This is a genomic window from Allosphingosinicella sp. (genome assembly GCF_035626655.1).
Taxonomy (GTDB): Bacteria; Pseudomonadota; Alphaproteobacteria; order Sphingomonadales; family Sphingomonadaceae; genus Allosphingosinicella.
In genome coordinates this window covers 56,726-109,455 of the sequence record NZ_DASPNF010000020.1, presented here as the reverse complement: position 1 = coordinate 109,455, position 52,730 = coordinate 56,726, and the positions used below count along the sequence as shown (strand labels likewise).

The following is a 52,730-nucleotide window of genomic DNA, read 5'->3' as shown; positions in this document are numbered from 1 at the left end:
TTTTTCGTGGCGGTGCTGATCTTCCTGGCGCCCCTGCTCTTCGTCATGGCCCTGTTGTTCGTGACCCAGGCGGTGATGGTCGCGGGCGTGGTCCTGCTGCTGCTCGCCTTCGCCATGGGCTATGGCGCGATCAGCGGCACGATCGGCTTCGCCGCGACCCTGGTCGGCGGGGATGGCAGCATCGCCGTGCTGCTGCTGGTGCTGAGCGGCATCCTGTTCTGGCTCGCCGCCCGGCTCTGTTGCACGACCTCGATCATGGCGGACCGCGGCAGCCTCAACATCTTCGCCGCGATCCGCGATTCCTGGCGGATGACGCTGGAGGACCAGGCCGCGATCACGCGCTATCTCTTCCTGGTCGGCGCCGTGCTCGGCCTGGTGGTCATCGGCCTTGCGGTCCTGCTCGGCGAGGGCATGCGGGCGATCCCGCGCGGCGGCGTCGGCTACACGTTCGACATCGCCACCCTGATCCCCCGGCTCGGCCTCGCCGTGCCGCTCGCCTTGCTGACGGTGATGATCCCGGCCGGCATCTACCGGCTGCTGACAGACGACCAGATTTCCGCGGAGGTGTTCGACTAGGCCTCGACCAGGGGAATTTGCGGCGCGACGTCGCGCGGCAGCAGGCCGGCGAGGCGCGGGTCCGGGAAGCTCTCGAAGGCACGGCGCTTCGCGACGAAGCCGGCGCGCAGATAAGCGGGGAGGGCGGCCGGATGGTCGAGCGAGCAGGTGTGCACGCGCACCTTCCCGACGCCCGGCGCCCAGGCCAGCCGCAGGGTCTCGGCGAACAGCCACTTGCCATGGCCCATGCCCGCCAGCTCGGGCACCAGGCCGAGGAACCGGATCGTGCAGAGCCCGGGCTCGCGAAAATCGAGCTCGATGAACCCCGCATCCGCGCCGTCCGGCCCGATGACGACGTGCACCTCAGCAACCCTGGCGCTGAGTTCCGCGTCGCTCATCGCCAGCCGCGAGAACCAGAGCCAGCGCGACCCGACCCGGCGGAACAGGGCCCGGTAGCGCTCAGGATCGGCGCCCGCCCAGCGCTCGAGCCTGAGCGGGGAGGCGGGGAGGGGCGCGGCCGGCGGCGGCCTGTCCATCTCGAGATAGGTCACCACCGCGGCGACATGGCCCGCGGGGACGGCGGTCAGACTGGCGCTCACGACCAGGTCGCCAGCGGCGGCAGGCTCATCAGGATCGCGTCGACATTACCGCCGGTCTTGAGCCCGAACAGGGTGCCCCGGTCGTAGATCAGGTTGAACTCCGCATAGCGGCCGCGCCATTCGAGCTGCACGGCCCGGTCGGTCTCCGTGAACGGCATGCCCATCCGCCGCCGCACGAGCCGCGGGAAGACGTCCAGGAAGGCCTCGCCCACGTCCCGGGTGAAGGCGAAATTCTCCTCGAAGGTCGGGCCATGGCCGGGCGCATTGCATTCGAGATGATCGTAGAAGATGCCGCCGACGCCGCGGTGCACGCCCCGGTGCGGGATGAAGAAATAATCCTCCGCCCATTTCGAGAAGCGGCCATAATAGGTCTGGTCGTGCGCGGCGCAGGCGGCGCGCAGCCGGGCGTGGAAGTCTGCGGTGTCCTCCTCATAGGGGATGGGCGGATTGAGGTCGGCGCCGCCGCCGAACCAGCTTTTCGTGGTGCGCAGGAAGCGCGTGTTCATATGGACGGCGGGCACGTGCGGATTGGCCATATGGGCGACCAGGCTGATCCCGGTGGCGAAGAAGCGCGGATCCTCGCCGGCGCCGTGGACGGTCCTGGCGAACTCCTCGCTGAACCGCCCGCCGACGGTGGAGACGTTCACCCCCACCTTCTCGAACACCTTGCCCTTCATCACCCCGCGCACGCCGCCGCCGCCGGGGCTGCCGTCCGGATCGTGCCGGTCCCAGGCGAGATAGTCGAAGCGCGCCTTCGAGCCGGCTTCCGCCTCGATCGCCTCGAATTCGGCGCAGATCCGGTCGCGCAGGGCTTCGAACCAGGTGCGGGCGGCCTGCTGCTGGTCGTCAAGCTCGATCATGAGGGCGTCGTTGCCTTCGCACGCGTCCGCTGGCAAGCCCGCCGCAGCTCAGGCAGGCTGCGGCGCCTCCGCGCCGGACCGCGCCGGGCGCCGCCCCGCCCGCCAGCCCGCCCAGCTGGTCAACGCCCCGATCGCAAAGCCGCTCAGCACCACCAGGCTGCTAGGCAACTGCCCGAGCGCCGCGAGCAGCGACTTCAGCCAGGCCGTGTCCACCATCAGCCCCATGGCTGCCAACTGCGCCGCGATGAAGAGGCCGGCCACCAGGAAGGGCGCCGCCCGCTCCCGGTATTTCAGCCAGATCAGCGCGATAATCAGGAGTTCCAGCGCGATCGACCAAAGGATCGAGGGCAGGATCAGGTGAAGGTCGCCCGGCCCCCTGATCGCGAGCCCGGGCATGAACCCGTTGAGAATCCGGCTGAACGGCGATTCGAACAGAATCAGCGGCGTCGCCAGCATGTAGCCGGCATGGACCCAGGTTTTCCGCCGGTATTTGAGCGCACGATAATAGACTGTGACATAGGCGGCGATCGCGAGCGCCATGCCGATCAGGAAGGAGGCGCCGAACATCTGCGTCACCGGAAAGGCGTCCCCGGCGAGATATTTCTTGGCGGTCACGTCGATGATCGCGGTCAGCCCGCCGATCAGGAAGGGGAAGAGCAGGAGGCTGGTCTTGCCGACCGCGCGGTGCAGCGGCAGTTGCCGGTGATGCGCGGTCCAGCTCTGCGTCGCGACCATGATCACCCAGAGGCTGGCGGCGATGCCGTGGGCGTGGAACTGCCAGGGCACGCTGTCCAGGGGCGCGAAATAGCTGGGCCAGAAACCCGCGACGATCACTGCGATCACGACGAGCACGTAATAATGGGCGCGCGGATACGGCATCGGCCATCCCCCCTGTTTCCGCTGCGTCGGGGCATATCATGAAAGAGGCGAGGATGCCCGGGCTAATTCGGCAGCTGCCGGAGGCCGACCCAACGTAGGTCACCCGGACCAATGCCCAGCCTGCCTCAACGCCTCCGCCACCCCGATCCCAACCGCCACCGCAAGGTTCAGCGACCGCGTCCCCGCCACCTGCGGGATCCGCACCCTGAGCTCCGCCCGCTCGTGCACCCCCTCCGGCACACCTCCGCTCTCCGAGCCGAACAGCAGCACATCCCCCGATTCGAACCGCGCCTCCGGCAGCCGCACCCCGCCCGCGGTTGTGAACAGCACGAGCCGCCCCGCCAGCCCGGCCGAGCCTCCCAAACTCGCTTCAAACGCCCCCCAGTCCGCGTGCCGCGTCACGTTGGCGAGCTCCGCATAGTCCATGCCGGCGCGCTTCAGGGCGCGGTCGCCCCAGGGGAAGCCCAATGGCTCGATCAGGTCGAGCGGCACGCCCAGGCAGGCGGCGAGGCGGATGATCGTGCCGACATTGCCGGCCTGGTCCGGCTGGTAAAGGGCGAGGCGCATCAGCGGTCGTCCGGCAGCCTGCGCGAGGCGCGCTCGACCTGTTTCATCCTCGCTCTCGCCTCGCGCACCGGCCGGAACAGCAGATAGCCGGCGTTGATCGCCCGGAGCGAGACCGCCATGAGGGCACGGCCAAGGCGACCGCGCGGCAGCCAGCGGGGCAGGGCATAATCGGCGCGCACCTCATCCGGCAGCAGCGCGGCGGCGGCGGCCAGGTGGAGGGCCCAGAATGGGCGCATGGTCAGCGGCATCCGCGCGTTCACGAGCATCCGGGCGAACTGCCGGGCCGGCTCGGTCAGGGCGAGCCCCTCCACCCCGTCGATCCAGGCGCGCAGCGCCGCCCGCGTCGCCGGCACCGCCGTCCGATCCAGCCCCACGAGCGCTGCGGCGGCGACCTGCTCGGCGACGAACCGGTCCTGCTCCGCCTCGGTGAGCCGCTTCGCGAACGTCTCATAGCCCCTCAGCGCATATTCGGTGTGAATGGCATGGACCCAGAGCAGCAGGTCCGGATCGTCGGCGCGGTGGCGACGCCCGGTGGCAGGATCGATGCCGCTGATCTGGCGGTGAATCTCCCGCACCCGGGCCGCCGCGGCTTCGGCGCCGGGCCTGCTGCTGAAGGTGATCGTCAACACGTAATCGGCGGTCATGTGCGCCCGCCGCCAGGCGTCGGTCCGGAAGACGCTCTGCTGGTCCACCGCCGCCATGGCGCCCGGGTGAAGCGCCTGCATCAGCACCGCGGCCACGCCCGACGCGCCGTAGCTGGCATGGGAGAAGACGCGCCAGCTGACGCTGCCCGGGCCGAACAGGCCGGGGTCGGCCGCGCTCAATGTGCGGACGGACTTGCCGACCAGCACCTTGGTGGTGCCGATCGCCTCCAGCACTCCGGGGAGGACGATCGTGTCGGTCGCGTCGGGCCGGCGCATTTGCGGGCTATGCCTCAAAACGCGCTGTCGCGACAGTTCCGGCGAGCGGATTCACAGGGCCTGTCCTCAGGGCGTAACGCCCCCGTCAAAATGACGGTTGGCAAAGGGCATGCCCCGCGTCTATCAGGCCCCCGCAAGCGGCCCGATCCTTCGGGTTCGGGGGCTTTTGTATTCCGGTTTCGGACACACGAAGGACATTATGGCTGCGGTCGACAAGAGCGAACAGGCGGAGCCCGCCGCGGAGGGCGGCATCCGCCGCCGCGACTTCCTGAACATCGGGGCAGCGGCCGCCGGCGGCGTCGGCGCGGTCGCGTTCCTCTTCCCGCTGATCAACCAGATGAACCCGTCGGCCGACGTGCTCGCGCTGGCGCAGATCGACGTGGACGTGGGCCCGATCCAGGCCGGCCAGGCGATCAAGACGATGTGGCGCAAGCAGCCCATCTTCATCCGCAACCTGACCCCGGCCGAGCAGGCCGCCGCCAATGCCGTCGACACGGGCTCGCTGCGCGATCCGCAGACGCTCGACGAGCGGACCAAGGAAGGCCATCGCAACTGGCTGATCACGCTCGGCGTCTGCACCCACCTGGGCTGCGTGCCGCTGGGCGCCGCGGAAGGCGAGCCGAAGGGCGAGTTCGGCGGCTATTTCTGCCCGTGCCACGGTTCCCACTACGACACCGCGGCGCGCATCCGCAAAGGGCCGGCGCCGCGCAACCTCGAAGTGCCCGAATATGAATTCATCAGCGACACCAGTGTCCGCATCGGCTGAGGTAGAGACAGATGAGCTTCCCCTGGGCTGAAGAATATAAGCCGAAGCATCCGTTCATGCGCTGGCTGGACGACCGGCTGCCGCTGCCGCGCATGGTCTACAACGCCACCGGCAAGGGCTATCCGGTCCCGCGCAACCTGAACCATTTCTGGAATTTCGGCGTGCTCGCCGGGCTTGCTCTGGTGCTCCAGATCGTCACCGGCATCGTGCTGGCGATGCACTATAATTCCAATGCGGACACCGCCTTCGCCTCGGTCGAGCACATCATGCGCGACGTCAATGGCGGCTGGTTCCTGCGCTACCTGCACGCCAACGGCGCCAGCTTCTTCTTCGTCGTGGTCTACGTCCACATCTTCCGCGGCCTCTATTACGGCTCCTACAAGGCGCCGCGCGAGATGGTGTGGATGCTCGGACTCGTCATCTTCCTCCTGATGATGGCGACCGCCTTCATGGGCTATGTGCTGCCCTGGGGGCAGATGAGCTTCTGGGCGTCCAAGGTGATCACCGGCCTGTTCGGGGCGATCCCGGTCGTCGGCGAGCCGATCCAGAACTGGCTGCTCGGCGGCTTCGCGCCGGACCAGGCGACTTTGACGCGTTTCTTCTCGCTCCACTATCTGCTGCCCTTCGTGATCGCGGGCGTGGTGATCCTGCACATCTGGGCGCTGCACATCCACGGCTCGGGCAACCCGACCGGGGTCGACGTGAAGAGCCCGCAGGACACGGTGCCCTTCCATCCCTACTACACGGCGAAGGACGGGTTCGGGGTCTTCCTGGCGCTGCTCCTGCTCGCGGTGCTGGTCTTCTTCCTGCCCAATTATCTGGGCCATCCGGACAATTACATCCCGGCCAACCCGCTCTCGACGCCGGCCCATATCGTGCCCGAATGGTATTTCTGGCCCTTCTACGCGATCCTCAGGGCCTTCACCTTCGACTTCATCCTGCCGGCGAAGCTCTGGGGCGTGCTGGCGATGTTCGGCTCGATCCTTTTGCTCTTCTTCCTGCCCTGGCTCGACAAGTCGCCGGTGCGCTCGGGCTCCTACCGGCCGAAGTTCCGGATGTTCTTCTGGATCCTGATCCTCGACGTGCTCGTGCTCGGCTGGTGCGGCGGCATGCCGGCGGAAGAGCCCTATGTGATGATCAGCCAGCTGGCGACGATCTACTATTTCGCCCACTTCCTGATCATCCTGCCCGTCCTGTCCTGGGTCGAGAAGACGCTGCCTCTGCCCAATTCGATCTCGGAAAGCGTGCTGCATGGCGAGGCGGCCGAAGCCGCTCCGCTGGGCGCCGCTCCGGCCAAAGCGTAAGGGGAAGACGCCGTCATGGTTCGCATTTTGGGCATCCTGGTTGGTCTCGGCTTTTGCGGGGTCGCCGCCTGGTCGCTGCTCTGGGGCGCGATCCAGTATATGAAGGAACCGCCCCAGGCGACGGTGGAGGCGCGCTTCCACGAGCATCCGCGGCATCCGCATTTCGAGTTCGAGGGGCCGTTCGGACGCTTCAGCCACAGCCAGCAGCAGCTGCAGCGCGGCATGCAGGTCTATCGCGAGGTCTGCTCCAACTGCCACAGCCTGAACTTCGTCGCGTTCCGCAACTTCGCGGACCTCGGCTATAATGAGGCGCAGGTCCGCACGCTCGCCAACGAGTGGACCCGCAAGGTCACTACGACCAATCCGCAGGACGGCTCAGCGATGGAGCGCAACCCGCTTCCCGCGGACCGGATCCCGCCGCCCTATCCGAACGAGGCCGCCGCGCGCAACGCCAACAACAATGCGCTGCCGCCCGATCTCAGCCTGATCACCAAGGCGCGGCACGGCGGCGCGGCCTATGTCTATTCGCTGCTGACCGGCTATCAAAATCCGGCGACCTACCGGAACCATGACGGCGAGGCGCTGCCGGCGGATGCGCGGCCGGGCGCGGGCCTGCATTTCAATCCCTATTTCCCGAACCTCAACCTCGCCATGGCGCCGCCGCTCACCGCCAATCAGGTCACCTATGCGGACGGCACGCCGGCGACGGTCGACCAGATGGCGCAGGATGTCGCCGCGTTCCTCGCCTGGACCGCCGAGCCGGAGTCCGACGCCCGGAAGAATGCGGGCTTCGCCACCCTGATCTTCCTGCTGTTCGGCACGATCCTGTCCTACATGGCCTATCAGAACGTCTGGTATGGCGGCGCCAGCCGCCGGGTCCGCGAGACCGGTGCGCTCGATCCCGAGAACATGGCGAAGGGCGAGCACGCCAAGGATGAGGCCGGCGTCGCCGGCTGAGCCTTCCCGCGTGCGGCCCGGCCGCTAGCCTGCGGCCGGCCGGCGCCGGATCAGCACGATCGAGGTGAAGGTCAGCACCGGCACATCGTCCTGGTTGGTGACCGTCGTCTTCGTCCGGAATGAGCCGAGATCGGGCTTCGAGCGCGACGGCGTCTTCTCCATGATCTCGCCACGCACGGTCAGCGTGTCGCCGGGATAGACCGGCTTCAGCCAGCGCAGCTCGTCAATCCCGGGCGAACCGAGGCCGGCCTGCTCCTCGTCGACGACGTGGCGGGCGATCACGCCCATGGTCATTGCGCAGGTATGCCAGCCGCTGGCCGACAGGCGGCCGAAATAGGTCTTCGCCGCCGCCTCGTCGGAGAGGTGGAAGGGCTGCGGATCATATTTGCGCGCGAATTCCAGCACCTCCTCGCGCGTCACCTCATAGCTGCCGAAATGCGTTTCCTTGCCGACCTCGAGGTCCTCGAAATAGATCACGTAAGACTCCTTCGCAGGCCGTGATGACAGTGTCATCGACCCGTGCCAAACAGCGCTCGCAGACTCAAGCGGTGGGACAGGCGGCGATGCGGGTAAAATTGTGGCTTGGGGCGGTGCTGGCGCTGGCAGGCTGTGCGACGGCGCCTCGTACCGGTCCCGCGCAGACGGTGCCGGTCCGGATCATCGCCTTCAACGATTTCCATGGGCAGATCGAGCCGCCGCGCCGGACGGTGCCCTATGTCGCGCCGGACGGGCGGCAGGTGCCGGTGCCGGCCGGGGGCGCGGCCTGGTTCGCCTCGGCGGTGCAGAGCCTGCGCGCCGGCCATCCGAACAATGTGACCGTTTCCGCGGGCGACCTGATCAGCGCCTCTCCGCTGATCTCCGCCGGCTTCCTCGACGAGCCGACCATTCTCGCGATGAATCTGATCGGGCTCGACTTCAACGCGGTCGGCAATCACGAATTCGACCGCGGGCGCGAGGAGCTGCTGCGCATGCAGAATGGCGGCTGCGCGCGCCATACCAACCGCGAGCCCTGCGGCCTCGACCGGGACTTTCCCGGCGCCCGCTTCGGCTTTCTCGCCGCGAACGTGCGCACCCGGGATGGCGGCACGGTGCTGCCCTCGCACGGCCTGCGCCGCTTCGGAAGCGGACGGACGCAGGTGACGGTCGGCTTCATTGGCCTCACGACGCGCAATACCGCCACGCTGGTCACGCCGGCCGGAGTGGCCGGGCTGACCTTCGCCGACGAGGCGGAGAGCATCAACGCGCTCGTCCCGCAGCTGCGCGCCGGGGGGGCGGATGCGATCGTGGTCGTCATCCATGAGGGCGTGGAGACCGACGTCCCCTATGACGACCGTTCCTGCCGCGGGATGCGCGGCGACCTGATGGAGATTCTGGCCCGGCTCGATCCCTCGATCGACGTCGTCGTCTCGGGCCACACCCACAACGCCTATATCTGCGATTACGGCGCGGTCGATCCGGCCCGACCCTTCCTGGTCACCAGCGCCGGCCGGGGCGGCGTGCTGCTCACCACGATCGACCTCGCCATCGACCCCGTCGCCGGCAGGGTCGTGTCCAGGCAGGCGAATTTCACGATCGTGCAGAGCGCGCCCTATCGGGCGGGCGGCAACGAGGTGGCCCAGACCGATATCGTGCCCCGCTTCGCTCCGGATCCGGCCGTGGCCGCCCTGGTCCAGCGCTATGCGGTGGCGATCGCGCCGGTGGCGGGACGGGTGGTCGGGCGCCTGACCGGGCCGGCGTCGCGCGAGAGGGTGGAGTCCGGCGAATCCGTGCTCGGCGACCTGATCGCCGACGCCCATCTCGCGGCCACAAGCGCGCCCGAGGCCGGCGGCGCCCAGATCGCCTTCACCAACCAGACGAGCGTGCGCGCCGACGTCATCCCGGCCCCGGACGGGAGCGTCACCTTCGGCCAGCTCTTCACCGCCCAGCCTTTCGGCAACAATCTGGTCGTGAAGAGCTTCACCGGGCGCGAGCTGCGCGCGATCCTGGAGCAGCAGTGGGCGAGCGGCACGAATACACTGACCTCGCCGATCATGCTGACGCCGTCGCGCGGCCTGACCTACAGCTACGACCTGCGCCGGCCCGAGGGGCAGCGCATCCTCGATCTCAGGCTCAACGGTCAGCCGGTCGGCGACGACACGTCCTACCGGATCGCCTTCAACAGCTTCCTCGCCTCGGGCGGCGACAATTTCACGCTCTTCCGCGGCGGCCGCGACATGGTCGGGGGTCCGCTCGATATCGACGCGATCGAGCGCTACATCGCGGCAGGCAGCCCGCTGACGCCGCCCGCCGCCGACCGGATCAGGCGGCTGTCGCCCTGACCCGGCGGGAGCGGTCAGTCAGGCCTGCGTGACCGCGACGGTCATCGCCAGGAACGCCAGCGTCATCAGCCCGGCCCGCACGAGATGCGAGCGTTCCCAGCGATCGCGCAATTTCTTCCAGCCGGCGCCCGGCGGCGCGGCGCCGGTGGCGAAGAAGGCGGTCCCGGCCGTGCCCAGCTCCTGCTCCTGCATCCAGAGCCGGTTCACGGGCTGGGTGACGAGCCAGAAGATCAGGTGCGTCGCGGCCGTCGCGGCGAGGGCGAAGGCGGTCCACCAGAAGGCGTCGCTCGCCGGCGGGGTCAGACCGAGCAGCACCGCGAGCAGGATGAGAGCGAGCGGCTCGCTGGCGCCGCCGATGGTGAAGCCCGGATAGTAGATGGTCTGGACGGCGAGGTAGGTCTGCCGGTCGAGCCGCATCTTGCCCGGCATCTCGGCGGCATGGGCGAAGGCGAAGGCCCAGGCGGCGGCGACCAGAAAGAGCGCGGCGATCTGAAGCACTTGCACCATCGCCCGGCAAACGGGCGGTGGCGCAGGGGGTTCCTACACGTTGAAGCGGAACAGCATCACGTCGCCGTCCTGGGTGACATAGTCCTTGCCCTCGGCGCGCATCTTGCCGGCCTCCCTGGCGCCGGTCTCGCCGTTGCAGGCGACATAGTCCTCGTAGGCGATGGTCTCGGCGCGGATGAAGCCGCGCTCGAAATCGCTGTGGATCGTGCCGGCCGCCTCGGGCGCCCTGCTGCCTTTCTCCACGGTCCAGGCGCGGGCCTCCTTCGGGCCCGCGGTGAAGAAGGTGATCAGGTGAAGGAGGTCGTAGCCCGCGCGGATGATGCGCGCGAGGCCGGTTTCCTCCAGGCCGAGATCGGCGAGGAATTCGGGCCGGTCCGCCGGGTCCATGGTCGCGATCTCCGCCTCGATCGCGGCGGAGATGATCACCGCGCGCGCATCCTCGGCGGCCGCCCGTTCGAAGACGCGCGCGCTATGGGCGTTGCCGCTCGCGGCGTCCCCCTCGTCGACATTGCAGACGTAGAGGACGGGCTTGGCGGTGAGGAGCTGGGCGCGCGCCAGGGCGAGTTTCTCTTCATGGTCCTTCGGCTGGGTCAGCCGTGCGGGCTTCGAGTCGCGGAGCAGGTCCAGCGCCTGGCCGAGCACGCTCGCCTGGATCTTCGCTTCCTTGTCTCCCTGCTGCGCCTTCTTGACGAGGTTGGGAACGCGCTTCTCGAGGCTCTCGAGATCGGCGAGCATCAGCTCGGTCTCGACCGTCTCGGCGTCCGCGATCGGATCGACGCGGCCCTCGACATGGGTGACGTCGCCGCCCTCGAAGCAGCGCAGCACGTGGACGATCGCGTCGACCTCGCGGATATTGCCGAGGAACTGGTTGCCCAGCCCCTCGCCGGTCGAGGCGCCGCGCACCAGCCCGGCAATGTCGACGAACTCGAGCTGGGTCTCGATCACCTGCGCGGATTTGGCGATCGCGGCGATCTTCTGCAGGCGCGGATCGGGCACGGCGACGCGGCCGACATTGGGCTCGATCGTGCAGAAGGGATAATTGGCCGCCTGCGCCGCCGCGGTCTCGGTCAGCGCGTTGAACAAGGTGGACTTGCCGACATTCGGCAGCCCGACGATTCCGCAACGAAAGCCCATTTACGACTCCTGAAATCCTCCCCGGCACGGGGAGGGGGACCATGCGCAGCATGGTGGAGGGGGCCCTGAGACCTGCCCCGAGCCCCCTCCACCACGCCGCTTCGCGTCGCGGTCCCCCTCCCCGTTTCCGGGGAGGATCAATTTGGCGTTCCGTTAGCCGTTGCGCCCTCCGAAAGCCAGCTTAGTGTGCTGGTCCCATGACACGCCGCCTCGTCGCCCTGCTGCTCGCCACCGCCCTGCCGATCACCGCCATCGCCCAGCCGGCGCAGCCGCCCGGGCCGCCGAGCCCCGCGACCCAGGTGCTGATCGGCACGGTGCCGCAGCCGGGCCTGCTCCCGCTCCATGTCGACCGCAGGCAGGGGCGGATCATCGTCTCGCTGCCGGCGCCGGATGCCGAGGGGATCTCCGGGCGCTTCGTCTATGTCGCGTCGCTGGAGACCGGGCTGGGCTCGGCGCCGGTCGGGCTCGACCGAGGCCTGGCCGGCACCTCGCGGATCCTCGTCTTCCGCCGGGTCGGGCGCAAGGTGGTCGCCGAGATCGAGAATCTCCGCTTCCGTTCCTCCACCGGCCCCGCCGCCGAGCAGGCCGGCGTGCGCGACAGCTTCGCCTACTCGACGCTCTGGATGGGCGACATCGCCGCGGAGACGCCGGACGGGCGGCTGCTCGTCGATCTCTCCTCCTTCCTCACCCGCGACGAGATGGGCATCGCGCAGGCGCTGAAGGAGGGTGGCGGCGGGGAGTTCCGGCTGGTTCCCGAGCTGTCGGTCGCCGACCCCAATTCGGTCCGCGTCTTCCCGGAGAATATCGAGCTGGAGGGGCGGCTGACCTTCACCTCGGCGGCGCCGACCGCCGAGACCAACAATATCGCCGTGGTGAACGGCAATCTGAGCTTCGTCGTCCGCCACAGCCTGATCCGCCTGCCCGCGCCGGGCTACGTCCCGCGCCGCTTCGATCCGCGCGCCGGCACCTTCGGCAGCCAGGTGGTGGATTTCGGCCAGCCGCTCGGCCGGCCGATCGTCTACGAGCTCGCCAACCGCTTCCGGCTGGAGAAACTGGAGCCGGACGCGCCGCGCTCGCGCGTCCGCCGGCCGATCATCTTCTACGTGGACCGCGCCGCGCCCGAGCCGATCCGCACGGCGCTGATCGAGGGCGCGAGCTGGTGGGCGGACGCGTTCGACCAGGCCGGCTATATCGACGCCTTCCGGGTCGAGCTGCTGCCCGAGGGGATCGACCCGCTCGACGCGCGCTACAACGTGATCCGCTGGGTCAACCGGGCCACGCGCGGCTGGTCCTACGGCCAGGTCGTCGAGGATCCGCGCACCGGCGAGATCATCCGCGGCCAGGTGCTGCTCGGCTCGCTGCGGGTGCGCCAGGACATGCTGATCTTCGAGGGGCTGGTCGGCGCGCGCCAGACGAACAGCGGCGGCCCGAACGACCCGGTGCGGGTCGCGCTGCAGCGCATCCGCCAGCTCGCGGCGCACGAGGTCGGCCACGCGCTCGGCCTCGCCCATAATTTCGCGGCGTCCACGCAGGGCCGCTATTCGGTGATGGACTATCCGGCGCCGCGCATCGGGCTGGTGAACGGCGCGCCGGACCTCAGCGACGCCTATGGCACCGGCGTCGGGCGGTGGGACCGGTTCACGGTGAACTGGCTCTACGGCGCGCAGACCGACGCGCAGGCGCGGCCGCTCATGCAGGCGGCGCTGGCGGAGGGGCTGCGCTATGTCGGCGACGGCGAGGCGCGGCCGGGCTATTCCTCGCAGCCCTTCGGCGGCCTCTGGGACGACGGCCCCGAGCCGGTCGCCGAGCTGACGCGCATGCTCCGGGTCCGGCAGGCGGCGGTGGCCCGCTTCGGCCCCGACGCGCTCTATCCGGACGAGCCGGTCGCCAGCCTGCGCCGCAAGTTCGTGCCGATCTGGCTGCTGCACCGCTACCAGCTCGAGGCCGCGGCCAAGCTGATCGGCGGCGTCGATTTCGCCTATGCGCTGAACGGCGACGGGCGGGAGCGCTCGCCCTACGTCCCGCTCGCCGAGCAGCGCCGCGCGCTCGACGCCCTGTTCGCGACGCTGGAGCCGGGCGCGCTGGAAGTACCGCCGGCCCTGCTGCCCTATCTCTCGGCCGGCTGGTCGGGGGGGCCGGACCGGCAGGAGACGATCGAGATCTTCCGCACCGCCGGCGGGCCGGTCTTCGATCCCTTTGCCGCCTCGGAGGTCGCGGCCCAGCTGACCCTGTCCAACCTGCTCGTCCCCGAGCGGCTGAACCGGCTGGAGATCCAGAGCCAGGCGGAGGAGGAATGGCTCGGCCCGGCCGATATTTTCGAGCGGCTGATCGCCCGCGCCACGCGCGCCGACGTCGCCAATCAGGCGCTGCAGCGGCGGATCGGCACGCAAATCATTCTCGCGCTCGCCCGGGTGCAGCGCGATCCGGCGCTGTCGCCGCCCGTGGCGCTGGCTTTGTCAGACCGGCTGCAGCGGCTCGGGACGGAGCTGCAGCGCAGCGGCGGCGGCGGGGCGAACAACGAATGGGCGCGCGGGCTGGGCCGGCTGCTGACCGACCGCGAGGCGCTTACCGCCGCGCTGGCTGAGCCGGCCCGCACGGTGCGCATCCCGCCCGGCATGCCGATCGGCGGCGCGGCGGACGATTATTAGGGTATCGCGCCCCCGTGTGCTCCGGCGAAGGCCGGAGCGTTGGCCGGATCGGCATCTGCGGGTCTCGCAACGCTCCGGCCTTCGCCGGAGCAAGGGGGTCGCCGGAATTTAGCTCGGGCGCCTGAGCGTCCGGTCGTTCCGGCACTGGCGCAGCGGCACCGGCGTCGCCGCATAGATCCGCGTGACCCGCATGCTGGCGCGGTCGGTCGAGACGGTCATGCAGGCGCAGCCATAGCCGTAATAGCCGTTGGTGCGGACCCAGCCGCGCGTCGTCATGTCGGGCATCTCGTCCCAGCCTTCGGCCTGATAGCCGCCCTGCACCATGATCGTCCATTCGCCGTCCCGGTCGGTCAGCCAGTAATTGGCCGGCGTCGGGTTGGCGAGCCAGCCACAGCGCCGTTCGGCGCCGGCCGGCGTCTGGGCGGGGGCGAGGAGAGCGAGGGCGGCGGCGAAGAGCAGCTGAACCATGGTGTTAGTTCTACTCCTGCTGCAACCGCAGCGCCACGTCGCTCATGAAGCGGGCGTCGTCGCCCTCGGCCAGCCAGCGCGCCTCGGCGGCGATGGCGGCGAGCAGGTCGGAGAGGGGGTCCATTTCCGCCCTGGCGTAATTGCCGAGGACGTGGCGGGTCACCTTGTCCTTGTGGCCGGGCTGGCCGATGCCGATCCTGACGCGGCGGAAGTCGTTGCCGATATGCGCCTCGGTCGAGCGCAGGCCGTTATGGCCGGCGGTGCCGCCGCCGGTCTTCACCTTGACCTTGAAGGCGGCGAGATCGAGCTCGTCGTGAAAGACGGTGATGTCGCCGACATCCTTCTTGAAGAAATCCATCGCGGCGCGGATCGAGCGGCCGCTGTCGTTCATGAAGGTGGCGGGCTTCAGCAGCAGGATGCGGTTCGAGCCGATGCGGCCCTGCTGGGCCCAGCCCGAGAAGCTCTTCTTCGGCGGATCGAAAGCGTGGACTTCGGCGATGGCGTCGATCGCCATGAAGCCGACATTGTGGCGCTGCATCGCATATTGCGCGCCGGGATTGCCGAGGCCGACCCAGATCTGCACGGGTGCGAACTCCCCCCAATCCTCCGCCTCCACGTCTTCCCGGGCGGAGGCGGGCTGGCCCGGCACCTCGACCGGCGGTCTGCCGCCGAACAAGGAGCCGAGCCAGCGGAACACCTTTATTCCTCGCTCGCGCCTTCTTCGGCCTCGGTCTCGCCGACGGTCGGAACCTCGTCCGCTGCGGGCTCCTCGCCCTCGATGCCGGCGGCGGCCGCGGCAGCGTCGGCAGCCTCGGACTTGACGCCCGACGGAGCGACGATGGTGGCGATGGTGAAGTCGCGGTCGGTGATCGCGCTCTCCGTGCCCTTGGGCAAAGTGACGGCGCTGATGTGCAGCGAATCGCCGATGTCCATGCCGGCGAGGCTGATCACGATCTCCTCGGGGATCTCGGCCGCGTCGCAGATCAGCTCCAGCTCGTGGCGGACCTGGTTCAGCACGCCGCCGCGCTTGATGCCCTTGGACTTGTCCTCGTCGACGAAGTGGATGGGCACGTCGACATGCACCTTGGCATGCTCGGAGATGCGCAGGAAATCGACATGCAGCGGCCGGTCCGTGACCGGGTGGAACTGGACGTCCTTCGGCAGCGTGCGGACCGGCGCGGCGCCGGCGTCGATCATCACTACCGAGTTCATGAAGTGGCCGCCCGACAGCGCCTTCATCAGCGCCTTCTCCTCGACATGGATCGAGAGGGGGTCTTCGTTGTTGCCGTAGATGACGGCGGGTACGCGGCCTTCGCGACGCAGATAACGGGAGGCTCCCTTGCCAGCCCGATCGCGCGTCTCGGCCGACAGCGTAAGCTGTTCGCTCATTGCATGTCTCCAAGTGCAGGGTTCAACTTGCCCGCTCACGCCTCCAGGGATGACCATGAACGGGGAGGCGCGCCTATAGGGGAAGGCGAGGGGGGAAGCAAGGTCCGAGGCTGGACCGTCATTGCGAGAGAAGCGAAGCAATCCAGCGGTGCCTTTGGGCCGCTGATTGCTTCGTCGCTACGCTCCTCGCAATGACGAGCCCCGGGCCTAGCGTGCCACCACGTGCGGCACGCGCTCGCTCTGGATGCCGCGGGCACGGAGGGCCGCCTGCACGCTGTCGTCGCCGGCGAGGTGGCCCGCGCCGACCGCGATGAACACGGTGCCGGGCCGTGCGAGGCGCTGCTGGATCCAGCCCGCCCAGGCGGCGTTGCGGTCGGTGAAGAGGATCCGGTGCAGGGCGCGGCCCTCCTCGCCGTCCTCCTCGTTGCCTTCGTTGGTGATCGCGGCCAGGCGCTGGACATCGCCCGTCGACCAGGCAGTGAGCATCTCCGGAAGCTTCTCGCCGATCTCGTCGATCTCCTCGACCCCCTGGACGAGCTGGGCGATCTGCAGGGCTTCGGGCATGGCGTCGAAGATGCGGAGCTGATGCTCCATGCCCTCGAGCTCGCCGATCGGCATCGACCGCGCCTGGGCGGCCCGGGTCAGCACCATCTCGGGGCCGTTGTCGCCGCTCATGCCGATCTTCTGCGCGCTCATGGCGGCCATGGTCATCCCGACGAACCAGGGCTCGAACCGGTCGAAGGCGCCGTTCGGGACGCCGAGCTCGCCGAGCTCCCGGTTCAGCGCCGCATTCTGCGCCGGCGTCAGCCGCGAGGAGATGGTGCGGCCCTGCCGGTCGACCGCATATTGCAGGATCATGCTCTGCAAGGCCGCGGGATTCTCCGGAATCCGCGCCTCGAGCACGAGCTCGCGCGAGGCGTCGAAGGCGGTCTTCACCTCGTCGTTGAACCAGGTGCGGCCGTCCAGCAGGTGGATGGTCCCGAACAGGTAGATGGTCGTGTCCGCGTCGCGGACCACCCAGAGCGCGGGGTCGGCGTCGCGGTCCGCGCCCGGCAGAGGCGGCCGCGCCGGCGCGGCCGCAACATTGGCGGGCGCGGCCTGATTGTTGGCCGGGCTCGGTGCTTGGGCGCAGGCGAAGGCCGGCAGCAGCGCGAGCAGGGCGGCGAGGAACATCTTCTTCATTGCGGTCGAATCTCCGTGCTTTCAGAACATCCTAGCGGACGCGGTGGAAAAGTTTAGCCAGCCCCATCACCGCGACGAAGCCGATGAAGATGACGAAATGCATGGGTTCGCGGACGAGGCCGCCCTTCCAGAGCAGCAGCCAGACCGGATAGACGAGGACATAGGCGCCGGCTGCGGCGACCACCGATTTCTGCTTCGCCGCCTTCTCGAATTCATCGAGGTGGCGCCCGTAGAAGATGGCGCCGACGATCACGACGACCAGGAAGGCGGCGGCGAGGCTGATGGCCAGCGCCGGGGGCCAGAAGTGATTGGGGTCGAGCAGGTCGTCCGCCTGCGTGAAGCCGGCCGTGAACCCGCCGACGAAGCCGGCCACGAACAGGGTGCCGATAATCCAGAACTTGCGCCGCCGCCGGTTGCGCTCGAGCACCTCGCCCGAAGCCGCCCCCTCAGTCGCGCCCATTTTCGCCACCATCATTGAAAATCTCCTCGATGCTCGCCCCGAACAGCCGCGCCAGCCGAAAGGCCAGCGGCAGCGAGGGATCGTGCTTGCCCGTCTCGATCGCGTTCACCGCCTGGCGGGACACGCCGATCCGGCCGCCAAGCTCCGCCTGGCTCCAGCCGCGCTCGGCCCTGAGTACCCGCAAACGATTCTGCACTCTCGTCACTCCCATGTCAGCCGAGGCTGACGATGTGTCATGGAAACCTGACTAGGCGATTCGCAAAATACTGTCAAGCGTACCTGACATAATGACAAGAAAGACTGACTTCTCGCTCTCGAGCCGTCGCAAGCCGCCGTTAACGGCTGTCCGCCTAGGCTCCGGGCCGACCCCGCATTTTCCGGAGGGACGCATGAGAGGCTATTGGATTGCCGCGGCCGGCGCGGTTGCGATCACCGCCATCACCGTGCCCGCACAGGCATGCGTCTACAGTCCGCCGCTGAACCTCGAAGACGTGCGTCACGCGGAGATGGTCGTCGTCGGGCGGATCGTGAACTACCGGATCGTCAGGGACGAGGCGGCGAGGCGGGAGCGCCGGGTCCTGGAGGCACGCTGGCCCGGGCTAGGCCCGCAGGCGCAGCGGCGACGGGCCCAGCGGACCAGCTTCCTGAGCGACTATGCGAGCTTCGATATCCTGGTCGAACAGGTCCTTGTCGGGCAGGCGGGGCGCGTGGTGAGCGTGACCTGGACCAACTCCACGTTCGGCGAGCCCGCGGCGATGCCGGAGGGGCGCTATCTGGTCGCGCTGCGCCGGCGTATCGGGACTGAGACATTGAGCCCGGTAAGTCCTCCTGTTCGATAGCCTTCATCTTCGCCGAGACGAGCAGGGAGGCCCGCGGCGTCCGGGAGATTCTCGCGCGTCGGTGAGGCCGCTCAGTAGATACGCTGCACTCTGAGGCCGCGGCTCTCCAGCATCGACTGGACGGAGACGCGGCCGGCCAGATGCCCCGCGCCGATCGCGAACAGGACCGTGCCCGGGCGGTCGAGGCGGCGGGCGAGCCAGTCGGCGAAGCCGCGGTTGCGGCGGGTGATCAGGCTTTCGTAGAGCTCGGGCGGGAGCGTCTCCATCTCGGCGGCAATGCCGTCGAGATTGCCGGTCAGCCAGTCGCTCTCGTCGGGATCGCCGGCCGGCTCGCCATTGATATAGGCGTCCACCGCCTCGTCCAGCATCGCCTGCTGGACGTTGAGCGGCATGCCGCGAAAGGCGCCGATCTGGTCGGCCGCCGTCTCGACGCCGGAAATCGGGCGGCCATTGGCGCGAAACTCCCGGGTCAGGGTCTCCTCGACGCCGGCCGCCGCTTCGGCCTCCTGCGCCGCGCTGCCCTCGCCGCCGGCATATTCCCGCGCCATCTGGGTGACGCCGAGGATCACCGCCACCGCCCAGGTCTCGAGATTGTCGAGGCTGCCTTCCGGAATCTCCAGTTCGCGCAGCATGCGGGCGAGGCCCGCCCGCCGGTTCGCCGAGACGCGCTGCAGGACGGGCACCGACTTCGCCATCCGCATCATCGCGAAGGCATCGAGATTGCTGGCGCTCATCTCCTGGTCGGTCAGCTCCAGCACCAGCTCCTGCGCGTTGCCGGCGATCCGGTTGAAGGTCGCCGAGCGCCAGCGCAGCTGCGGGTGGAGAATATGGACGGTGCCGAACAGGTAGATGCGGGTGTCGTCGTCGGAGAGCAGCCAGATGGCCGGGCGCGGCTCGCCCGGCGGCTGGACGAAGGGGGCGGGCGTGCGCGGCCGGGCCGCCGGCGCGGTTTCGGCGAGCGCCGGCCCGGCGAGCCAGAGCGCGCCGAGCAGGCCGACCAGCATTTTCCTGCCCCAACCCATCCTCATCCCGTTCTAACCCTTGTGCGATTCCGTTTCCTTGACCCATCCTGCCCCATGCGCCAAAGCGAAGCGACCTTTTGTTGCACCTGCGAAGGAAAAAAGAAGGCAAGAAATGGGGGCCTCGCTGTCTTTCCAGCGCCTGATCCTGACGCTCCACGATTATTGGAGCCGGCAGGGCTGCGTCATCCTGCAGCCCTATGACATGGAGATGGGCGCCGGGACCTTTCATCCGGCGACAACCCTGCGCGCGCTCGGCCCCGATCCCTGGAAGGCCGCCTATGTCCAGCCCTCGCGCCGGCCGACCGACGGCCGCTACGGCGAGAATCCGAACCGGCTGCAGCATTACTACCAGTATCAGGTGATCCTGAAGCCGAGCCCGCCCGATTTGCAGGCGCTCTATCTGGGCAGCCTCGCCGCGATCGGCGTGGACGCGCTGAAGCACGACATCCGCTTCGTCGAGGACGACTGGGAATCACCGACCCTCGGCGCCTGGGGGCTTGGCTGGGAGGTCTGGTGCGACGGCATGGAGGTCACCCAGTTCACCTATTTCCAGCAGGTCGGCGGCTATGACTGCAGGCCGGTGGCCGGCGAGCTCACCTACGGGCTGGAGCGGCTCGCCATGTACATCCAGGGCGTCGACAGCGTCTACGATCTCGCCTTCAACGATGACGGGGTGACCTACGGCCAGGTCTTCCGCGAGAACGAGGTCGAGTTCAGCGCCTATAATTTCGAGGTCGCGGACACGGACAGCCTGTTCGACCGCTTCCGCCAGGCCGCCGAGGAATGCCGCCGCTGCATCGAGGCGAAGCTGCCGCTCCCCGCCTACGACCAGGCGATCAAGGCAAGCCACATCTTCAACACCCTGCAGGCGCGCGGCGTGATCTCGGTCGCCGAGCGCCAGGCCTATATCGGCCGGGTACGCGAGCTGACCAAGGGCGCCTGCCAGGCCTGGATGGAAAAGAACGGATGGGCGGCATGACGAGGCGTCCCCTTGATCCTCCCCGGGACGGGGAGGGGGACCGCGCGAAGCGCGGTGGAGGGGGCGGGCCGACCTTGCGCCGACCCACCGTTTACGTTGCGCGCAGGCTTCGCCGAGCCCTGACCCTACCAGAGGCGCTCTTGTGGCAACGCCTTCGCGGTTCGCCCGAGGGCATCGCATTTCGCAAGCAACACCCGATCGACCCCTATGTTGCCGATTTCTACTGCAGCACGGCCCGCCTGGTCATCGAGATCGACGGCGAGGCGCACGACAGGGGTAGCAGGCCGCAGCGTGACCAGGTGCGCGACGCATTCCTGCGTGAGAAAGGATATCGTGTGCTGCGCATAGCGGCTGGAGAAATCTTAAACGATCCCGATGGGGTCGCTGCTTCCATTGTGGGATATGCGGCCAACCCCCTCCACCACCGCGCTGCGCGCGGCGGTCCCCCTCCCCGTGCCGGGGAGGATCGGCGATGAGCGATTTCCTGCTGGAATTGCTCTCCGAGGAAATTCCCGCGCGGATGCAGGACAAGGCGCGGGCTGATCTCGCGCGGCTGTTCGAGGAGCGGCTCGGCGAGGCGGGGCTGAAGGCGGAGGCGGTCACCACCTACGCCACGCCGCGGCGCCTCGTGCTCATGGCGAGCGGCCTCCCCGAGGCGACCGAGGCGGTTTCCGAGGAGCTGAAGGGGCCGCGCACCACGGCGCCGCCGCAGGCGCTGGAGGGCTTTCTGCGCAAGACCGGGCTGGGACAGGACCAGCTCGAGGAGCGGGACGGGACCTGGTTCGCGACCATATCGCGGGCCGGGCGTCCGACCGCGGCGGTCCTCGCCGAAGCCATCCCGGCCATCGTCCGCGGCTTTCCCTGGCCCAAGTCGATGCGCTGGGGCGAGGCCTCGGTCTCGACCGAGAGCCAGCGCTGGGTGCGGCCGCTGCACGGCATCGTCGCCATCCTCGGGGACAAGGTGATCGACTTCGAGGTCGCGGGCGTCACCTCGGGCGCGACGACCGTCGGGCATCGCTTCCATCACCCGGGCCCGATCACGATCGGGGGTGCCCGGGACTATCTCGAGAAGATGCGCGCCTGCCACGTCGTCGTCGACCAGGAGGAGCGCAAGGCGATCATCCGCAAGGAGTCCGACAAGCTCCAGCGCAAGACCAGGACCTTGCAGGACGAGGGTCTGGTCAGCGAGAATGCCGGCCTCACCGAATGGCCGGTCCCGCTGAAGGGCAGCTTCGACACCGCCTTCCTCGCGCTGCCGCCGGAACTCATCCGGCTCACCATGCGGGTGAACCAGAAATTCTTCGCCTGCCTGAACGCGGACGGCCAGCTCTGCAGCCGCTTCGTCTGCGTCGCCAATATCGACAGCTCCGATCCTGCGGCGGTGATTGCGGGCAACGAGAAGGTGCTGGCCGCCCGCCTGTCGGACGCCCGGTTCTTCTGGGACCAGGACGTCAGGATTCCGCTGGCCGAGCAGGCGCAGAAGCTCAACCAGATCGTCTTCCACGAGAAGCTCGGCACGATTGCGGACAAGGTCGAGCGCGTCGCCAAGCTCGCCCAGTGGCTGGTCAACGAGCGGCTGGTGAAGGGCGCGGACCCGCTCGACACTTTGACCGCAGCCCGGCTCGCCAAGGCGGACCTCGTCACCGAGCTGGTGGGCGAGTTCCCCGAATTGCAGGGCGTGATCGGCGGCTATTATGCCCGCGCGCAGGGGCTGCCGGACGCGGTCGCGACGGCGATCGGCGACCATTACAAGCCGGCGGGGCAGGGGGACGAGGTCCCCACCGATCCGGTGACGGTGGCGGTCAACATCGCCGACCGGCTCGACACGCTCGTCGCCTTCTTCTCGATCGGCGAGAAGCCGACCGGCTCGCGCGATCCCTTCGCGCTGCGCCGGGCCGCTCTGGGCTTCCTGCAGATATTGACCAAGAACGATCTGCGCCTGCCGCTCAGCGACGTGCTGGTGCAGGCGGCGGTGCTCAACATCGTCTCGCGGCTCGGCGCGATCTCGACGGTCACCTTCCCCGATTTGCTCGACAGCGACGATCACGAGCATGAGATCACCGCGGAGGTCGGCACCTACACCTACCGCCATGGCGACCGGGTCGTGGTGCGCTGGAAGGCCGAGCTGACCCCGAATATCGAGCGCGGCAAGATCATCCAGGAGGCCCAGGATCTGAGCGAGGCGATCCTCGATTTCCTGGAGGACCGGCTCAAGGTCCAGCAGCGCGAGGCCGGCGTCCGCCACGATCTGATCGACGCGGTGTTCGCAGCCCAGAAGCCGGGCGGCGGCGGCGAGGATGACCTCGTCCGCCTGCTCGCCCGGGTCAGGGCGCTGCAGAATTTCGTGGAATCGCCGCAGGGCGCAGACCTGCTCGCCGGCTACAAACGCGCCGCCAACATCCTGAAGAAGGAAGGCTGGGAGCATGAGCAAATCCCGGTCCGTCCCGAACGGAATCGGGGCACGGCGCAGGACGAGTTCGTCGATGGCGTCCGAGTTTCCGGCTACGCGCCCCAGATCGAGGAAACCGAGCTGGACGACGCGCTCGACGCGGCCGAGCCCAAGGTGAGGGCGGCCCTGGCGGACGAGGAATATGAGCGCGCCATGGCAGCGCTGGCGAGCCTGCGCGCCCCGGTCGACGCCTTCTTCGACAAGGTGACGGTCAACGATCCGGATCCGGCGACGCGGGAGCTGCGTTTGAACCTGCTCGCCCGGATGCGCAGCGCCGTGCATCGGGTGGCGGATTTCTCGAGAATCGAAGGTTGAGATGACGCGTCACGTCTACCGCTTCGGCGGCGGCGCCTCGGACGGCGAGGCCGGGAACAAGAACCTGCTGGGCGGAAAGGGCGCCAATCTCGCGGAGATGGCCGCGATCGGCCTGCCGGTGCCGCCCGGTTTCACCATCGCGACGCCGGCCTGCGCGCTCTATTACGAGAAAGGCGAGGGCTTCCGGGATGCCGTCGCGGCCCAGGTAGGCGAGGGGATCGCGCATATCGAGGCGGTGACCGGCAAGAGGTTCGGCGATCCTGCCGATCCTTTGCTCGTCTCGGTCCGCTCGGGCGCGCGCGTCTCCATGCCGGGCATGATGGACACGGTCCTCAACCTCGGCCTCAACGACGAGACCGTGCAGGGACTGGCCGCGGCCTCGGGCGATGCGCGCTTCGCCTGGGACAGCTACCGGCGCTTCATCCAGATGTATGCGGATGTGGTCCTCGGCCTCGATCATGGCGCCTTCGAGGAGGCGCTGGAGATCGCCAAGGAGGACAAGGGTGTCCATCTCGACACTGAGCTCGAGGCCGGCGACTGGGAGAGGCTGGTCCGGCGCTACAAGGCTCTGGTCGAGGAGCTCTGGGACCGGCCCTTCCCGCAGGACGTGCACGAGCAGCTCTGGGGCGCGGTGGGCGCCGTCTTCGGCTCCTGGCAGTCGGAGCGGGCCAAGGTCTATCGCCGGCTCAACCATATTCCGGGCGACTGGGGCACCGCGGTCAACGTCCAGGCGATGGTCTTCGGCAATATGGGCGACACGTCGGCAACGGGCGTCGCCTTCACCCGCGATCCCTCGACCGGCGAGCGGGCCTATTATGGCGAATATCTGATCAACGCGCAGGGCGAGGACGTCGTCGCCGGCATCCGCACGCCGCAATATCTGACCCGGGCGGCGCGCGAGAAAGCGGGGGCGAAGGCGCTCTCGATGGAAGAGACGATGCCGGACGTGTTCGCCGAGCTGGCGCGCGTCTTCGAGCTGCTCGAGCGCCATTATCGCGACATGCAGGACATCGAGTTCACCGTGGAGCGCGGGACGCTCTGGATGCTGCAGACCCGGTCCGGCAAGCGCACCGCCAAGGCGTCGCTGCGGATCGCGGTGGAGATGGCCGAGGAGGGGCTGATCTCGGAGGACGAGGCGATCCTGCGCATCGATCCCGCCCAGCTCGACCAGCTGCTCCACCCGACGCTCGACCCCGGCGCCGAGCGCCACGTGATCGCCAAGGGCCTGCCCGCCTCGCCGGGCGCGGCCTGCGGCAAGGCGGTGTTCGACGCCGACACGGCCGAGGCCTGGAAGCAGGCCGGGGAGAAGGTGATCCTCATCCGCGTCGAGACCTCGCCGGAGGACATTCACGGCATGCACGCGGCAGAAGGCATCCTCACTGCCCGGGGCGGCATGACCAGCCATGCGGCGGTCGTGGCGCGCGGCATGGGCCGCCCTTGCGTCTCCGGCGCGGGCTCGCTGGCGATCGACTATAAGGCGAAGTCCCTGCGTGTCGCCGGCCATGAGGTGCCCGAGGGGACGATCATCACCATCGACGGCACGACCGGCGAGGTGATGCTCGGCGAGGTGCCGACCGTGCAGCCCGAGCTGGTCGGGGATTTCGGCACGTTGATGGCCTGGGCGGACACGAAGCGGCGCCTCAGGGTCCGTACCAATGCCGAAACCCCGCTCGACTGCCGCACCGCGCGCGAATTCGGCGCCGAGGGCATCGGCCTCTGCCGCACCGAGCATATGTTCTTCGACGCCGAGCGGATCATGAATGTCCGCCGCATGATCCTCGCCGAGGACGAGGCGGGCCGCCGTGCCGCGCTCGCCGACCTGCTGCCCGCCCAGCGCGCGGATTTTGCCGAGATCTTCCGGATCATGGCGGGCCTCCCGGTGACGATCCGCCTGCTCGATCCGCCTTTGCACGAATTCCTGCCGCACACCGACGAGGAGATCGCGGAAGTCGCGGAGGCGGCGGGCGTGCCGCCGGCGGCGCTGAAGCGCCGGGTCGGCGAGCTGCACGAGTTCAACCCGATGCTTGGGCACCGAGGTTGCCGTCTCGGCATCACCTACCCCGAAATCTACGAAATGCAGGCCCGCGCGATCTTCGAGGCGGCGCTGGAGGTCGAGCAGGCGCCGATCCCCGAGGTGATGGTGCCGCTGGTCGCGACCAGGGCCGAGCTGGCGATCATCCGCGCCCTGATCGAGCGGACCGCCGAGGCGGTGTTCGCGGAGCAGGGCGCGCGCGTCGACTATCTGATCGGCACGATGATCGAGCTGCCGCGGGCCGCGCTCGCCGCCGGGGAGATCGCGAAGGAGGCGGCCTTCTTCAGCTTCGGGACGAACGATCTCACGCAGACCGCGTTGGGCGTCAGCCGCGACGACGCCGGCCGGTTCCTCACCCAATATGTCGAGAAGGGAATTTTCGCCCGCGACCCGTTCGTCAGCCTCGACGTCGAGGGCGTCGGCGAGCTGATCATGATCGCGGCCGAGCGGGGCACGCTGGTCAAGCCCGATCTCAAGCTCGGCATTTGCGGCGAGCATGGCGGCGACCCGGCGAGCATCGCCTTCTGCGAGAAGGTCGGCCTCGATTATGTCAGCGCCTCGCCCTACCGTGTCCCGATCGCGCGACTCGCGGCGGCGCAGGCGGCGCTTCGGAAGGGACAGGGATGAGCCTGCGCGGACGATCGGTCGACGATCCCGACGATCAGTATTGGATCGATCTCGTCGCGCAATATGGCCACGCGGTCGTTCAGGTTGCCGACGGCGAGGCCGAAGCCACCGACGAGCCGGAATTCGCCTACTCGATGGGCGCGTTCGAATCCTATGGCGCGCCGGAGCTGATCGTCTTCGGACTGCGCGGCGATATCGCGGCGCAGATCATCAATGACGTCCTTGGTGCCTGCCAGGCGGGGCGGCGCTTCCGCTCCGGGGTCCTGGAACACGGCTTGGTCGGCGGCGACCTACCGCTTGTCTTCCTCGACGCCAATCGCCGCCTAGGCGTGGAATATGCGACCTATGCCGACTGGTATTACGAGCGGCAGCCTTTCCCCCTCTGCCAGATATTCTGGCCGGCGAAGAATGGCTGTTTTCCCTGGGACGCTGATTGTCCTCCAGAGGTGCGAAAGTTGCAGGTCGACCTGACGGCAAACCGCTACGGCGGATTGTCCCACTAGAGCGGACCCGGCCGGTCGCGGTCGTCGTGGCGGGCCTCGTCCTTCGCGGCGGCGTGGCGGAGCGAATCCATTTCGGCCGCCTCACGCCGGTTGCGATCGACCGTTTCGTCATATTCGCGTTTCAGCCGGGCGTTCTCGGCTTCAAGCTCCTCTCGCTTGGCCACCTCCTCGCGGTAGCGCCCCTTCCACTTGGGGCTGGCGAGCAGGGCCATGCCGAGCACCAGCCCGAGCACGAAGGCGAGCAAAAGGATCAGCCACTGGTCGGGCGTGAAGGACATGCGCCTCTCCTCGGATCGTTTCGGGGAACAACCGTCCCCGCCGACCGAGGTTCCGGATCAGTTGCCGGCGATGAGGGCGTCGTTGATCGAGCAGGCGGCCGGGCCGAGGATGACGATGAACAGCACCGGCAGGATGAACAGGATCAGCGGCACCGTCATGATCGCGGGCAGGCGCGCGGCCTTTTCCTCGGCGCGCATCATGCGCTCGTTGCGGAATTCGGCCGAGAGGACGCGCAGCGCCGAGGCGAGCGGCGTGCCGTATTTCTCGGTCTGGATCATGGTCGTGACCACGCCGCGCACCGAATCCAGGTCGATGCGCTTGGCCAGATTCTCGAAGGCGAGGCGGCGGTCGGTGAGGAAGCCGAGCTCGATCGAGGTCAGGGCGAATTCGTCGCCCAGCTCCGGATAGGCCTTGCCAAGCTCGCGCGAGACGCGGGCGAAGGCGGCGTCGACCGTGAGGCCGGCCTCGGCGCAGATCACCAGCAGGTCGAGCGCGTCGGGCAGGCCCTTGCGGATCGCCGAGGTGCGCTTGTCGATCTTGTTCTTCAGCCACAGATCGGGCGCCTTGTAGGCGAGGATGAAGGTGCCCGCGACCAGGGCATATTTCTTGAACGAGCCCCAGTCCGGGAAATAGTCGTAGATATAGACCAGCCAGATGATGAAGCTGCCGAGCACGATCGGCAGGATCAGCCGCGCGAAGATGACGACGAAGGCGAGGTCCTTGGAGCGGATGCCGGCCTGCATCAGGCGCGCCTGCGCCTTCACCACCTGATCCTCCTGGAGGACCTTGAGCGAGGAGAGGATGCCGCGGACCTTGTCCGCCATCTCGTTCTTGTTGGTGATGTTCTTGCGCCGCTTCGACGTGGAGGCGACGATGCCGGCCTTCAGCTGTTCGCGCCGCTCCTGGAGCGCCTTGACGCGCTTGCCCATGGGATCCCTGACGGTGGCGGCAGCGTAAATCGCGACCAGCACGGCAAACGTCGCCACGGCGGCGAGGATGCTCCCCACCATGACGAAGTCGATCCCGAGGATCGTGCCGCCAGACGAAGGTGTCGACATATCCGGTCTGCCCCTTCGCTCAGATCTCGAAGTTGATCATGCGCGACATGATGAACGCGCCGATCCCCATCCACACCAGGCCGCCGCCGCCGGCGATCATCAGCCGCTCGTCGATGAAGAAATTCTGCATGTAGCTGCCGTTGATCCACCAGATCAGGCCGAAGACGATGAAGGGCAGGGCGCCGATGATATAGGCGGACGCCTTGGATTCCGACGACATGGCGCGGATCTTGAGCTTCATCGCGGCGCGCTTGCGCAGCACGTCGGCGAGGTTGGACAGGGTCTCGGCCAGGTTGCCGCCGGTCTCGCGCTGGATGGCGAGGCTGATCACGAAGAACTGGAATTCCGGCGTGCCGAGCCGCTGCGCGGTCTCGTTCAGCGCCGCGTCCATGGTCCGGCCGATCTTCATCTTGTCGGTGACCTGGCGGAACTCGTAGCCGACCGGATCCTGAATCTCCTCGGAGACGACCTGCATCGTCTCGGAGATGGGCAGGCCCGAGCGCAGGCCGCGCACCATCAGCTCGATCGCATCCGGGAACTTGGCGTTGAAGGCCTTGATCCGCCGGGCGATCAGCTTGGAGACGACCATGTGCGGCAAGGCGACGCCGATCAGCAGGCCGACGGTGATCGCGAGCAGGATCGGTAGGCCCTGGAAGGTGAGCAGCGCGACCATGCCGACGGCGAGGCCGACCGAGGCGATCACATATTGGCCGAGCCGCCAGGTCTTGCCGGTCTGCGACAGCCGGAGCTGCAGCAAGGCTGGGTTGGGGATGAAGCGCTTGGCGAAGCTGTCGCTCTTACTCGCCCGCTGCGCGAAGATCTTGCGCATCTGCGCCTGCGCGACCGATTCCGACGAGCGGCTGTGCCGCTCGCGGACGCCCTCGAGACGCCGGGTGACGAGCTTGTTGGTCGCCGGCCCGGAGAGGGCGGCGAACAGCAGGAGCACCGCACCCAGGGCCCCCCCGAACAGCAAGATCGTATCAAGCGACGGCATTTCGCCTCCCTGGTCTCGTCACGAATCCCGAGGCGACGCTCAGGCCGCCTGCGTGGACGCCTCCTTCGGCTTCTTCGCGACGAGGGACTTCAGATTGAACTTGCCGAGCAGCGAGCTGCCGCCGGCCTTGGCCGGTTCGTCACCAGCCTCGGCATCCTGGTCGACGGTGCGCGTCAGCAGATCGCCGAACGGCTGCGTCAGCTTTGCCGACTTGGTGACCTTGGCGAGCGGCTGGCCAAGCTTGGCCGACTGCGAGGCGGCCTTGGCGTCGAAGGGGAGGACGATGTCGACCTTGCGTTCGATCGAATGCTCGAAGTCCTTGCGGCTCACCTCCTGCACGGCGGCCTGAACCCGGTTGGCGACCACGATCACGCGGGCCTGCGGGGCATTGGCCTTGAGCCAGGAGAGGATGCGGATCGCATCGCGCGTGCCGGCGAGGGTGAACTCGACCACCACAACGACGACATGGACGTCGCCGAGCAGGTGCGGGAACTGCACCATCATGTTGCGCGGCATGTCGATCACCGTGCCCTCGAAGGCGTGGCGGATCTCTTCCTGCAGCTGATAGAAGGCAGAGCCGTCGGTCATCATCGACTGGTTGATCGGCGCCTCGGCGCTGAGCACGCAGAGCTTGTCATTGGCGCGCACCATCGCGCGCTCGATGAACAGGCCGTCGATGCGGCTCGGATTCTCGATCGCGTCGGTGAGACCGCGGCCGGGCTCGAGGTCGAGCGCCAGCGCGCCGGTGCCGAAATGCACGTCGAGGTCCAGCAGCGCCGTCGAGCGGCCGGCCTTGTCACCCATCAGCCAGGCGAGGCTGGTGGCCACCGTCGAGGCGCCGACGCCGCCGCGGACGCCGATCACCGCGGCCATGACGTTCGGCTTCTCGTTCGCGGACTCCATCAGGCGCGGGCCGGAAATGGTCATCTGCGCATTGGCGAAGGCATCGCGCAGCTGATCGGCCGAGAAGGGCTTCAGCAGATAGTCCTGGATGCCCGAGGCGACGAGGTCGCGATAGAGACGGACGTCGTTCACCTGGCCGGCGGCGATCACCACCGTGCCCGGCTCGCAGACCTCGGCGAGCGCGTTGATGTCGTTCAGCGGGTCGCCGCTCTCGGAAAGGTCGACGAACAGGATGGACGGGCTCGCCGCGACCGACAAGGTCTGCACGGCGTTGCGCAGGCCGCCCTTGTTCACCTTCTCAGGCGACCAGCCATGCTCGACCGCGATCGGGCGCAGCATCTCGGCCGTCGTCTCGTCGGCTACGAAAGCCTGGAAGGGGTCACGAAGACCCGATCCGCGGTGGAAAGGCGCGTTCACTGGCCACCTCCGGAGCTGCGCGTGGACGGTGCCGGCAGCGGCTGGTTGCCGGTCGGCTGACGTGTGCGGTAGGAGCCGACGGCACGGCCGGCGACCTGCGCGCTCTCACGACCCGAGCCTTCCTGGCCGCGGACCAGATCGTCGGGATTGGCGACCATCGCGGCGAGGTTGGAGTTGGTCGCGCAGCCATAATTGGAGTCGGTGCGGACCGGCGAGTCGATGCCGGGATTGGTGTAGGACGGGCAGCTGTCGACCCGGGCGCTGGACCGGCTCGCCACGACCCGGATCGTGCCGGGCGCGATCTCGCCTTCGGTCACCGGCGCAGCGGCGTCCGCGAGCAACAGGCCGAAATCGCCGGCCACCCGGCCCACGTCGGCGCGGGCGCCCGCGGAGGCATAGCCGCGCGGCTCGTCGATGGTGATGCGGTCGCCGTAGCGCGCGCCGATCGATTCGAGCCAGGCGCCGAACCGGTTGAGCTCGGCCTCGGAGACCCGGTCGCCCTCGACGCGCAGGTCGAGGACGTAATTGGTATGTTCGACCACCGGCTGATGCACCGAATAGACGCTGTAATTGCTGCGCGCGTTCAGCTGCGCGGGCTGGCCGGTGGCGCAGGCACTCACGGCGAGGCCGAGGGCGCTGACCGCGGCGATTCTGATCAGGCGAGACATGGTGGCGGCGTCCTTTCGATCTCGGGCGGTCATCACAAGTTGAACCCGGGCTGGGCCGAGGCGCTGGCGGGCGGCTGCGTCGCGGGCGTGCCGCCCCCGCTGGCCTGGCCGGTCGCGGCCGGCGGCGTCGCGGCGCCGGTCGTGACCCCCGGCCGCACGGTGCGCGGCTCGGCGGCGGTCGGCATCGGCCGCGGCTCGTTGCGGCTCGCATTGGTCGTGCCGAGCAGCAGGCGCGAGGCCTCGTCCGGATTGCGGTAGCCGTCAGTCGGCAGCACGACCTGGTTGGCCGAGACCGGCCGGACCAGATAGGGCGTCACCACGATCATCAGCTCGGTCTCCTCGCGGCGGTAGCGCGTGGAGCGGAAGAGCGCGCCGATGATCGGGATGTTGCCGAGGCCGGGCTGGCGCGCGATCGAATTGGAGTTCGAGTTGCGCAGCAGGCCGCCGATCACGAAACTCTGGCCGGAGCCAAGCTCGACCGTGGTCTCGGCGCGCCGCGTGGTCAGCGACGGGATTTCGAACCCATTGAAGCGGACGCTGCCGGTCGCGCTGAGCTCGGAAACCTCCGGGCGGACGCGGATCGAGATGCGGCCGTTCTCGAGCACGGTCGGCGAGAAGGCGAGGCCCACGCCATATTGTTTGTACTCGATGGTCACCGTGCCCAGCGACTGCGGGATCGGGATCGGGAACTCGCCGCCGGCGAGGAAGGTGGCGGTCTCGCCCGAAAGCGCGACCAGGGTCGGCTCGGCGAGCGTCACCACCTGGCCGGTGGTTTCGCCGAGGTCCAGCGAGCCCAGCAGGTCGACGCCGAGCAGGCGTCCGGCGGCGGCGAGCGTGCCGCCCGGGGAGACGCTGGTGACGACCGAGGTGCCGCTGCCGCCCGAGGTGACGTTGACGCCCATCGGACCGCCCGGATTGAACTGGACGGCGGCGCCCCGGCCCTGGCCGATGCCGAACTGGAAGCCGCCCGTCTGGTCGGCGGAGGTAACGTTGACGCCGATGTCGCGGGCCAGCGAGCGGCTGACCTCGGCGATGCGGACCTGGAGATAGACCTGCTGCGGCGTTGCCGTGCGCAGGCGGCTCACCACCTCGACATTGGCGCCGACGAAGGCCTTGACGAGGCGCTCCGCCTCGGCGGCGTCGGAAGGCTGCGCGACCGTGCCGGTCAGCAACACCATGCCGTTCATCGGCGTGGCGGTGATGTCGGCCTCGGGCATCGCGACCTCGAGCATCTGCGCGACCGAACCGAGATTCTGGCCGACGCGGACATTGGCCGAATAGACGACCCGGCCGGAGCGGTCGGTCGCATAGACCGTGGTGTTCCCCGCGGTCTTGCCGAAGATGTAGATCTGGCTCGGCGTGCTGGCATGCACGTCGGCGATATTCTCGTCGGCGACGAACACCTCGGCGACCTGGCCGGTCGGGCGGACCATGCGGCCGGTGCCGACGGACAGGGTCACGTCATTGGCCGGGGCGAGCGTGCCCTGGGCCATGGCGGGAGCGCCGGACGTGGCCGCCATCAGGCCCGCCGTCAGCGCGGCGGCGATGGCGGTGCGCAGACCGGCCCGCCGGATTTTGCTCTTGCTCGTCATCTCAACGACCCCCCACCGGAACCACTGTGACATTGTTGCCCCGGGCGATGCGGACCACCGGACCCACGGGCTGGCTCGGGGCGGCGGCGATGCCGCTGGGAGCCTGACGTCCAGCATTGCTTTCGTTATTGCCCCGGGCCCGCGAGGGCACGGTGCTGCGCTGGAAACGGGAAACCTCGGCACCGACCGTGTAGGTCGGGTTGTTGTCGATCGGGCGGCTCGCGATCTGGAGCAGCAGCTGCCGCTCGGCGCGCGGATCCTGGCCCGCCGGAACCGTCACCTCGCCGGAGGCGATGGCCCGCTCGAGCTCGGCATTGTTGTCCGCGAGGCTGCGCAGCGACAGCGAGAGCTGGCCGATGGTCTGGGCGACCGCGATCTTCTCGGCGATCTTGGGCGTCGCCTCGAAGGTGATCGTCGAAACGGTCTGGGCGACCTGGTTGCCGTTCTCGTCGCGCGAGTTCAGTCGCTGGTCGACCGCGAGCACGCGGATGTTGCGGACGATCGTCTCGGAGGCGCGCAGCGGCGGGCCCTCGCCGCCGCCCTCGACCTCCTGGGTCAGGACGAGGTCGACCCGGTCGCCCGGGAAGACGAAGCCGGCGACACCGGAAGTGGCCGAGACGCCGACGGTCACGGCGCGCATGCCCGGCCCGAGCGCCGCGGCGAGGAAGCCGCGCTCGCCGGGGCGAACGATCGCGCCCTGGGTCAGCGGCTGGCCGGCGGTGATCTCGGAGCGGACGACGGTGCCGATCAGGCTCTGCGGATCGGCGCCGCCCTCGCCACGGGCGAAATAGGCGTCCTGCACCAAGCCCTGCGGCCAGGGCTGGTAGCGGAAGGCTTCGGCGTCGATGATCGTGCCGACCGGCAGCGTGCGGGTCGCGACCAGGACTTCGGGGCCCTGCGGCGCCTGCTGCGGCGTCGCCTGCGCTTCGGGCGCTGAGGCACCCGAGAACATGTTCTTGGCCATGATCGCGGTGACGCCCGCGATGAGGAGTGCGCCTACGAGCAGCACGATTTTCTTGACGTCCATGGCGTTCGGCGCCCCCTTTGCGGGCCTGAGTAGAAATTTCAGGCCTTACTCATCATCCAAACTGGTTAAGAAAACGTTCGCTAATCAGCCAAAGCCCCCCGAATGCGATGGCCACCCCGTAGGGAATTTCGAGCTTGTCCTCGCGCTTCGCGAGCTTGTGGCGGATCAGGTAGCCGAGGGTCAGCACGCCCCCCGCGACCGACATCAGGAAGACCAGCACCAGCACCGCCTTCCACGGCAGCCACAAGGCCAGAGCCGCGATCAGCTTGACGTCGCCGCCGCCCATCGCGCCCATCGCGAAGGCCGCCGCGAACACCCAGAAGGCGACGAAGGCGATCCCGATCTGCATCGCCATGTCGGGCCAGACCGAGAGACCGGTGCTGAGCCAGAAAGGAATGGCGCCGAGGGCGATGGCCAGGTTCAGCCAGTTCGGAATGGTGCGGGTCTTCAGATCCCACCAGCAGCAGGCCAGCAAGGCCGCCGCCAGCACGACGAGCAGGAGGGTCGGCATCGCCGCCCAAAGCCATTGCAAAATTCCGGTTAGCCCCACGTTCATGCTGGCAGGGTCTAGACGCCGTTGCTTTCCAAACCGTAACCGTGCGCCATGGTAAATGAGCAACAGGGCTGGCGCATTCACCCCGCCGCCGCGGTCTTTTCGAATTGGGCGGCACCGGACGGGATGACGCTGCGCCGGATGGACTGGCCGGCGGCGGCCCGCCGGAAGCCGCGCGGCAGCCTGCTGTTCGTGAACGGCCGCGGGGACTTCATCGAGAAATATCTCGAAACCTATGCCCGCTTCGCCGCCGCGGGCTGGCGCGTCACCAGCTTCGACTGGCGCGGCCAGGGCGGCTCGCAGGGGCCCGGCGCCGAGAAGGCGCTGGCCGGCTTCGACATCCTCGTGGACGATCTCGACGCGCTGATCGCCGACTGGCGCACCGCCGGGCCGGGCCCTTATGTCGTGCTCGGCCATTCGATGGGCGGCCACCTGGTGCTGAGGACGATCATCGACCGCAGGCCGGCGCTCGACGCGGCGATCCTGACCGCGCCGATGCTCGAGGTGAACAGCGCGCCCATCCCGATCCGGATCGCGCCCGATATTGCCGACACGATGTACTGCCTGGGCTTCGGCCGGACGCCGATGTGGAAGACACCGCCCGCGATGATCGTCCCGGGCGGGCGGCGCAACCGCAACCTGACCGGCTCGCGGGAACGCTATGAGGACGAACTTCACTGGTGGGGCGTTGAGCCCGGCTTCAATCTCGGCCCGCCGAGTTTCGGCTGGATGCGCGCCGCCTTCCGCTCGCGCGCGGCCACCTTCACGCCGGAGAAGCTGGGCAAGGTCGACCTGCCGATCCTGATCATCGGCGCCGAGAAGGACCGGCTGGTCAGCGCTGCGGCGATCCGCGAGGCGGCGGCGCTGCTGCCGCATGTGGAACTGGAGATGATGCCGGACGCCGCCCACGAGATCCTGCGCGACGCGGATCCGGTCCGCGACCGGGCGCTGGCGCGGATCGACGCCTTCCTGGCCGGGCTCAAGGCGTGAGCCGCTACGATATCGCCATCGTCGGCGCGGGCATGGCCGGCGCCGGGCTCGCCGCCGCGCTCGCCGGCGAGGCGCGCGTGCTCCTGCTCGAGGCGGAGGATCGGCCGGGCTATCACAGCACCGGCCGCTCCGCCGCCTTCTGGTCCGAGACCTATGGCGGACCCATGATCCAGCCGCTGACCAGCGCCTCGCGCGCCGCACTGGCGCCCTTCCTCAGCCCGCGCGGCTGCATCCACCTCGCCGATGCGGACGGCGTTGATGCCCTGGCCGCGCTCGCGGACGAATTTGCGGGCTCGGCCGTGCCGCTCCGGCCTCTGTCCCGGCCCGAGCTGGAAACCCGGCTCCCGGGTCTCAGGCCCGGCTGGGAGCAGGGTCTCGCCGAGCCGACCTGCGCCGACATCGACGTCGCCGCGCTGCATGCTTCCTGCCTGCGGGCGGCGGGCGCGGGGCTCGTCGTCAATGCCCGCCTGCAGGCGGCCGAACGGCGGGAGGGTTATTGGTCGATCGCCACGACGTCCGGCGGGTTCGAGGCCGGGATCCTTGTCAACGCCGCCGGTGCCTGGGCCGATGCGGTGGCGTTGCTGGCCGGCGAGAAGCCGCTCGGGATCACCCCCTATCGCCGGACCATCGTCCAGCTCCGCACCGACCCGCCGGCGCCGGCGGACCTGCCGTTGATCGTGGACGCGCTGGAGCATTTCTATTTCAAGCCGGAGGCGGGCGGGCGGCTCTGGCTGAGCCCGCACGACGAGACTCTGTCCGCGCCCTGCGATTGCGCGCCCGAGGAGCTGGACGTGGCGATCGCCATCGACCGGCTGGAGCGCGTGGTGGACTGGCGGATCGCGGCGGTCGAGCACAAATGGGCCGGGCTCAGGAGCTTCGCGCCGGACCGGCTGCCGGTCTACGGCTTCAGCGACAGCAGCCGCGGCTTCTTCTGGTGTGCGGGGCAGGGCGGCTTCGGCATCCAGACCGCGCCCGCCGCCTCGGCGCTGGCCGCCGGCCTCCTGCTCGGCCGGCCTGCGGGGGCGATCGATCCGGCGCCCTACTCGGCGGTGCGGTTCGCGTAGCGCAGCGCCTCGGCGCAGGCTAGCGCGTCGGCCCGGTCGTTCTCGGGATGGCCGCTATGGCCCTTCACCCAGTGCCACTCGATCCGGTGCGGCGCGCAGGCCTCGACCAGGGCCTGCCAGAGCTCGGCATTCTTGACCGGCTTCCTGTCGGCGGTGCGCCAGCCATTCTTCCGCCAGCCGTGGATCCATTTGGTGATGCCGTCGCGGACATAGACGCTGTCCGTATAGAGCTGGACGCGGCAAGGCCGCTTCAGCGCGTTCAGCCCCGCGATCGCTGCCATCAATTCCATGCGGTTGTTGGTGGTGAGCGGCTCGCCGCCGGACATCTCCTTCTCGCGCGCGCCCGCGCGGATGATGACGCCCCAGCCGCCCGGCCCGGGATTGCCCTTGCAGGCCCCGTCCGTGAACATGTCGACGTCGGTCAGGTCCGCGCTCACGCGGCTTCCAGGCCGGCGGGGAGCTTGAACACCATCCGCTCCTCGACGCCCTCGACGGGCTCCTCGGTCACCGCGAAGCGCTCGGCCAGCGCCGCGACGACCTCGCGGACGAGCACCTCCGGCGCCGAGGCCCCGGCGGTGATGCCGAGCGTGCGCACCCCGGCCAGCCAGGCGAAGTCGAGGTCGGTGCCGCGGCCGACGAGCCGGGCCCTGGTGCCCTCGCGCTCGGCGACCTCGACGAGGCGCAGCGAGTTGGAGCTGTTCGGCGCGCCGATCACCAGCAGCGCGTCGCAGCGCGCGGCGATCGCCTTCACCGCCGCCTGGCGGTTGGAGGTGGCGTAGCAGATGTCCTCGCTGCGCGGGCCCTGAATGGAGGGGAAGCGGCGCCTGAGGATCGCGACGATCTCGGCCGTATCGTCGACCGACAGGGTGGTCTGGGTGAGGAAGGCGAGCTGGTCCGGGCCGGCGGGCTCGACCGCCTCTGCGTCGGCCGCGGTCTCGATCAGGGTCATCCGCCCCTCCGGCACCTGGCCGAACGTGCCGATCACCTCGGGATGGCCGGCATGGCCGACGAACAGGATGTGGCGGCCGCGCTCGATCAGCCGCTCCGCCTGGCGGTGGACCTTGGAGACGAGCGGGCAGGTCGCGTCGAGATAGTTGAGGCCGCGCGCCTGCGCCCTGGCCGGCACCGCCTTGGGCACGCCATGCGCGGAGAAGACGACCGGCGCGCCGTCCGGCACCTTGTCAAGCTCGGGCACGAAGATCGCGCCCTTCGCCTTCAGGCTGTCGACGACGAACTTGTTGTGGACGATCTCGTGGCGGACATAGACGGGCGCGCCGTAGCGCTCCAGCGCCAGCTCGACGATGCGGATGGCGCGGTCGACGCCGGCGCAGAAGCCGCGCGGCGCGGCGATCAGCAGGGTGAGAGGGGGTTTCGCGGTCATCTGAGGTTCACTTGGGGGCGGCTCTACTCGATTGCCAGTTTGCACGAAAGCCTTGGGGCGCTAGGGAGGCGTCTCACGCACTTCTTCGGGGATTTCGCCTTGCGCCTGTTCACGTCCAAAGCGGCCGCCGCCGTCCTGTTCACTTTCGGCCTCGCCGCCTGCGCCCGCGAAGGCGACATCCAGCAAACCGGCATCCTGACCAGCTACACGGCCTGCCCGCCGGTGGCCGTGGTCGCGCCCGCCGGCGACGTCACCCTGTTCGATCCGGCCGGCAGCACCGATGCCAATGCGATCGACGTGGTCGCGAACATCACCAACGTCCGCTCGACCTGCACCGGCACCGACGTCGGCGAGAACATCATCACCGAGGTGACCTTCGACATCCAGGCCCGCCGCCGCGACAATCGCGGCGCGCGCAGCGTGACCCTGCCCTATTTCACGACCATCGTGCAGGGGAACACCAATGTCGTGGCGAAGCGAATCCGGCAGGTGACGCTCACCTTCGCCGACGGCGCCTACCGGACGAGCACCTCCGGAGCCGCGACCTCGCGCGTGCTGCGCTCCGCCGCCACCCTGCCGGAGGACATCCGCCGCCAGATCACCCGCGAGCGGCGCCCCGGCGCGGCCGACGCCGCGATCGACCCGATGTCCGATCCCGCCGTCCGCGCCGCCGTGGAGCGGGCCCGCTTCGAGGTGCTGCTCGGCTTCGAGCTGACCCCGGACCAGCTCCGCTACAACGCCACGCGCTAGCCGGCGCGCTGGGCGATTGACTCCTTCGGGCCGAGCGCCCACAGCAGCGCCCGTCCGTTAAAGGACGCGCGGGAGAGGGTCGCGCCTGCCGTGACCGCCGAAGGAGCAACCGCCCCGGAATCTCTCAGGCAGAAGGACCGCGCGTTCAGGACACTCTGGAAAGCGTCCGCCGTCGCCTTCGGCTATGGCGGACCACCGAAGGGGTAACCCACCTTCGCCCTGGCGGGCGATGGCGGGGAAAGCTCTCAGGTCCCGGTGACAGAGGGGGTATTGGAACCATCCGGCCGCTCATGCGGTCGGACCGATACGTCCGGAGCCGGCCTCATGAGCGAGAACGACCAAGCCCTTCCCCTCGACAGCTGGCACAGGAGCCGCGGCGGCCGCATGGTGCCCTTCGCCGGCTATGCAATGCCCGTCCAATATGAGGGCATCATCGCCGAGCATAAGTGGACGCGCGAGAGCGCCGGTCTGTTCGATGTCAGCCATATGGGTCAGCTGATCATCGGCGGCGCGGAGGCGGAGAAGGGGCTGGAGAGCCTGCTTCCGGCGGACCTCACCCTGCTGAAGGACGGGCGGCTGCGCTATTCGCTGCTGCTCAACGACGAGGGCGGGATCATTGACGATTTGATGGTCACGCGGCGCGGCAATCATTTCTACATGGTCGTCAACGGCGCCACCAAGGCGGGCGACATCGAGCATCTCGAGGCCCGGCTGCCGCGCGGGGCCGTGCTCGACCATATGAAGGACCAGGCGCTGCTCGCTTTGCAGGGACCCAAGGCGGCGGCCGCCCTGTCGCGGCTCGCGCCGGGCGTCGAGCAGCTTGCCTTCATGACCGGCGGGGCCTTCGAGATCGGCGGGGCGAAGGCCTGGATCAGCCGCTCGGGCTATACCGGCGAGGACGGCTATGAAATCTCGATCCTCGCCCGCGACGCCGAGATGGTGGCGACCCTGCTCACCGACCAGGACGAGGTGAAGCCGATCGGCCTCGGCGCGCGTGATTCGCTGCGGCTGGAGGCGGGGCTGCCGCTCTACGGCCACGACCTCGACCAGCATACGACGCCGGTCGAGGCGGACCTGGCTTTCGCTCTGTCGAAGCGCCGCCGGGCCGAGGGCGGCTTCCCCGGCTGGCACCGGATCGCCAGGGAGCTGGAGGAAGGCGCGATCCGCAAGCGCGTCGGCCTGTCGGTCGAGGGCCGCCAGCCCGTCCGCGAGGGTGCGCTCGTCCTCGACGGCGACGGCAACGAGGTCGGCAAGGTCACGTCCGGGGGTTTTTCCCCGTGCCTCGAGGCGCCGATCGCCATGGCCTATGTGCCATGGGATGCCGCTGCGCCGGGCACGGCGATCACGCTCGAATCGCGCGGCAAGCTCTTCACCGGCACGGTCACGCCGATGCCGTTCGTTCCGCATCGCTACCAGCGCAAGGGAGGCGCCGCATGACCGTCTATTATACGAAAGAGCATGAGTGGGTCCGGGTCGAGGGCGACCAGGCCACGGTCGGAATCACCGACTTCGCGCAAGGGCAGCTCGGCGACGTCGTCTTCGTCGAGGTGCCGGACGCCGGCAAGGCCGTCAGCAAGGGCGACGAGGCCGCGGTCGTCGAATCGGTCAAGGCCGCCTCCGACGTCTACGCGCCGGTCTCGGGCACGGTGTCCGAGGGCAACCAGGCGGTGGTCGACGAGCCGAGCCTGGTGAACAGCGATCCGGAAGGCGAGGGCTGGTTCTTCAAGCTCACCCTTTCCGACAATCACGAGCTCAGCGAGCTGATGAACGCCGACCAGTACCGGGCCTATTGCGACGAGCAGGGATAAGATGGTCAACACCGCCAACCGCTGGTCCGCCGCCGATTATGCGAAGAATGCCGCCTTCGTGCCGCGGCTCGGCGACGCGGTGTTGCAATTGCTCGATCCCAGGCCCGGCGAGCTGATCCTCGATCTCGGCTGCGGCGACGGCGTGCTCACCGAGCGGATCGTCGAGGCGGGTGCCCGGGTGATCGGGCTCGACAGCTCGGCGGAGATGGTCGAGGCGGCGCGGGCGCGCGGCATCGACGCCTTCGTCGCGGACGCCGAAACCATGGACGTCGAGCGGTTCGGGCAGTTCGATGCGGTCTTCTCGAATGCCGCCTTGCACTGGATGCTCGATCCCGACGCCGTAGCCACCGGCATTTTCGGGGCGCTCAGGGACGGCGGCCGCTTCGTCGGCGAGATGGGCGGCGAGGGCAATCTGCTCACGCTCCGGACGGCGCTCCGCAAGGAGCTGACCCTTCGCGGCTACACGATGCCGGACAAGGATCCGTCCTGGTATGCCGGCGTCGAGGAATTCTGCCGGCTCTACGTCACCGCGGGCTTCTGCGACATTCATGCCGAGCTGATCCCGCGCCCGACGCCTCTGCCGGGCGGCGCCGCCGACTGGGTGCGGACCTTCCGCGCCGGGGTGATGGACGTGGCGATGGTGCCCGAATGGGAGCGCGCCGACATCGCCGCCGCCGTCGAGGCGCGCGTGGCGCCTGTGCTGCAGCAGCCGGACGGCAGCTGGAACGCGGATTATGTGCGGCTCCGCTTCGCGATGCGGAAGCCGGATTAGGAGTGGGGAACAGACCTTGCGCTATCTACCTTTGAGCGATGCCGACCGGAGCGAGATGCTTCGCGTGATCGGCGCCAAGTCGATCGACGATCTCTTCACCGACGTGCCCGCGGCGGCGCGGCTTTCGGGGACGATTGCTGGTCTGCCGGACCACGCGTCCGAGCTCAGCGTCGAGCGCCAGCTCGGCGCGCTCGCCCGGCAGAATATCGCGGCGGGGGAGGTGCCCTTCTTCATCGGCTGCGGCGCCTATCGCCACCATATCCCGGCCAGCGTCGACCATATCATCCAGCGCGGCGAGTTTCTGACCAGCTACACGCCCTATCAGCCCGAGATCGCGCAGGGCACCTTGCAATGCCTGTTCGAATTCCAGACCCAGGTCGCGCGCCTCTATGGCTGCGACGTCGCCAACGCCTCCATGTATGACGGCTCGACCGCCTGCTGGGAGGCGATCGCCATGGCCGGCCGCGTCACGCGGCGGAAGAAGGCGGTGCTCTCGAGCGGCCTGCATCCGCATTATGTCTCGCTCGCCAAGACGATGGCGAAGTTCACCGGCGACACCCTGCTCCACGCCCCGCCCTCGCTGACCGCGGAGCTCGACGTCGACACCCTGGCGGTGGACGGCGAGACCAGCTGCGTCGTCGTCCAGTATCCCGACATTCTCGGCCGCATCGCCGACCTCTCCGCTCTTGCCGCCAAGTGCCAGGCCGCGGGCGCGCTGCTCGTGGTCGTGAACACTGAGCCGGTCGCGCTCGGCGCGATCAGGGCGCCCGGCGAGATGGGCGCCGACATCGTCGTCGGCGAGGGCCAGTCGATCGGCGTCGGCCTGCAGTTCGGCGGGCCCTATTGCGGCCTGTTCGCGACCCGCGAGAAATATGTGAGGCAGATGCCTGGCCGGCTGGCCGGCGAGACGCAGGATGCGGAAGGCAAGCGCGGCTTCGTGCTCACCCTCTCCACCCGCGAGCAGCATATCCGGCGCGAGAAGGCGACCTCGAACATCTGCACCAGCTCCGTGCTCTGCGCGCTCGCCTGGACCGCGCACATGACCCTGCTCGGCGAGAAGGGCCTCAGGCAGCTCGCCGCGCTCAACCATGGCAAGGCGGTGGCCGCGGCCGACCGGCTGGCGCGGGTGCCGGGCGTGAGCCTGGTCAATGACGCCTTCTTCAACGAATTCACGCTGCGGCTGTCCAGGGAGGCACGGCCCGTCGTCCGCACCCTCGCCGAGCGGCGGATCCTCGCGGGCGTCTCGCTCGGCCGGCTCTATCCGGGCGAGGCGGAGCTGGAGAACGGCCTGGTCGTCGCGGTGACCGAAACAACCACGGAGGAGGATGTCGAGACCTTTGCGTCCGCGCTCGAGGAGGTGCTGGCATGACGATCAACCAGAGCGGCTGGCGGCCGACCGCCCCCGACGCCTCCGAGGAGGCGCCCGCCACCTTCACCGGCAACCGCGCCTTGATGCTGGAAGAGCCCCTGCTCTTCGAGATCGGCGACACGCAGACCACCGGCGTGGACTTCGCCGAAGTGCCGAAGGGCGCCTCGCGCCTCGGCGGACTCGAGCGCAACCGCGACATCGGCCTGGCCGGCCTCTCCGAGCCGGAGACGGTGCGCCATTATACCCGCCTCAGCCGGCAGAATTACGCCATCGATCTCGGCGTCTTCCCGCTCGGCAGCTGCACGATGAAGCATAATCCGCGGCTCAACGAGAAGGTCGCGCGCATGCCGGGCTTCGCCGACATCCACCCGCTGCAGCCGGTCGACACCGTGCAGGGGGCGCTGGCGCTGATCGACCAGCTGGCGGGCTGGCTCATCAGGCTGACCGGCATGCACAGCGTCGCGATGAGCCCCAAGGCGGGCGCGCATGGCGAATTGTGCGGCCTGCTCGCGATCCGCTCGGCGCTCGAGGCGCGGGGCGACGCGCGCGAGGTCATCCTGGTACCGGAGAGCGCGCACGGCACCAACCCCGCCACCGCCGCCTTTGCCGGCTACCGCGTCGAGAACATCCCGGCGACCGAGGCGGGCCGGGTGGACGTGGCGGCGCTGAAGGCGCGGCTCGGGCCTGACGTGGCGGGGGTGATGATCACCAACCCGAACACCTGCGGCCTGTTCGAGCCGGACATGATCGAGATCTCGGCGGCCGTGCACGAAGCGGGCGGGCTGGTCTATTGCGACGGCGCCAATTTCAACGCGATCGTCGGCCGGGTGCGCCCGGGCGACCTTGGCATCGACGCCATGCACATCAACCTCCACAAGACCTTCTCGACGCCGCATGGCGGCGGCGGGCCGGGCTCCGGGCCGGTGGTCTTCTCGGAAGCGCTGTCGCCCTTCGCGCCGCTGCCGTTCGTGGAGAAGCGCGGAGACTCCTACGTGCTGGTCGAGGAGGAAACGGCGGACGCGGAGCATAGCCGCAGCTTCGGCCGGATGACCGCCTTCCACGGCCAGATGGGCATGTTCACCCGCGCGCTGAGCTACATCCTCAGCCACGGCGCCGACGGCCTCCGCCAGGTGGCGGAAGATGCCGTGCTCAACGCCAATTACGTGCTCCGCAGCCTCGACGGCGTGCTCGACGCGCCGTTCGGCACCAGCGGCCCCTGCATGCACGAGGCCCTGTTCAGCGACCGCGACTTCGGCGGCGACCTCTCGACGCTCGACCTCGCCAAGGCGCTGATCGACGAGGGCTTCCATCCGATGACCATGTACTTTCCGCTCGTGGTCCATGGCGCGATGCTCGTCGAGCCCACCGAGACCGAGAGCAAGGCGACCCTGGACCAGTTCATCGGCGCGCTGCGCAGCGTCGCGCAGCGGGCGAAGGCCGGCGACCAGAGCCTTAAGGCGGCCCCGGTCCACGCGCCGCGCCGCCGGCTCGACGAAACGCTGGCGGCAAGGAAGCCGGTGCTCGTATACCGGGAGCCGGCACAGGCCGAAGCGGCCGAATAAGGTCGCGCTGGGGGGCGGATGACGACGAGCCGGCTGGACAATTTCACCGACGCGGCCTTCGCCTTCGCGGTGACCCTGCTCGTGATCGGGGGCACCGAGGCGCCGACCAGCGTGGACATGCTGAACGCGGCCCTGGCCGAGGTGCCGACCTTCGCGATCGGCTTCGCGATCGTCGCCATGTTCTGGTTCGCCCATGTCCGCTGGCGCCGCTACCGGGGCGAAGGCGACGGCCTCTCGGCCTTCCTCACCGTGCTGCTCGTCTTCCTGGTGATGATTTACATCCAGCCGCTCCGCGCCATGGCCCGCTCGCTCAGCACCTTCCTCGGCGGCAGCGGCACGCCCTTTTCGGGCGACGTCGGCGATCTCTTCCTGATCTATGGTGCGGGTTTCGTGGCGATGGCGCTGACCACGGCGGGCCTGTTCGCGGAAGCGCGGCGCAACCCGGACCTCGCGCCGGCCGAGGCGCATGCGGTCGTCGGTGAGCTCAGAATCTGGCTGATCCTCGTCGCGACGGGCCTCGTCTCCATCCTGCTTTCCCTGTTCGAGCGGACCGAGGATTTCGCGCCGCTCGTCTATGCGACCCTGCCGCTGTCCATCGGCCTTTTCGTCTGGCGCTACGACTGGGACGGGAGGAAGGCGGCGAAGGAATGAGCGACGACCGCCGCTCCGCACCGCACGTCGCGCGCAATGCGGCGCCGATCGCCGACGTGCTGCGCGAGATCCTGCCGGCGCGCGGGCTGGTGCTGGAGCTGGCGAGCGGGACGGGCGAGCATATCCTCCATTTCGCGGCGGACTTCCCGAAACTGCTCTGGCAGCCGAGCGATCCGGACCCGGTGGCCCTGCGCTCGATCGAGGCCTGGCGCGCGGAGAGCGGCCTGTTCAACCTGCTTCCGCCCGTCTCGCTCGACGCGCGGTCGGCTGACTGGCCGGTGCCCGCGGCCGACGCGATCCTCTGCATCAACATGGCCCATATCAGCCCCTGGTCCGCGACTCGGGGCGTGCTGCGCGGGGCGGGGCGGCTGCTCGGCGAGGGCGCGCCGCTCTATTTCTACGGGCCCTGGCGCCGCGCCGGCGTCGAGACGGCGCCGAGCAACGAGGCGTTCGACGAGAGCCTCAGGGCGCGCGATCCAGAATGGGGGCTGCGCGAGCTGGAGGCGGTCGCCGCCGAGGCGGAGACGCACGGTCTCGGGCTCGAGCGGGTCGTCGAGATGCCGGCGAACAACATCTCGGCCATCTTCCGGAAGGGCTGAGCTCTAGTCGCGGTTCGGCAGGTTCGGCGCGTCGCCGTCGCGCGGCTTGTCGCTCTTGTGCAGGCGGGTGACGGCGTCGCCCTCGCCCCCCGCCTGGCCGACCTCATGCTCCTCCTCCGCCCGCGCGGCCAGGTCGCGCTGGAGATTGCCGCCGGAGGTTCCGCCGTGGGACGGGGCCGGCTCCGCATCGTCGATCACGGCGCTGTCGTCGGGGCGCTGCTTGTCCATCGTCATTCTCCTTCGGCGGAAGAATGAGCGGGCCGGGCCTGCGTTCCGGCGCCGGTCAACGGGACGCCCAGCAGACGCGACCAAAAGAGCATCCAGAACAAGGCGAGCGCCCAGCCGCCGATCACGTCGCTCGGCCAGTGGACGCCGAGCATCGGCCGGCTCAGGCCGACGGCGAGGGCGATGACCAGCGCCCCGGCGATCGCCCAGCGCCGGCGCGGGCCCTCGACGACGAGCAGGGCCAGGCTGAGCCAGATCAGCAGCGAATTGGCGCTGTGGCCGCTGGGGAAGGCATAGGACTGGACCGCGACCAGATGCTGGTCGTGCGGGCGCAGCCGTCCGAACCAGTTCTTCTGCAGCTCGACGAACAAAGGTCCGCTGGTGACGAGCAAAGCCAGCAGCAAGGCGCGCCGGCCCTCGCCCCGCGCCAGCAGGGCGACCAAGCCGAGCAAGGTGAAGCCGACCAGCACCGGATAGGCGCCGAGATGGGTGATCGCGCCGGCAATGGCGTAGCGCAGCGGCGCGCCCGCATCGTAGAGCGCGTCGAGGATGGCGCGGTCGGCGCCGGTGCCGCCCAGCCAGAGCATCGCGCCCCAGATCAGGGCGAGCGCCGCCAGCGCGATGGCCGGCCTCAGGACTGCGCGCGAACCGCCGACCATGATGCTCCCGACCCGGTGCCCGTCATCCGGTCGCCCTCGACAATGCCCTCATAAACCTGGCGGCCGCGGCCGAGATTGGCGATGAAGCGGATCGCCGTCCCGTTCAGCCGGCCCTGCTCGATGCGGCCGTCCTCGTTGACCGTGCCGGTGAAGCGCTGGAATTCCTGGCTGATGCTGAGCGGCACGGCGCGGCCATTGTCGGTCAGCGTCCAGCGGCCGTCGACGCGGGCGGGCACGGTCCACAGGAAGACGTTGGATCTGCCGACGCGGCGGCGCTGGTCGTAGCGCCACTCGCCCATGTCATAATCATGGCTCACCACCCGCGTGCCCGGGCGCATCTGCGACAGGATGCGCGGCCGCAGCCGGAGATTGACCTCGGGCGTGAGGTAGAGGGTCAGGATGTCCGCTTCCTGCAGCGGCGTCTCGAACAGGTCCTGCCGGCGGAAGCTGACGAGGCCGGTAACGCCGGCCGCGCGCGCATTGCGGTTCGCCTCCTCGATCCGCGCCGGATCGATGTCGACGCCGAGGCCGCGCGCGCCGTTGGAGCGGGCCGCGGCGATCAGGATGCGGCCGTCGCCGGAGCCGAGGTCGATGACATAATCATCGGGCCTGAGGCGGGCGAGGCTCAGCATCGCGTCCACCACCTGCGTGTCGCTCACGACATAGGGTGCGTCGAGCCGGGGTGGCGCCGACCAGGCCGCCGGATTGAAGGCGTTCGCCACCTCGCGGCGCTCCTCGCGCTGCGGATTGAAATAGCGGATGGCGAGGACGACGAGGAGGATCAGAAGCGCCGCGCCCGCACCGTAGACCAGCGCGCGCGCGAACGGACGGTTCGGCATTCGGGGCTCCATCTTGGCCGATCCCCCTTTCCCTGTCCGCGAAGGAATGTCACCACCCAAACGGTGCAAAGTCCCAAACCAGACCCGAACCGGGACGAACCGGGCGCGGCATGCGGCGGATGGGCTGCCGCGGTGTCACTTTCGTGACATGCGCGCCTTGCTAAGGCTCCGCCGGCCATGATGCGACCGCGGCGAAAGGAGAGGGGGTTCACGCTCGTCGAGCTGATGGTGGTGCTCGTCATCATCGGCCTGGCGGGCGCGGCGGTGATGCTGGCTTTGCCGGAGGCGGGGGGAAGCCTCACCGGCGAGGCCGAGCGCTTCGCGGCGCGGGCCAATGCGGCGCGCGACACAGCGATCCTCGAATCCCGGCCTGTCGCGCTGCAGATCGGGCGCGGCGGCTATGAAGTGGCGCGGCGCGTGGGCGGCGTCTGGCGGACCGAGGCCCGCTACGGCTGGGCGGAACGGACCGTCCCGGACGTCGCCGGACAGAGCGAGGCCAGCATCCGCTTCGATTCCACCGGCTTCGCCGAGCCCGCGCGGGTCACGCTGCGGCGCGGCGACGACCGGGCGGCGGTCGACATCAGCGGCGACGGCGGCGTCCATGTCGTCCGCTAGGCGCGCCGAGCAGGGTTTTACCCTGATCGAGATGCTGGTGGCGCTCGCCATCTTCAGCCTGGCCGCCCTGGCGCTGCTGAGGCTCGGCGGCGCGACCGCGACGAACAGCGCCAGCCTCTCCGACCAGGCGATCGCTCAGCTGGTCGCGCGAAACGTCGCGGTCGAGACGCTCAGCGATCCGCAGCCCCCGGCCTTCGGAGTAAGTCAGGGCGACGCGGTGAATGGCGGGCGGCGCTGGCGCTGGACCCGCACGGTCAGCCGCTCGCCCGAGGCGCGCATCCAGCAGATCGAGATCGCCGTGCAGCCCGAGGCGGGCGGCCCGGGCCGCGCCTCGCTGACCATCTTCCGCCGGGGACCGGTCTGATGCGCGGGCCGCGGGACGCCGAGGCGGGCTTCACGCTCGTGGAGATGCTGATCGCCCTGGTGATCTTCGGCATGATCACCGCTGCCGGGGTCACCCTGCTGACGCTGACCGTGCGGACCCGGGATTCCGCCGAGCGGCTGCTCGACAATGTCGGCGCCCTGCGCCGGACCGATGCCTTGCTCAACGCCGACCTCGCCCAGGCCGCGCCCCGCATCCGCCGCGACGGCGACGGCCGGCCCGGGCCCGCCTTCACCGGCGGCAATGGCGGCGAGGCCTTGCTGCTGGCCTTGGTGCGGCGCGGCTGGGAGGACGAGACGGCCCTCCGCTCGTCCCTGCAGCGGGTCGAATATCGGCTGCGGGACGGACGGCTCGAGCGCTGGCGCTACGATGCGGTGGACGGGGCGGGGCGCGCCGTCGCCATGCCCCTGCTGCAGGGCGTGCGCCGGGTGCAGCTGCGCTACCGCGATCGGGATGGTAACTGGCGCGACCGCTGGGACCCGACCGATCCCGCGCGGCTGCCCGTGGCGGTCGAGCTGGTCAGCGACAGCGAGGGACAGGGAGAGGTGCGCCAGCTCTTCCTGGTCGGGGGCGGCCGGTGAAGCGGCAGATCCCCAAGCGGGAGCGCGGCGCCGCCTTGCTGGCGGTGCTGCTGCTGGTCGCGGTGACCGGCGCGATCGCCGCCTCGATGGTGGAGGGGCTGCGCCTCTCCCGCGCCGTCGCCGTCAATGCCACGGCGCGGGATCAGGGCCGCCTGTTCGCGGACGGAGTCGAGCAGCTCGCCCTGCTCACCATCGACGACCGTATCCTGGAGAGCCCGGAGCGGACCACCCTGGCCGGCGGCTGGAACGGCGCGACCCGGACCATCCAGCTGCCCGGCGGGGGCAGCGCCGACGTCACCGTCCGCGACGGCGGCAATTGCTTCAACGTCAACAGCGTCGTCGACGGCCAGCCCGGCCGGCCCCTGGTCCGCCGGGCGTCGGGCGTCGGCCAGTTCATGGGGCTGATGATCGCGCTCGAGGTGCCGGAGCCGGACGCGCGGCGGATCGCCGAGGCGGCGGCCGACTGGGTGGACAGCGACGCCGTGCCGGGCCCCGGCGGTGCTGAGGACGAGGCCTATGCCGCGGGGCCCACGCCCTACCGGACCGGCAACACCCTGCTCGCCGACCCGGGCGAGGTGCGTGCGCTCGCCGGGATGACGGCCGACATCTATGCGCGGCTCCGGCCCTGGCTCTGCGCGCTGCCGGTCAATGATCTCTCGCCGCTCAACATCAACACGTTGAGCCTCGAGCAGGCGCCTTTGCTGGCGATGCTCGCCCCGGGCCAGATCACGCTGGAGCGCGCCCGCCGCGTGCTCGCCCGGCGTCCCTCCGGCGGCTGGGCCAACCAGGTCGAATTCTGGCGCGTCGAGGCGATGAGCGAGCTGAACGTGCCGCTCGACGTGCAGGTCCAGCCGCAGCTCAGGACCAACTGGTTCACGCTCGACGTGCAGGTGCGCCTGATGGAGAGCGAATATCGGGAGAATGTGCTGGTCGACGCCCGGCTTCAGCCCTCGCGCGTGGTCCAGCGCCGCTGGACCGAATGAGCCGCTCAGGAACCCGTCTGCGCGCTCAATCGTTTCACCGACACGACAATTCACCGGTTTCCCTTGGAGGCGGCCATGCCCCGGCCCAGATCGATCCGCACCCTGTTCGTCGCGCTTGCCGGCGCGGCCCTGCTCGGCGGCTGCATGACGGCGACGCCCTATCAGCCGCTCGACGCGACCAGCACGAGGGGCGGTTTCACCGACGTCCGGCTCGCCGCGAATCGCTATCGCGTGACCTTTGCCGGCAACAGCATGACCTCGCGCGAGCGGGTGGAAACCTATCTGCTCTTCCGGGCGGCCGAGCTGACCCGCGAGCGGGGCTTTGACGGCTTCACGATCGTCGACCGGGCGACCGACCGCAACGTGGAGACCCGGGTCTACCAGGATCCGTTCGGCCCCGGCCGCTATCGCTGGTGGCGGCCTTATTGGCGCTATCGGGGCGCGTTCGGCTGGCGGCGCTGGGACCCGTGGTTCGGCGACCCGTTCTGGGCCAATGACATCGACGTGCGGACCGTCCAGCAATTCGAGGCCAGCGCCGAGATCGTGATGTTCCGGGGCAATCGCGCCGACGACAAGAGCTTCAACGCGCGCGAGGTGATCGAGAATCTCGGCCCGACGATCGAATTGCCGCGCGAGCGCTGAGCGGCGGCGCCGTGGCGCCCGCCATCAGCGATTCTCCGCCGTCGCCAGCACCCGAGGCCAGTTGGCGTGTCCGCGCGCGATTGCGCTGGCCAGGTCCGCCTCCCAGAGCGCCTTCGCGCGCCGGTTGAAGTTGAGGTAGAGGCGGCCATCGACGATGCGCCAGACCTGGGGATCGCCGGGGGCAATATAGTTCTGGCTGATCGCCCAGGCGCAATAGCCGCCGAAGGCCGGGGCAAAGGCCGCCGGGTTCGCTTCAAAGCGGGCGCGCGAGGCGGCGGAGGCGAAGCGCCAGGTGGCGCCGTTCCAGCGCAGCTCAAAATTGGCGGAGCCGGCGACCGGGCGGCCTTCGGTGAAATAGCCGACCGGGTCGTAGCCGCCGATGGCGACCCCCTCGACGGTGGAAACTGACGGCGCCGGACTGGCCGAGGCCAGTGCCGGAACGCCGAGTGCGAACAGCAAGGCGAACAGGATACGCATGGACTTTCTCCTGGGGGCTAAACGGGACTGTGGGTCAGGCACGGAGGCGCCGGGCGAGGAAGTCGCGGATCAGCCGGGCCGCAATCGGGCCGTGCGTCTCCAGCAGGAAGTGGCTGCCGTCGAGCAGATGAAGCTCGGCATTCGGCACGTCGCGCCCGAAGGCGCGGGCGCCGGCGACGGTAAAGAAGGGGTCGTTGCGCCCCCAGAGCACGAGCGTCGGGGGGAGCCGCTCGCGCAGAAAGGCCTGGAAGGCGGGATAGAGCGCAACGTTGGTCCGATAGTCGCCGAACAGGTCGATCTGGACTTCGGCATTGCCGGCGCGGGAGAGCTTCACCCAGTCCAGCGTCCAGCTGTCGGGCGCCAGCCGCTCCAGCTGCTCCGCGCGGACGCCGGCCGTATATTGCCGGCGCGTGCCTTCCTCGCCCAGCCAGCCCTGCAGCACGGCCCGGTTGGCCGGCGAGGGATCGGCCCAATAGGCACGCAGCGGATCCCAGGCCGCGCTCAGGCCTTCTTCATAGGCATTGCCGTTCTGGGTGATCAAAGCGGTCACCCGCTCCGGGCGCAGCAGGGCAAGGCGCAGGCCGACCGGCGCGCCATAATCCTGGATGTAGAGCGCGTAGCGGGAGAGGCCGATCGCATCGGTGAATCCCGCCATCGCCTCCGTCAGCGCGGCGAAGCTGTAAGTGTAGGCGGTTCGATCCCGGAAGCTGCTGTAGCCGAAGCCCGGATAATCGGGCGCGATCACCCGGTAGCGATCCGCCAGCGCCGGGATCAGGTGGCGGAACATGTGGGACGAGGTGGGGAAGCCGTGGAGCAGGAGAAGGACGGGCGCATTCGTCCGCCCGGCCTCGCGATAGAAGATGTCGAGGTCGCCGACGCGGACCTTCCGGTGCCGGGTGACGAGATGGTCGAGCGACGCAGGATCGGGCATGACGGGTTCCCGGACGACAGCGGCGGCCGGCTGGGCGCCGAGGGCGAGGAGGCCCCCGGCGCCGAGCTTCAGGGCGGAGCGGCGGTTCATGGTCCGGCTCAGGGGATGCGGACGAGGCGGTCGAGCGAGAGCCTGCCGCCGCCCATGGCGATGATCGGCAGCATCAGGCCGAGCCAGGAGAGATGGGTCGGCCAGGCGTCGGGATAGACGAAGAGCTGGATGACCAGGGTCATGCCAAGCAGCGCTGCCGCCGAGAAGCGGGTGAACAGGCCGAGCACGAGCAGGATGGGGAAGAGATGCTCGGCGATCGTCGCCGCGTAGGCGGCGTGGACCGGGTTGAGGAACGGCAAGGCGTAGTCCGTCTCGAACAGATAGAAAGTGGTGTCGGTCAGCGTGAACCAGCCCTCCACCTTGGTCCGGCCGGACAGGAAGAAGATCGCGGCGAGGCCGAGCCGCTGGACGAGGAGGATGAGATCGACGGGCAGCGCCTTCTCGCCGATGCCGGCGAAGAGGGCGAAGGGACCGCGGCGGCGGGCCGGCGCGGCGGGTTCCGGGACGGTTTCGGTGCGGATGATCGAGGCCATGTTCAGTTCCTTTCGAGAGAGGCGGGCCGAGCGAGAGCGCCGGCATTGACGAGGGCGGCGAAGGCGGAGGCGATGTCCGCCTCGGGATAAGTGGAGGCAGTCGCGGCGGCGGCCTCGCCGGCCGTCTCGCCCAGCCGGAGGCCGAAGATCATCCGGTGCATTGGCGCATCGAGCGCGTGGACCTCGAGAATGCCGCTGGGCCGGGTGACGAGCACGCCTTCGGCGCGCCATTCCGGCGACAGGGTCTCGAAACCGGGCGTCTCGTGATGCGCGCGCCAAATGGTGAGCGCCGGCGTCTGCAGCCAGGCGATGCGTGTCGCCGGATGCGGGCGGAGGCGCAGCGCCGGCCAGTGTTCCGTTCCCAGCCCGGCAAGATCGGCGAGGCCGAGCGCGGACGCGTCGGCCGCCATATGGGCCTCGGTGCGGAGCCGCTCGATCGCCGCCACGTCGGGGAGATAGGGCAGGTCCGCGATCCATGGCTGCGCGGCCAGGAAAGCGGGGAAGGCCGGGCCGTAGCCGAGCAGGACGGGGTCGCTCGCCGGGTGATGGCGTGCGAACGCGAAAGCCGTCTCGACAAACAGGGCGTCGCCCAGCAGCTCGCCGACCACGGGATAGTTCGCACGCAGCGTCTCGGCCAGCGCAACCGGCGTGGTGTTGCGATAGACCGCGAAGCCGGGCTGGCCCTCGAGCGTGCCGCGCGTGCGCGTACCGCACATCGCCGTGGCGAAGGCGAGCTGGAAGGTGGCGAGATCAGGCATAGCGGACCTGCTGGCGCGGCGTGCGCATCAGTGCGGCGGCGCGCTCGCGCTCGACCATCAGCTCGGCAAAGGACGGCAGGTTGCCGTCGCGCTCGATCAGGGTGGGGACGGGGCCGGTGCGATCCAGCAAATCATCGTAGAGCGCCCAGACCTGCTCGGAGACGGGCGAGTCATGGCTGTCGATCAGCAGCGCATCGCCATGTTCCGGGTCGGGCCGATGGCCGGCGAGATGGATCTCGCCGATCGCGTCGACCGGCAGCGCGTCGAGATAGAGATAGGGGTCGAAGCCGAGATTGTTGGCGCTCACCACGACGTTGTTCACGTCGACGAGCAGGCGG

The 52,730-nt window shown here is 69.2% G+C and carries 60 protein-coding genes and 2 riboswitches (2 of these 62 running past the window's edge); of the genes, 27 read left to right on the top strand and 33 right to left on the bottom strand.

Translation table 11 applies throughout. The features are described from left to right. Positions 1–576, top strand: the 3' portion of a protein-coding gene (locus VEC11_RS16230) for a hypothetical protein (protein ID WP_464134246.1). The gene continues 408 nt to the left of window position 1, outside the view; the window shows 576 of its 984 coding nt (coding positions 409–984); its start codon lies off the left edge, out of view; the stop codon is at positions 574–576. On the opposite strand, the gene VEC11_RS16225 is transcribed toward VEC11_RS16230, so the two are convergent. The 5 genes from VEC11_RS16225 to VEC11_RS16205 all read right to left on the bottom strand — a co-directional run bounded on the left by VEC11_RS16225 (position 573) and on the right by VEC11_RS16205 (position 4,380). Further along, positions 573–1,154, bottom strand: coding sequence for a GNAT family N-acetyltransferase (locus VEC11_RS16225; protein ID WP_464134240.1), 582 nt, complete (start codon positions 1,152–1,154; stop codon positions 573–575). The two genes, VEC11_RS16230 and VEC11_RS16225, sit on opposite strands and share 4 nt — an antisense overlap. Beyond that, positions 1,151–2,014 carry an oxygen-dependent coproporphyrinogen oxidase gene (hemF, locus tag VEC11_RS16220; RefSeq protein ID WP_464134236.1) on the bottom strand — a complete coding sequence of 288 codons (864 nt, stop codon included), beginning with the start codon at positions 2,012–2,014 and terminating at the stop codon, positions 1,151–1,153. Before hemF ends, VEC11_RS16225 begins: the two co-directional genes overlap by 4 nt. A gap of 48 nt (positions 2,015–2,062) precedes the next feature. Beyond that, entirely contained in the window at positions 2,063–2,893 is an 831-nt protein-coding gene (locus tag VEC11_RS16215; protein WP_464134231.1) for a hypothetical protein, read from the bottom strand. A 99-nt stretch (positions 2,894–2,992) separates the two neighbouring features. Continuing rightward, entirely contained in the window at positions 2,993–3,460 is a 468-nt protein-coding gene (locus tag VEC11_RS16210) for a tRNA (cytidine(34)-2'-O)-methyltransferase (protein ID WP_464134226.1), read from the bottom strand. Continuing rightward, positions 3,460–4,380 carry an oxygenase MpaB family protein gene (locus VEC11_RS16205; protein WP_464134221.1) on the bottom strand — a complete coding sequence of 307 codons (921 nt, stop codon included), beginning with the start codon at positions 4,378–4,380 and terminating at the stop codon, positions 3,460–3,462. The genes VEC11_RS16210 and VEC11_RS16205 overlap by 1 nt, the downstream gene beginning before the upstream one ends. A 199-nt stretch (positions 4,381–4,579) precedes the next feature. Here VEC11_RS16205 and petA point away from each other — a divergent pair, with 199 nt between their 5' ends. Genes petA through VEC11_RS16190 form a run of 3 tightly spaced genes read left to right on the top strand, consistent with a single transcriptional unit; the run spans position 4,580 to position 7,407 of the window. Continuing rightward, positions 4,580–5,146 (top strand): ubiquinol-cytochrome c reductase iron-sulfur subunit, encoded by a 567-nt coding sequence (gene petA, locus VEC11_RS16200; RefSeq protein ID WP_464134216.1) that lies wholly within the window; start codon positions 4,580–4,582, stop codon positions 5,144–5,146. Between the two features lie 11 nt (positions 5,147–5,157). Further along, positions 5,158–6,450: a cytochrome b gene (locus tag VEC11_RS16195; protein WP_464134212.1), complete on the top strand. Its 1,293-nt coding sequence runs from the start codon at positions 5,158–5,160 to the stop codon at positions 6,448–6,450. Positions 6,451–6,465: 15 nt separating this feature from the next. Next, complete coding sequence (locus tag VEC11_RS16190; protein ID WP_464134208.1) at positions 6,466–7,407, top strand: cytochrome c1; 942 nt, start codon at positions 6,466–6,468, stop codon at positions 7,405–7,407. A gap of 24 nt (positions 7,408–7,431) precedes the next feature. Here the strand turns inward: VEC11_RS16190 and VEC11_RS16185 are convergent, their stop codons facing one another. Beyond that, entirely contained in the window at positions 7,432–7,884 is a 453-nt protein-coding gene (locus VEC11_RS16185; RefSeq protein ID WP_464134202.1) for a MaoC family dehydratase, read from the bottom strand. Positions 7,885–7,970: 86 nt separating this feature from the next. Here VEC11_RS16185 and VEC11_RS16180 point away from each other — a divergent pair, with 86 nt between their 5' ends. Continuing rightward, positions 7,971–9,725, top strand: a complete 1,755-nt coding sequence (locus VEC11_RS16180; protein WP_464134197.1) for a bifunctional metallophosphatase/5'-nucleotidase — start codon at positions 7,971–7,973, stop codon at positions 9,723–9,725. Between the two features lie 18 nt (positions 9,726–9,743). On the opposite strand, the gene VEC11_RS16175 is transcribed toward VEC11_RS16180, so the two are convergent. After that, positions 9,744–10,232, bottom strand: coding sequence for an anthrone oxygenase family protein (locus tag VEC11_RS16175; RefSeq protein WP_464134193.1), 489 nt, complete (start codon positions 10,230–10,232; stop codon positions 9,744–9,746). Positions 10,233–10,265: 33 nt separating this feature from the next. Further along, complete coding sequence (gene ychF / locus VEC11_RS16170; RefSeq protein ID WP_464134188.1) at positions 10,266–11,366, bottom strand: redox-regulated ATPase YchF; 1,101 nt, start codon at positions 11,364–11,366, stop codon at positions 10,266–10,268. Positions 11,367–11,563: 197 nt separating this feature from the next. Here ychF and VEC11_RS16165 point away from each other — a divergent pair, with 197 nt between their 5' ends. Next, entirely contained in the window at positions 11,564–14,014 is a 2,451-nt protein-coding gene (locus VEC11_RS16165; protein WP_464134184.1) for a zinc-dependent metalloprotease, read from the top strand. Between the two features lie 108 nt (positions 14,015–14,122). On the opposite strand, the gene VEC11_RS16160 is transcribed toward VEC11_RS16165, so the two are convergent. From VEC11_RS16160 to VEC11_RS16135, 6 genes are all read right to left on the bottom strand, one after another. Then, a complete protein-coding gene (locus VEC11_RS16160; protein ID WP_464134179.1) occupies positions 14,123–14,482 on the bottom strand; it encodes a DUF4087 domain-containing protein in 360 nt (119 codons plus the stop codon). A 10-nt stretch (positions 14,483–14,492) separates the two neighbouring features. Then, positions 14,493–15,065 (bottom strand): aminoacyl-tRNA hydrolase, encoded by a 573-nt coding sequence (pth, locus tag VEC11_RS16155; protein WP_464134523.1) that lies wholly within the window; start codon positions 15,063–15,065, stop codon positions 14,493–14,495. A 116-nt stretch (positions 15,066–15,181) separates the two neighbouring features. Then, positions 15,182–15,871: a 50S ribosomal protein L25/general stress protein Ctc gene (locus VEC11_RS16150; RefSeq protein ID WP_464134174.1), complete on the bottom strand. Its 690-nt coding sequence runs from the start codon at positions 15,869–15,871 to the stop codon at positions 15,182–15,184. 207 nt (positions 15,872–16,078) lie between these two features. Next, the gene (locus tag VEC11_RS16145; RefSeq protein WP_464134170.1) at positions 16,079–17,053 is read right to left on the bottom strand and encodes a TraB/GumN family protein; all 975 of its coding nucleotides are present in this window, start codon (positions 17,051–17,053) and stop codon (positions 16,079–16,081) included. Positions 17,054–17,084: 31 nt separating this feature from the next. Next, the gene (locus tag VEC11_RS16140; protein WP_464134166.1) at positions 17,085–17,528 is read right to left on the bottom strand and encodes a hypothetical protein; all 444 of its coding nucleotides are present in this window, start codon (positions 17,526–17,528) and stop codon (positions 17,085–17,087) included. Further along, on the bottom strand, positions 17,500–17,709 hold the full coding sequence (locus VEC11_RS16135; protein ID WP_464134163.1) for a helix-turn-helix transcriptional regulator: 210 nt from the start codon (positions 17,707–17,709) through the stop codon (positions 17,500–17,502). Before VEC11_RS16135 ends, VEC11_RS16140 begins: the two co-directional genes overlap by 29 nt. A 193-nt stretch (positions 17,710–17,902) precedes the next feature. Between VEC11_RS16135 and VEC11_RS16130 the strand changes: the two genes are divergently transcribed. Next, a complete protein-coding gene (locus VEC11_RS16130) occupies positions 17,903–18,352 on the top strand; it encodes a hypothetical protein (protein WP_464134158.1) in 450 nt (149 codons plus the stop codon). A gap of 71 nt (positions 18,353–18,423) precedes the next feature. Here the strand turns inward: VEC11_RS16130 and VEC11_RS16125 are convergent, their stop codons facing one another. Beyond that, positions 18,424–19,380, bottom strand: a complete 957-nt coding sequence (locus tag VEC11_RS16125; protein ID WP_464134153.1) for a TraB/GumN family protein — start codon at positions 19,378–19,380, stop codon at positions 18,424–18,426. 106 nt (positions 19,381–19,486) lie between these two features. Between VEC11_RS16125 and VEC11_RS16120 the strand changes: the two genes are divergently transcribed. From VEC11_RS16120 to VEC11_RS16100, 5 genes are read left to right on the top strand one after another with little or no spacing between them, the layout of a single operon-like run. Further along, positions 19,487–20,353 (top strand): glycine--tRNA ligase subunit alpha, encoded by an 867-nt coding sequence (locus VEC11_RS16120; protein WP_464134148.1) that lies wholly within the window; start codon positions 19,487–19,489, stop codon positions 20,351–20,353. Further along, a complete protein-coding gene (locus VEC11_RS16115) occupies positions 20,341–20,829 on the top strand; it encodes an endonuclease domain-containing protein (RefSeq protein WP_464134142.1) in 489 nt (162 codons plus the stop codon). The genes VEC11_RS16120 and VEC11_RS16115 overlap by 13 nt, the downstream gene beginning before the upstream one ends. Further along, complete coding sequence (glyS, locus tag VEC11_RS16110) at positions 20,826–23,117, top strand: glycine--tRNA ligase subunit beta (protein WP_464134139.1); 2,292 nt, start codon at positions 20,826–20,828, stop codon at positions 23,115–23,117. Before VEC11_RS16115 ends, glyS begins: the two co-directional genes overlap by 4 nt. A gap of 1 nt (position 23,118) precedes the next feature. Then, on the top strand, positions 23,119–25,776 hold the full coding sequence (gene ppdK / locus VEC11_RS16105; protein ID WP_464134135.1) for a pyruvate, phosphate dikinase: 2,658 nt from the start codon (positions 23,119–23,121) through the stop codon (positions 25,774–25,776). Continuing rightward, positions 25,773–26,279, top strand: coding sequence for a DUF4262 domain-containing protein (locus tag VEC11_RS16100; protein ID WP_464134132.1), 507 nt, complete (start codon positions 25,773–25,775; stop codon positions 26,277–26,279). Before ppdK ends, VEC11_RS16100 begins: the two co-directional genes overlap by 4 nt. Here the strand turns inward: VEC11_RS16100 and VEC11_RS16095 are convergent. Genes VEC11_RS16095 through VEC11_RS16060 form a run of 8 tightly spaced genes read right to left on the bottom strand, consistent with a single transcriptional unit; the run spans position 26,276 to position 33,773 of the window. After that, positions 26,276–26,557, bottom strand: a complete 282-nt coding sequence (locus VEC11_RS16095; RefSeq protein ID WP_464134127.1) for a LapA family protein — start codon at positions 26,555–26,557, stop codon at positions 26,276–26,278. The two genes, VEC11_RS16100 and VEC11_RS16095, sit on opposite strands and share 4 nt — an antisense overlap. Positions 26,558–26,614: 57 nt before the next feature. Further along, positions 26,615–27,616: a type II secretion system F family protein gene (locus tag VEC11_RS16090; protein WP_464134123.1), complete on the bottom strand. Its 1,002-nt coding sequence runs from the start codon at positions 27,614–27,616 to the stop codon at positions 26,615–26,617. 19 nt (positions 27,617–27,635) lie between these two features. Then, entirely contained in the window at positions 27,636–28,610 is a 975-nt protein-coding gene (locus VEC11_RS16085) for a type II secretion system F family protein (RefSeq protein ID WP_464134118.1), read from the bottom strand. Positions 28,611–28,649: 39 nt separating this feature from the next. Continuing rightward, positions 28,650–29,930: a pilus assembly protein CpaE gene (locus VEC11_RS16080; protein ID WP_464134114.1), complete on the bottom strand. Its 1,281-nt coding sequence runs from the start codon at positions 29,928–29,930 to the stop codon at positions 28,650–28,652. Then, positions 29,927–30,598 (bottom strand): CpaD family pilus assembly protein, encoded by a 672-nt coding sequence (locus VEC11_RS16075; protein WP_464134110.1) that lies wholly within the window; start codon positions 30,596–30,598, stop codon positions 29,927–29,929. Before VEC11_RS16075 ends, VEC11_RS16080 begins: the two co-directional genes overlap by 4 nt. A 32-nt stretch (positions 30,599–30,630) precedes the next feature. Further along, positions 30,631–32,190: a type II and III secretion system protein family protein gene (locus tag VEC11_RS16070; protein WP_464134106.1), complete on the bottom strand. Its 1,560-nt coding sequence runs from the start codon at positions 32,188–32,190 to the stop codon at positions 30,631–30,633. A 1-nt stretch (position 32,191) separates the two neighbouring features. After that, on the bottom strand, positions 32,192–33,217 hold the full coding sequence (gene cpaB / locus VEC11_RS16065; protein ID WP_464134102.1) for a Flp pilus assembly protein CpaB: 1,026 nt from the start codon (positions 33,215–33,217) through the stop codon (positions 32,192–32,194). 52 nt (positions 33,218–33,269) lie between these two features. Further along, on the bottom strand, positions 33,270–33,773 hold the full coding sequence (locus VEC11_RS16060; protein ID WP_464134097.1) for an A24 family peptidase: 504 nt from the start codon (positions 33,771–33,773) through the stop codon (positions 33,270–33,272). A 48-nt stretch (positions 33,774–33,821) separates the two neighbouring features. On the opposite strand from VEC11_RS16060, the gene VEC11_RS16055 reads away from it, so the two are divergent. Together VEC11_RS16055 and VEC11_RS16050 are read left to right on the top strand one after the other, a co-directional pair. Continuing rightward, positions 33,822–34,760 carry an alpha/beta hydrolase gene (locus tag VEC11_RS16055; RefSeq protein ID WP_464134091.1) on the top strand — a complete coding sequence of 313 codons (939 nt, stop codon included), beginning with the start codon at positions 33,822–33,824 and terminating at the stop codon, positions 34,758–34,760. Further along, positions 34,757–35,824, top strand: a complete 1,068-nt coding sequence (locus VEC11_RS16050; RefSeq protein WP_464134087.1) for an NAD(P)/FAD-dependent oxidoreductase — start codon at positions 34,757–34,759, stop codon at positions 35,822–35,824. The genes VEC11_RS16055 and VEC11_RS16050 overlap by 4 nt, the downstream gene beginning before the upstream one ends. Here the strand turns inward: VEC11_RS16050 and rnhA are convergent. Beyond that, positions 35,800–36,234, bottom strand: a complete 435-nt coding sequence (gene rnhA, locus VEC11_RS16045) for a ribonuclease HI (protein WP_464134520.1) — start codon at positions 36,232–36,234, stop codon at positions 35,800–35,802. The two genes, VEC11_RS16050 and rnhA, sit on opposite strands and share 25 nt — an antisense overlap. 23 nt (positions 36,235–36,257) lie before the next feature. Beyond that, positions 36,258–37,205: a 4-hydroxy-3-methylbut-2-enyl diphosphate reductase gene (gene ispH / locus VEC11_RS16040; protein ID WP_464134083.1), complete on the bottom strand. Its 948-nt coding sequence runs from the start codon at positions 37,203–37,205 to the stop codon at positions 36,258–36,260. A 99-nt stretch (positions 37,206–37,304) separates the two neighbouring features. On the opposite strand from ispH, the gene VEC11_RS16035 reads away from it, so the two are divergent. The 8 genes from VEC11_RS16035 to VEC11_RS16000 all read left to right on the top strand — a co-directional run bounded on the left by VEC11_RS16035 (position 37,305) and on the right by VEC11_RS16000 (position 44,716). Continuing rightward, entirely contained in the window at positions 37,305–37,955 is a 651-nt protein-coding gene (locus tag VEC11_RS16035; RefSeq protein WP_464134080.1) for a hypothetical protein, read from the top strand. 59 nt (positions 37,956–38,014) lie between these two features. After that, a riboswitch (glycine riboswitch) is annotated at positions 38,015–38,105 on the top strand. A 1-nt stretch (position 38,106) separates the two neighbouring features. Then, a riboswitch (glycine riboswitch) is annotated at positions 38,107–38,221 on the top strand. Positions 38,222–38,279: 58 nt separating this feature from the next. After that, the gene (gene gcvT, locus VEC11_RS16030) at positions 38,280–39,392 is read left to right on the top strand and encodes a glycine cleavage system aminomethyltransferase GcvT (protein WP_464134075.1); all 1,113 of its coding nucleotides are present in this window, start codon (positions 38,280–38,282) and stop codon (positions 39,390–39,392) included. Further along, a complete protein-coding gene (gene gcvH / locus VEC11_RS16025; RefSeq protein ID WP_464134068.1) occupies positions 39,389–39,763 on the top strand; it encodes a glycine cleavage system protein GcvH in 375 nt (124 codons plus the stop codon). Before gcvT ends, gcvH begins: the two co-directional genes overlap by 4 nt. Position 39,764: 1 nt before the next feature. Beyond that, on the top strand, positions 39,765–40,535 hold the full coding sequence (locus VEC11_RS16020; RefSeq protein WP_464134064.1) for a class I SAM-dependent methyltransferase: 771 nt from the start codon (positions 39,765–39,767) through the stop codon (positions 40,533–40,535). A gap of 16 nt (positions 40,536–40,551) precedes the next feature. Then, positions 40,552–41,904, top strand: a complete 1,353-nt coding sequence (gcvPA, locus tag VEC11_RS16015) for an aminomethyl-transferring glycine dehydrogenase subunit GcvPA (protein WP_464134058.1) — start codon at positions 40,552–40,554, stop codon at positions 41,902–41,904. Continuing rightward, positions 41,901–43,466 (top strand): aminomethyl-transferring glycine dehydrogenase subunit GcvPB, encoded by a 1,566-nt coding sequence (gene gcvPB, locus VEC11_RS16010; protein WP_464134054.1) that lies wholly within the window; start codon positions 41,901–41,903, stop codon positions 43,464–43,466. The genes gcvPA and gcvPB overlap by 4 nt, the downstream gene beginning before the upstream one ends. An 18-nt stretch (positions 43,467–43,484) precedes the next feature. Then, positions 43,485–44,117 carry a TMEM175 family protein gene (locus VEC11_RS16005; protein WP_464134050.1) on the top strand — a complete coding sequence of 211 codons (633 nt, stop codon included), beginning with the start codon at positions 43,485–43,487 and terminating at the stop codon, positions 44,115–44,117. Then, entirely contained in the window at positions 44,114–44,716 is a 603-nt protein-coding gene (locus tag VEC11_RS16000; protein WP_464134048.1) for a DUF938 domain-containing protein, read from the top strand. Before VEC11_RS16005 ends, VEC11_RS16000 begins: the two co-directional genes overlap by 4 nt. A 3-nt stretch (positions 44,717–44,719) precedes the next feature. Here VEC11_RS16000 and VEC11_RS15995 read toward each other — a convergent pair whose 3' ends face one another. From VEC11_RS15995 to VEC11_RS15985, 3 genes are read right to left on the bottom strand one after another with little or no spacing between them, the layout of a single operon-like run. Then, positions 44,720–44,944 carry a hypothetical protein gene (locus VEC11_RS15995; protein WP_464134046.1) on the bottom strand — a complete coding sequence of 75 codons (225 nt, stop codon included), beginning with the start codon at positions 44,942–44,944 and terminating at the stop codon, positions 44,720–44,722. Between the two features lie 2 nt (positions 44,945–44,946). Beyond that, positions 44,947–45,600, bottom strand: a complete 654-nt coding sequence (locus VEC11_RS15990; protein WP_464134041.1) for a phosphatase PAP2 family protein — start codon at positions 45,598–45,600, stop codon at positions 44,947–44,949. Further along, positions 45,573–46,439, bottom strand: coding sequence for a methyltransferase domain-containing protein (locus VEC11_RS15985; RefSeq protein ID WP_464134035.1), 867 nt, complete (start codon positions 46,437–46,439; stop codon positions 45,573–45,575). Before VEC11_RS15985 ends, VEC11_RS15990 begins: the two co-directional genes overlap by 28 nt. A 177-nt stretch (positions 46,440–46,616) precedes the next feature. Between VEC11_RS15985 and VEC11_RS15980 the strand changes: the two genes are divergently transcribed. The 5 genes from VEC11_RS15980 to VEC11_RS15960 all read left to right on the top strand — a co-directional run bounded on the left by VEC11_RS15980 (position 46,617) and on the right by VEC11_RS15960 (position 49,642). Beyond that, on the top strand, positions 46,617–47,054 hold the full coding sequence (locus tag VEC11_RS15980) for a GspH/FimT family pseudopilin (RefSeq protein WP_464134030.1): 438 nt from the start codon (positions 46,617–46,619) through the stop codon (positions 47,052–47,054). Beyond that, a complete protein-coding gene (gspI, locus tag VEC11_RS15975; RefSeq protein ID WP_464134025.1) occupies positions 47,041–47,418 on the top strand; it encodes a type II secretion system minor pseudopilin GspI in 378 nt (125 codons plus the stop codon). The genes VEC11_RS15980 and gspI overlap by 14 nt, the downstream gene beginning before the upstream one ends. After that, the gene (gene gspJ, locus VEC11_RS15970) at positions 47,418–48,017 is read left to right on the top strand and encodes a type II secretion system minor pseudopilin GspJ (RefSeq protein ID WP_464134019.1); all 600 of its coding nucleotides are present in this window, start codon (positions 47,418–47,420) and stop codon (positions 48,015–48,017) included. Before gspI ends, gspJ begins: the two co-directional genes overlap by 1 nt. Then, on the top strand, positions 48,014–49,000 hold the full coding sequence (gene gspK / locus VEC11_RS15965) for a type II secretion system minor pseudopilin GspK (RefSeq protein ID WP_464134016.1): 987 nt from the start codon (positions 48,014–48,016) through the stop codon (positions 48,998–49,000). Before gspJ ends, gspK begins: the two co-directional genes overlap by 4 nt. A 75-nt stretch (positions 49,001–49,075) precedes the next feature. Continuing rightward, on the top strand, positions 49,076–49,642 hold the full coding sequence (locus VEC11_RS15960; RefSeq protein WP_464134011.1) for a CC0125/CC1285 family lipoprotein: 567 nt from the start codon (positions 49,076–49,078) through the stop codon (positions 49,640–49,642). A gap of 24 nt (positions 49,643–49,666) precedes the next feature. Here the strand turns inward: VEC11_RS15960 and VEC11_RS15955 are convergent, their stop codons facing one another. The 5 genes in view from VEC11_RS15955 to bufB are tightly spaced (at most 34 nt apart) and all read right to left on the bottom strand, a layout consistent with a single transcriptional unit that may run on beyond the window. After that, positions 49,667–50,119, bottom strand: coding sequence for a YHS domain-containing (seleno)protein (locus VEC11_RS15955; RefSeq protein WP_464134008.1), 453 nt, complete (start codon positions 50,117–50,119; stop codon positions 49,667–49,669). Between the two features lie 34 nt (positions 50,120–50,153). Beyond that, a complete protein-coding gene (locus VEC11_RS15950) occupies positions 50,154–51,140 on the bottom strand; it encodes an alpha/beta fold hydrolase (protein WP_464134005.1) in 987 nt (328 codons plus the stop codon). A gap of 8 nt (positions 51,141–51,148) precedes the next feature. Continuing rightward, positions 51,149–51,634, bottom strand: coding sequence for a DoxX family protein (locus VEC11_RS15945; protein WP_464134002.1), 486 nt, complete (start codon positions 51,632–51,634; stop codon positions 51,149–51,151). A gap of 2 nt (positions 51,635–51,636) precedes the next feature. Continuing rightward, positions 51,637–52,392: an HvfC/BufC family peptide modification chaperone gene (locus VEC11_RS15940; RefSeq protein ID WP_464133999.1), complete on the bottom strand. Its 756-nt coding sequence runs from the start codon at positions 52,390–52,392 to the stop codon at positions 51,637–51,639. Then, positions 52,385–52,730: the final stretch of an MNIO family bufferin maturase gene (gene bufB / locus VEC11_RS15935; RefSeq protein WP_464133995.1), read on the bottom strand. 494 nt of this gene lie beyond the right edge of the window; only the last 346 of its 840 coding nucleotides appear in the window; its start codon lies beyond the right edge, outside the window; it ends in the stop codon at positions 52,385–52,387. Before bufB ends, VEC11_RS15940 begins: the two co-directional genes overlap by 8 nt.

What these genes read in the sequence shown, in the direction of transcription:
- gcvPB (WP_464134054.1), top strand. Translation starts at nt 41,901, where the DNA reads ATGACGATCAACCAGAGCGGCTGGCGGCCGACCGCCCCCGACGCCTCC.
- VEC11_RS16140 (WP_464134166.1), bottom strand. Translation starts at nt 17,528, where the DNA reads ATGATGGTGGCGAAAATGGGCGCGACTGAGGGGGCGGCTTCGGGCGAG.
- VEC11_RS16005 (WP_464134050.1), top strand. Translation starts at nt 43,485, where the DNA reads ATGACGACGAGCCGGCTGGACAATTTCACCGACGCGGCCTTCGCCTTC.
- VEC11_RS16180 (WP_464134197.1), top strand. Translation starts at nt 7,971, where the DNA reads ATGCGGGTAAAATTGTGGCTTGGGGCGGTGCTGGCGCTGGCAGGCTGT.
- glyS (WP_464134139.1), top strand. Translation starts at nt 20,826, where the DNA reads ATGAGCGATTTCCTGCTGGAATTGCTCTCCGAGGAAATTCCCGCGCGG.
- VEC11_RS15940 (WP_464133999.1), bottom strand. Translation starts at nt 52,392, where the DNA reads ATGCCTGATCTCGCCACCTTCCAGCTCGCCTTCGCCACGGCGATGTGC.
- VEC11_RS16070 (WP_464134106.1), bottom strand. Translation starts at nt 32,190, where the DNA reads ATGACGAGCAAGAGCAAAATCCGGCGGGCCGGTCTGCGCACCGCCATC.
- VEC11_RS16115 (WP_464134142.1), top strand. Translation starts at nt 20,341, where the DNA reads ATGGGCGGCATGACGAGGCGTCCCCTTGATCCTCCCCGGGACGGGGAG.
- gspI (WP_464134025.1), top strand. Translation starts at nt 47,041, where the DNA reads ATGTCGTCCGCTAGGCGCGCCGAGCAGGGTTTTACCCTGATCGAGATG.
- VEC11_RS16175 (WP_464134193.1), bottom strand. Translation starts at nt 10,232, where the DNA reads ATGGTGCAAGTGCTTCAGATCGCCGCGCTCTTTCTGGTCGCCGCCGCC.
- VEC11_RS16160 (WP_464134179.1), bottom strand. Translation starts at nt 14,482, where the DNA reads ATGGTTCAGCTGCTCTTCGCCGCCGCCCTCGCTCTCCTCGCCCCCGCC.
- VEC11_RS16055 (WP_464134091.1), top strand. Translation starts at nt 33,822, where the DNA reads ATGGTAAATGAGCAACAGGGCTGGCGCATTCACCCCGCCGCCGCGGTC.
- VEC11_RS16085 (WP_464134118.1), bottom strand. Translation starts at nt 28,610, where the DNA reads ATGCCGTCGCTTGATACGATCTTGCTGTTCGGGGGGGCCCTGGGTGCG.
- VEC11_RS16195 (WP_464134212.1), top strand. Translation starts at nt 5,158, where the DNA reads ATGAGCTTCCCCTGGGCTGAAGAATATAAGCCGAAGCATCCGTTCATG.
- VEC11_RS16100 (WP_464134132.1), top strand. Translation starts at nt 25,773, where the DNA reads ATGAGCCTGCGCGGACGATCGGTCGACGATCCCGACGATCAGTATTGG.
- VEC11_RS16190 (WP_464134208.1), top strand. Translation starts at nt 6,466, where the DNA reads ATGGTTCGCATTTTGGGCATCCTGGTTGGTCTCGGCTTTTGCGGGGTC.
- ispH (WP_464134083.1), bottom strand. Translation starts at nt 37,205, where the DNA reads ATGACCGCGAAACCCCCTCTCACCCTGCTGATCGCCGCGCCGCGCGGC.
- cpaB (WP_464134102.1), bottom strand. Translation starts at nt 33,217, where the DNA reads ATGGACGTCAAGAAAATCGTGCTGCTCGTAGGCGCACTCCTCATCGCG.
- VEC11_RS16020 (WP_464134064.1), top strand. Translation starts at nt 39,765, where the DNA reads ATGGTCAACACCGCCAACCGCTGGTCCGCCGCCGATTATGCGAAGAAT.
- VEC11_RS16000 (WP_464134048.1), top strand. Translation starts at nt 44,114, where the DNA reads ATGAGCGACGACCGCCGCTCCGCACCGCACGTCGCGCGCAATGCGGCG.
- VEC11_RS16095 (WP_464134127.1), bottom strand. Translation starts at nt 26,557, where the DNA reads ATGTCCTTCACGCCCGACCAGTGGCTGATCCTTTTGCTCGCCTTCGTG.
- VEC11_RS15985 (WP_464134035.1), bottom strand. Translation starts at nt 46,439, where the DNA reads ATGCCGAACCGTCCGTTCGCGCGCGCGCTGGTCTACGGTGCGGGCGCG.
- VEC11_RS15955 (WP_464134008.1), bottom strand. Translation starts at nt 50,119, where the DNA reads ATGCGTATCCTGTTCGCCTTGCTGTTCGCACTCGGCGTTCCGGCACTG.
- ychF (WP_464134188.1), bottom strand. Translation starts at nt 11,366, where the DNA reads ATGGGCTTTCGTTGCGGAATCGTCGGGCTGCCGAATGTCGGCAAGTCC.
- VEC11_RS15995 (WP_464134046.1), bottom strand. Translation starts at nt 44,944, where the DNA reads ATGGACAAGCAGCGCCCCGACGACAGCGCCGTGATCGACGATGCGGAG.
- VEC11_RS16165 (WP_464134184.1), top strand. Translation starts at nt 11,564, where the DNA reads ATGACACGCCGCCTCGTCGCCCTGCTGCTCGCCACCGCCCTGCCGATC.
- VEC11_RS15960 (WP_464134011.1), top strand. Translation starts at nt 49,076, where the DNA reads ATGCCCCGGCCCAGATCGATCCGCACCCTGTTCGTCGCGCTTGCCGGC.
- VEC11_RS16150 (WP_464134174.1), bottom strand. Translation starts at nt 15,871, where the DNA reads ATGAGCGAACAGCTTACGCTGTCGGCCGAGACGCGCGATCGGGCTGGC.
- hemF (WP_464134236.1), bottom strand. Translation starts at nt 2,014, where the DNA reads ATGATCGAGCTTGACGACCAGCAGCAGGCCGCCCGCACCTGGTTCGAA.
- VEC11_RS16215 (WP_464134231.1), bottom strand. Translation starts at nt 2,893, where the DNA reads ATGCCGTATCCGCGCGCCCATTATTACGTGCTCGTCGTGATCGCAGTG.
- VEC11_RS15950 (WP_464134005.1), bottom strand. Translation starts at nt 51,140, where the DNA reads ATGAACCGCCGCTCCGCCCTGAAGCTCGGCGCCGGGGGCCTCCTCGCC.
- ppdK (WP_464134135.1), top strand. Translation starts at nt 23,119, where the DNA reads ATGACGCGTCACGTCTACCGCTTCGGCGGCGGCGCCTCGGACGGCGAG.
- VEC11_RS16205 (WP_464134221.1), bottom strand. Translation starts at nt 4,380, where the DNA reads ATGCGCCGGCCCGACGCGACCGACACGATCGTCCTCCCCGGAGTGCTG.
- VEC11_RS15980 (WP_464134030.1), top strand. Translation starts at nt 46,617, where the DNA reads ATGATGCGACCGCGGCGAAAGGAGAGGGGGTTCACGCTCGTCGAGCTG.
- VEC11_RS16125 (WP_464134153.1), bottom strand. Translation starts at nt 19,380, where the DNA reads ATGAGGATGGGTTGGGGCAGGAAAATGCTGGTCGGCCTGCTCGGCGCG.
- VEC11_RS16210 (WP_464134226.1), bottom strand. Translation starts at nt 3,460, where the DNA reads ATGCGCCTCGCCCTTTACCAGCCGGACCAGGCCGGCAATGTCGGCACG.
- rnhA (WP_464134520.1), bottom strand. Translation starts at nt 36,234, where the DNA reads ATGTTCACGGACGGGGCCTGCAAGGGCAATCCCGGGCCGGGCGGCTGG.
- petA (WP_464134216.1), top strand. Translation starts at nt 4,580, where the DNA reads ATGGCTGCGGTCGACAAGAGCGAACAGGCGGAGCCCGCCGCGGAGGGC.
- VEC11_RS16075 (WP_464134110.1), bottom strand. Translation starts at nt 30,598, where the DNA reads ATGTCTCGCCTGATCAGAATCGCCGCGGTCAGCGCCCTCGGCCTCGCC.
- VEC11_RS15945 (WP_464134002.1), bottom strand. Translation starts at nt 51,634, where the DNA reads ATGGCCTCGATCATCCGCACCGAAACCGTCCCGGAACCCGCCGCGCCG.
- VEC11_RS16145 (WP_464134170.1), bottom strand. Translation starts at nt 17,053, where the DNA reads ATGAAGAAGATGTTCCTCGCCGCCCTGCTCGCGCTGCTGCCGGCCTTC.
- VEC11_RS16120 (WP_464134148.1), top strand. Translation starts at nt 19,487, where the DNA reads ATGGGGGCCTCGCTGTCTTTCCAGCGCCTGATCCTGACGCTCCACGAT.
- VEC11_RS16130 (WP_464134158.1), top strand. Translation starts at nt 17,903, where the DNA reads ATGAGAGGCTATTGGATTGCCGCGGCCGGCGCGGTTGCGATCACCGCC.
- gcvH (WP_464134068.1), top strand. Translation starts at nt 39,389, where the DNA reads ATGACCGTCTATTATACGAAAGAGCATGAGTGGGTCCGGGTCGAGGGC.
- VEC11_RS15990 (WP_464134041.1), bottom strand. Translation starts at nt 45,600, where the DNA reads ATGGTCGGCGGTTCGCGCGCAGTCCTGAGGCCGGCCATCGCGCTGGCG.
- gspJ (WP_464134019.1), top strand. Translation starts at nt 47,418, where the DNA reads ATGCGCGGGCCGCGGGACGCCGAGGCGGGCTTCACGCTCGTGGAGATG.
- VEC11_RS16060 (WP_464134097.1), bottom strand. Translation starts at nt 33,773, where the DNA reads ATGAACGTGGGGCTAACCGGAATTTTGCAATGGCTTTGGGCGGCGATG.
- gcvT (WP_464134075.1), top strand. Translation starts at nt 38,280, where the DNA reads ATGAGCGAGAACGACCAAGCCCTTCCCCTCGACAGCTGGCACAGGAGC.
- VEC11_RS16090 (WP_464134123.1), bottom strand. Translation starts at nt 27,616, where the DNA reads ATGTCGACACCTTCGTCTGGCGGCACGATCCTCGGGATCGACTTCGTC.